Raw genomic sequence first — 43,602 nt, forward strand, 5'->3', positions numbered from 1 at the left:
GGTCGCTGGCGGCGATACGGGTAAAATCCCGAAAGCCACCCGCCGCGAAACGAAAAATATCCATATTGTCGTTGTGATTGGCTAGTTGAGCAACTAGATTGTAGGCGAGCAAGTGGGGTAAATGACTGGTACGCGCGAGCACCTTATCATGATAATCCGCTGGCATGGTTACCACTTCTGCGCCAGTCTGCGCCCATAGTGCAATCACTTTTTTAATGGCTTGTTTGCTAGTGGTATCTAGCGGCGTTAAGATAATTTTATGGTTATCAAATAGTTTGGCATTACGCGCATCAATCCCTGATTTTTCTGCGCCGGCAATCGGATGGGCGGGCACAAAACCTTTTGGCATATCCTCACCAAACACCGCGCTGGCGTCTGCAATAATATTGCCTTTGGTACTGCCCACATCCATGATAATGGTTTTATCGGTAATGATGGGTTTGATTTGCTCAAAAATCTTTTTGACCGCCTGTACCGGCGTGGCTATCACTACCAAGTCTGACCCCTGCACCGCAAGTGCAGCATCATCAAATCCTGCATCAAGCAGTCCGTAGTTGATACCTTTGTCAATGGTTGCTTGTGAACGGCTGACCGCCACAATTGATTTGGCCAATTTTTTATCACGCATGGCTTGTGCCAAACTTGCGCCGATGAGCCCTAGCCCAATAAAACATACTTTTTCAAACATTTAACTTACCGATTTTTTATAATTTGCTAAAAAGACTGCGAGCGCAATCAAAATCCCACCCAAAATAGTGCTGATGGTGATTGTTTCACCCAATAAAACCACACCCAACAATACCGCAATGAAGGGAATAAAATAAATATACAGCGAGGTTTTTACCACACCCAAATGCTTATTGGCATTGGTCCACAACACAAAACACAAAGCGGAAGCGATACCCCCTAAAAACAGCAAATTTGCCAGATTGATGGGCGTAAACGCGTGAAGGTTGATAAAGGCTTCACCTGTCGCAACCATATACAGCGACGCGGTGATTATGCCATACAAAAACACTTTACGCATGCGTACCATCGGGTTGAGCGCATCTTTAATGGCACTGTTAGCAAACCCAAACAACGACCACGCCAACCCACTTAATATTGCCAAAATATTACCCAGCATGCCATTGGTTAAACTCATCGGCTGATTCGCCAATACCAACGCCACGCCAACCAATGCCATCACACAGGCAATCAACAGCAACTTGCTAAAAGCATGCGTTTTAATGATAAAACTGGCAATCAGCACCGTAAACAAAGGGGATGCTGTGACTAACAGCGCTGCATTACTGCTATAGGTATATAGCAACGCAGTGTTTTCTAGCAAAAAATACAAGGTGATACCGCACAGCCCCGACAAAAAATATAACACTTCGTTTTTTATACTGCTAAAGGTTTGCAGTCTAGGTGACATGGCAAACAATAACCCATAGGCAAATACCGACCGATACAGCAAAATCTGAATGGGTGACATATCCGCCAGCAGCACCTTGGTGCTTGCTAATGTTGTTCCCCAAACGATGACAACAAATAACGCTAAAAAATGCCAAAATACTTCACGATTTTTTTCTAACCTTTTTTCTAACATTGGCTTAGCTCAATACCTGCGCCAACGTATCTAAAAAACGGTTAATTTCTTCAGGTAAACCCACACTCACGCGTATCCAGGCTGGCAGACCGTACCCAACCATCGGTCGCACTACCACGCCTTGCTCAATCAAAGTTTGGTAGATATCCATGCCATCGCCGACATTAACCATCACAAAATTGGTAGCCGATTTGACATAGACGACACCTAAGCTGTCCAAGCCATCATACAAGGCTTGTTTTTGCTCATGGTTAAACGCCAAATATTGGTTAATAAAATGTTGGTCTTTAATTGCGGCTGTGGCGGCGGCATGCGCCAATGTACTGGTATTAAACGACTGGCGCGTATAATTTAAAATCTCGGCAATGCTTGCGCTGCTTACTGCATAACCAATGCGCAGTGCTGCCAGTCCATAAGCTTTGGAAAAGCTACGTAGCACAATGACATTGTCATACTCTTGGGTCAAATCTACACAGCTGAGCGTTGGCACAAATTCGATGTAAGCCTCATCAATCACCACCAATACCTCTGATGGCACTTTTTTGATGAATTTAATCAGATCATCTTTAGCGAGCACGGTGCCTGTGGGGTTGTTGGGATTGGTGATAATCACCATTTTACAATTGGCGGTTTGATTGATGGTCTCAAGCATCGCAGGCAAATCATGAGTAAAATTTTTGGCAGCAACTTGTTGGGTTCGCTCATTGATACCCAAAGACGCCAATTCATAATCCGAAAACGCGTATTGAGAATACACGATCACATCATCGCCATCGGCAAAGCTTGCGGTAATGTTATTGAGTAACTCATTAGAGCCATTACCCAACACAATTTGTTTTGTCTCGCAGCCCAAAAAATCGGCTAACGCCTGTTTAAGCCCCTGCCCTGCACCATCGGGATAACGCGATAATTCCCCCAGTTTTGACGTGATTGCCAAGATCACGTGTGGCGAGCAGCCCGTTGGGTTTTCATTACTCGCCAATTTGACGATGTCACCCAAGCCATACTCACGGGTCAGCTCTTCATTGGACTTATCCATTTCATAAGCTTTTAACTGCTCAATACTGTGATTGACCGATTGGATCGTCATATCAAAACCTTTAGTTGATGATTGATACTGATAAAATTTTATTGCCAAAAACGGTTAAATCACCGCTTTTGGATAAGCACCTAGTACCCGTAAATCTTTGACTTGCGGACGAATCTCAGCGAGGGCGGCCTGCATATTGGCATCGTCAATATGACCAAGCATATCAATAAAGAACACATAAGCCCATTTGTTTGGACGCTCTGGGCGGGTTTCGATACTGGTCATTGACACCCCATGTTTTGCCAGTGGCTGCAATATTTGAATCAGCGCGCCCGCCTGATCTTTGGCTGCCACTAAAATCGAGGTTTTATCTTGACCTGACGGCGCTACTGCTTCGCGGCCAATGATTAAAAAACGTGTGGTATTGGACGGGGTATCTTCGATATTTTCAAATAGTTTGTGCAAATTATATTCGCTTGCTGCCACTTCACCTGCAATGGCGGCTGAGTGCCACTCATTTTTGATACGCCGCGCCGCTTCACCATTGCTAGAAACTGCCACACGCTCGACATTGGGATAATGGGTATCTAACCATTGGCGGCATTGGGCAAGCGCTTGGCTGTGGGCATAAATTTTTGAAATCGCGCCCACTTTGGTATGCTCACCCACCAAAAACTGATGATGCACCGGTAATTCCACCTCGCCAATGATTTTCAGATCGGAGGATAAAAAACCATCAAGCGTATGGTTGACCACGCCTTCTGACGAATTTTCCACAGGGACGACGCCATACATCGCAGAGCCGGCTTCGACTTCACGAAACACATCAGCAATGGTCGATAGCGGCACTGTCGTGGCGGCTTTACCAAAATGCTTCAGCGCTGCCATGTGGGTAAAGGTACCTGCAGGACCCAGATAAGCAATTTTTTGTGGGGCTTCTAAGTCTAAACACACTGACATAATTTCGCGGAATAAACGTGCCATTTTATCGGCAGGGAGTGGACCCTCATTACGCGCCATCACTTTTTTTAGCACCTGTGCTTCCCGCTCTGGGCGATAAAAAATCGGATTGTCCTCTTGCGTCTTTTTGGCTTTGGCTACTTGCACCGCATAGCCTGCTCGCTCGTTGATTAATCGCTGGATTTTTTCATCCACTTCATCAATTTTTTGGCGAAGTCCCATTAATTCATCATTGCTCATCGTTTGTTCATTCATAAAATTACAACTCAACAGTCAACACTGACCTGCGCGATAGGATTGAGGGTCATAAATTACAGGCAGTCTAGCTTGAAATATACCTTGAAATATACAAAGTTACCAAATGGCTTTATAGCAGAAATTGCCTAATACTAGCACAAATCACGCCTGTTAATCGAGTTTCGCTCGGCGCTTTTTCATCACAATTATTGATATAGACACAATATTTTTGGCATACCCTAAAAAAAATTGGTTTTTTCTGCCTGCCGCTTAACAAATACTTGCAAAATAGAAAAAAAACTAGCGATTGTCACAATGTTTGTGATAGCTTTTAACATAGGTTAAACAACATTGAATGAAACCATACTATTTTGTCCGCGATAAGTTATCAGAGACATGCAGCAATTTGACATTTAGGAAAGTACATGACTAGCAGCTTAAACCAACTAAAAATGATGACAACCATTGTGGCAGATACTGGGGATTTGCAAGCGATTGCCCGCTTAAAACCAGTCGATGCGACCACCAACCCAAGCTTGATTACGAAAGCATTGTCAGCGCCACAAATGCAGCCTATTTTAATTGAGACCTTAAAAAAATACCCCAATGATATCGATGCGGTGATTGATGAGCTCACCATTTATATCGGCACCGAAATTTTAAAACTGATTGATGGTCGTGTTTCCACTGAAGTGGATGCAAGGTTGTCTTACGATACCGATGGCACAATTGTCAAAGCGCAGCAATTTATCAAAGCGTATGAAGCCGCTGGGATTGATAAAAAACGCGTACTCATCAAAATCGCTGGCACCTGGGAAGGCATCCAAGCCGCCAAAGCGCTAGAGCAACAAGGCATCCATTGTAATGTGACGCTACTATTTGGCTTGCACCAAGCCAAAGCCTGTGCCGATGCCGATGTTACCTTAATCTCGCCATTTGTCGGACGGATTTTGGATTGGCAGAAAAAAGACGAAGGACTCGATAGCATCGAAATCAGCCGTGATAAAGGCGTGAGCTCAGTCAAAACTATCTATCATTACTTCAAACAGCATGGCTACACCACCCAAATCATGGGCGCGAGTTTTCGTAGCATTGAGCAAATATTAGCTTTGGCAGGTTGTGACTTATTAACGATTGCGCCTGATTTGCTAGACCAACTTGCCACGATGGACGTCAAAGTCGAGCGTCAGCTATTTCCCGATATGCAATTTGTTGACCTCAAAAAACAAACCCTCGATGAGACCCAATTTGCTGAGCAACATGCGCTTGATCCTATCAGCCAAGAATTATTATCTGCTGGTATTGAAGGCTTTATCCAAGCTAGAGAAGCGTTAGAGCAAACCTTGAGAGGCTTGGTTAACTAAGTGTTGTTAATTAAAGCTTTATTCATTAAAACTTTAATGGACGAAGCTTGGTTCATTAAATTTTCATTAGCGGCTAATCATGTCCTTTAGTCATGATTAGCCCCATGCCACCCCACTAGCCTTTAGCTTGTAACACCGTATAAAGTGGTATAGCAAGCGGTTGATGCAAGTCCACCAAATCAAGCAATACAAGTGCGCCTAGCACCTGATGCCCTGCGGCTTCACAAAGTCCTACCGCAGCGCTCAAGGTACCGCCTGTCGCCAATATGTCGTCCACCAACAATACATTCGCGGGCGCAAGTCCCGCCTGCATCTCTAAAGTATCACTGCCATACTCGAGCGCATAGCTTTTACTCGCCACAGGCGGTGGCAGCTTACCTTCTTTGCGTATCAATACCATGCCTTTGCCTGTTCGACCTGCCAACAGGCTAGCAAAAATAAACCCCCGCGCTTCAATGGCGCCAAAGCAATCAACCGCCTCAAATACTGGCTGTGGTATCGCTGCCAGTAACGCATCGATTACCGCATTGACGTGAGCGCGCAATAATGGCGTGATATCATAAAACTCAATGCCTTGTTTGGGAAAATCAGGTACCACTCTGATGATTTGCCAAAATGAGTGGGGTGAATCAAGGGTGATAGTCGATTGCATAGGATTGACCCAGTTAAGTAAAAATTAAGTGTTAAGTAAAAATTAAGTAAAAAATTGCTAAAGCGTGCCTTATTTTAGCAATTTTTTCATGCTGAGCCAATCAAGGTCATGGATGGCGTTAAGCCATTACTTTAGCCATGATTAATAGGCTGTGATTGGGCGAACTGATTTAAAGATTTGCAGTATGAGGTTGAATGTTGCCTGTCATTGGCTTGCTTGTTTCAGTGCATACTTGTAAACTATCGCAAGTTAAATTTTTAGGGGATTGCGTGAGTTTTGCATGGTTAACATACTGCTCGGCATTGTAATTGCAATTTTTATCCTTATCTTCAATAGCAAAAGTTACCACTAATATAGGGAAAGTTATCAATGAAAAAATATCAATGTATCGTGTGTGGTTGGGTGTATGATGAGGCACTGGGCTGCCCAGAAGAAGGCATCCTTCCGGGTACACGCTGGGAAGATATTCCCGAAGACTGGACTTGCCCTGAATGTGGGGTTGGTAAAGTGGACTTTGAAATGATTGAACTATAGGGTTTTATCATGCAATCAACTAACAATGCCGATAGTGCGAGTGTCGATAGTGCCAGTGACAATAGCGCAAGTTTAGACAGTATCAGTTCAAATGATGCGCCTATTGCGCAACTGCCAAATACACAACCACAACCTGTGATTATTATTGGTTCAGGCATGGCCGGCTATACGCTAGCGCGTGAGCTCAGAAAGCTAACGACTAGCTTGCCTATCGTCATGGTGTGTCAAGACAGTGGTGATAGCTACGCTAAGCCAACCTTATCAAATGCCTATGCGCAAAACAAACTTGCCGATAGCATCGCCAATGCTAGCGGGGCAAAAATGGCAGAAACGTTAAACTTGACCCTATTAAATTTTCATCAAGTCACTGATATTAATGCCGCTGAACAAGTTATTGTGGTTCGCTCGTTAGTCAATCAAGCGTCTCAAACAACGCTTGCTTATCGAGATTTGGTATTGGCGACAGGCGCGCATTCTAGACTGTTACCCAATCTAGCTGTCAATCATCAAACCATTTTTGCTGTCAATCATTTAGATGAGTACAAAAGCTTTCAGCAGCGCCTAAACACCCTGAAATCTCAAAAATCAGCGCCGGTTAAGGTAGCGATTATTGGTGCAGGGTTGATTGGTTGTGAATTTGCCAATGATTTGATTGGTCAAAATACAGATAACCAGATCGCTGACATCACAGTAGCTCTCTTTGATAAAGCAGCACTCCCACTGGCTCAGCAGCTCCCTAGCGAGGCGGGTATCATGCTACAAGACGCTCTGACTCAGTCAGGGGTGACATTTTACTTAGGCACTGATATCACCAGTATCACGACAAACGTTAATACAAATATTGACACAAACGATAATGCAACCGTGACCATCTCGTTTGACAGGGACAACCAATCACAAACCTTTGAGGCGGATATTGTTTTGATAGCGATTGGTTTGGTGGCTAATACTGACCTTGCCGCATCAGCGAACATTGCCATAGCATCGTCACAGCACATCAATCCTACAATAACCCATTTACCAAGAACCGTGCAGCAAGGCATCAAGGTCGATGCCTATCTAGCCACATCGGCAAAGCATATTTATGCCGTTGGCGATTGTGCCAACGTGATGGGTAGCTACATGCCCTATGTCATGCCATTGATGAACCAAGCCAAAGCCTTGGCAAAAACCTTGGCTGACCCTAACATGGCACCGACCAAAGTGGCGTATCCTGCCATGCCAGTGGCTATCAAAACACCTAGTTTGCCTTTGGTGGTATTACCTGTATCAGGGCAGTACAGTGACGATCAACTGGATTGGCAAACGACCCAAACCACTGATGGCATGGTCATGACCGCTCATCCAAAAGATGATCCTCATAGCATTTTAGGGTTTGTATTAGCCGGTAAAGAAGCAGCAAAACAGCGCTTAACGTTAACCAAGCAAGTGGCGGATTGGCTGTCTTAGTAACTATCTTAGTTGCCACGCTCATGCAACGGGTCATCTATTGCGGCAAGTTCATTCAACACCCCACTAGCAGATTGATATTTTTGGAATAACTTATGGATTTAGCCAAATTTAATTTTGAACCCTCAGTGATTACGGACTTTATGCAAAGTGCCATCATTGATATTGGTGATGAATTACAACTGTGTGTTGAAGTTGGTGGCAATCCTGATCATCCGCCCTTGCTGCTGATCATGGGCCTAGGCTCGCAGTTGGTGTTTTGGCCCGATAGTTTTGTCAAAGGCTTGATTGACGCAGGCTTTTTTGTGATTCGTTTTGACAATCGTGATATCGGGCTATCATCAAAAATCGCCCGCCCCTTCCCCCGTTTTCCCGTCAACAATGTCAAAATGATGCTGCGTATGCAAGTGGGTTTGACGAACCGTCATTTTCCTGTGGCGTATAACTTATTTGACATGGTCGAAGATACCCGCCGCTTGCTTGATAAGTTAGCGTTGAACAATGTGTATGTGGTGGGGGCATCTATGGGCGGGATGATTGCGCAAATTTTGGCTGCCAAATACCCAAAACGCGTGTCGACACTGGGTCTCATGTTTACCAGTAACAACAAGCCATTTTTACCACCCACCAAGCCAAAGCAGTTGCAAACCCTACTGTCACATCCCAAAACCACCCAAATTGATGACGTGGTCGCATACGGCGTGTGGTGTATGCAGCGTATCGGCTCGCCCAATCATGTGGATGAAGAGGAAGTAGAACGGCTCATTCGCTTGCGGTTTGAACGTAGTTATTACCCACGTGGCGCGCTTCAGCAGCTGCAAGCAATATTAGCCACTGGCTCTATTGTTAAATTCGACCAAAAAATCAAACAGCCGACCATTATCATTCATGGGGAAAAAGATGGGCTGGTGCCATCGGCGCATGGTCGGGCGATTGCCAAAGCGATTGCGCACAGTGAGTTTCATTTGATTAAAGACATGGGACATGATTTGGCAAAACCCTTTATCCCTACGATTGTCAAACTGCTAGCCGATCATTATGTGAAGCATGCTTAAGTCGCTAATTTAATAACCGCCACAATACAAACACCACAGCAATGACATAGAAAATCGGCGCAAGCCAGCTACTGATTTGCCAGACGGCATGACTGGCAATCATTTGCGCGATAAACAACGACCCCACAAACCCAAGCAGCGCCAGCCAATCCTGCTGACGACTTTTGAGCATATCTGAGCGAATTTGCTGTATTTCACGCAGCTGCTGATCTTGGTGACCTCCCAGATTTGACAGACTTTGCAAACTGTTATCCAGCAACTGTGGCATATCATTGAGACTCAGTAACAGTTCAGGTAATTGCTTGCGTAGCTCACCAATTTTTTGCATCGGGTCAAATTGCTGCTTCACCCAACCTGTCAAAATCGGTTTGGCGAGCGACCAGATATCAAGCTCAGGGTATAAATCCCGTCCTAAACCTTCCACATGCACTAGCGTTTTAAGCAGTAGCATTAATTGCGGCGGTATGTCCAAATGATAGCGACGCGCAATATCAAGCACCGACATGAGCACGCCTGCAAAATCAATGTCGTTGATTGGCTTACTAATCATCGGTGACACGGTGCGGCGCATATCGCGCATGAGGGCGTACTTATCGGTATTGGGTGGAATCCAGCCTGCCCGCGCAATAATATCCACTAGACCGGTAAAGTTATTGTTCATTACCGATAATAAAAGCCTCGCCACAATCATTTGGTCAGCTTTAGATAACTCGCCCACGATTGAGCAATCAAGGGCGATGTAGCGGGGATTGGGATTTGGGGTATCGGCTGGCAGCGTTTCAACAAACACATTGCCTGGGTGCATATCGGCATGAAAAAAGTTATCCCGAAATACTTGGGTGAAAAAAATCGTTAATCCTTTTGCCGCAAGTGCCGCCCTATCATATCCAAGCGCATCAAATATTTGGGTTTGCGAAATCGGCACCCCAACAATGCGTTCCATAATCATGATGTTTTTGCTCGCTTGATACACTTCAGGCACATACATCATCGATGAACCCAAAAAGTTGTTACGCATTTGGGTGGTATTGGCAGCTTCAAGGGTTAAATCAAGCTCATTGAGCAAGACTTGCCGATAATCTTCAACGATATCGATAATATGTACGGCACGCGCCGCTTCAATCCGTGCTGACGCCCACCCTGCCAAATCGCGCAATAATTCAAAATCTTCAATAATCTGTTCACGAATGGTTGGGCGAACTACTTTGACTACCACTTCACGCCCATCATGCAGGCGTGCGGTGTGCACTTGGGCGATAGATGCCGCCGCTAACGGTGTGCCATCAAATCTAGCAAATAGCTGATTGATAGTTTGCCCCAAACCGCCTTTTTTTGTCGATTGTTCAATTTGCTCGATAACCGTATCGACACTAAAGGGTTTCACCCTGTCTTGCAGATGCACCAACTGCTCAATAATCTCAGGGGTGACCAAATCACGACGGGTGGAAAGCAGCTGCCCTAATTTTAAAAACAGCGTGCCCATTTCTTCAAGCGCCAGCCTAACCCCGTCTGGATGGGGTTTTTGAAAATAGCTGGCAGGGTGCATACGGATAAGTTTGGCAATGGGCTCAAGCTGCGGCGTCTCTTCAATAGGTAGATGCGTATCAACACGATAATGAGCGGCAATGCGCCACAGTTGTAAAAGACGTTTGCGATGATTTAGTAACACGTTGGCAACTCGTTAGAAAGCTTATCAATGGTGGGAATTCTAGCATGATATAAGCAATTTTTTAATGGTTAAAAAAAAGACGGGGATTTAACCCGTCATTTTAATTGTGCAAAAGCGAATTTTGCAATAAATTTACTTTTGCAATCTACTTTTCCAATTTATTGTTTCATTAAAGCCGCTTGCTGTTGCTTGATGGCATCGAGTCTGGCTTGTTCACGTTCAACATCCGCCCGCAGTTTTAGCAGCTGTTGTTTTAACTCATTGCTTGCATTGGCATCAATACTTGCATCGTTGGTTTTCCACTCTCTGATATTGGTAATATCGGCAAACATCTCTTTGGCAGGTGCAGCGATTGTGCCTTTTAGGTTGGATAACAGATTAGACAGTTGACTTGCCATCGGCAGGCCAATCAGCGGTTGCAGTTTACCAATGATATCAGGGTCAAACCCAGCGACTAACTGTTTGACTTGCATCAGCACTTTATAATCGCCCTCAATCGGCAGATTGCCTTGTGGGTCACCCATCAAATTGAGCAAATGCACAGGATTGTCCACTTTGACAATACAATCAGGTTTGCTTACCACGGCACTACCCTTAGGTTCAAAAACATCAACCGTCACAGGTTCAAAGCGGATATGGTCGTCATTAAAAATCGTATCAAATTCAATGGCGGGCTCTGCCATCACTAGGCGCAAAACTTTACCCGATAACGGTTGTAACCCTGTTTGGGTGATGGGGTCAGTGGCAATCGCTAGATTAACCACTTTTTCAATGCCTGCGAGTAGTAATACAATAAACATCTGATTCTCTTTTAGTATATAAATTTCAGTGAGCTATTATATTTTTCGCCATCAGTTACTTTTTAAACCCACGATGTACCGCCACGATACCGCCTGTTAAGTTGTTATAGTCACAATTGACAAAGCCTGCGTCTTCCATCATGCCTTTTAGGGTGCGTTGGTCTGGATGCATACGGATAGACTCTGCCAAATACTGATAACTTTCGCTGTCATTCGCCACCAATTTACCCATGAGTGGCAATGCGGTAAACGAGTACAAATCATAGACTTTACCAAATGGCTCAAACACCGGTTTTGAAAATTCCAAAATCAGCAAGCGACCACCTTTTTTGAGCACCCGATACATCGAGCGCAGTGCCGCGTCTTTGTCGGTGACGTTGCGTAGCCCAAAGCTGATGGTCACCAAATCAAAACTTTCATCATCAAATGGTGCAAGCGTCTCAGCATTGGCTAGTACAAAGTCGACGTTACTACAGCCTGCATTGAGCAGACGCTCACGACCGACCTCTAGCATCGCTTCATTGATATCGGACAATACCACATGACCTGTGCGACCCACCTCTTTACTAAAGGCTTTTGCCAAGTCACCTGTGCCGCCTGCGATATCTAATACCCGTTGACCTGCACGCACGCCCGTTAGACTTATGGCATAGCGTTTCCACAGACGATGAATACCCAGTGACATTAAATCATTCATGATGTCGTATTTTTTGGCAACAGAGGTAAACACTTCTGCTACTTTTTCTTGTTTTTCAGCTTTTTTGACGGTTTTGTAGCCAAAATGGGTTTCTTCATTGCCATCGGTAGCTTCGGTATGCGGATTGTCAATAGCTGACTTATCAAAACCGCTAACTGATTGCGCTGACGACTCATTGGGGATAGCGGTTGCAGGGCGAGTGAGCTGCTGACCTTGGGGCACGGATTCTGGCAAATCAGCTGTGCCAGTAAATTCACGGTTGATGGTGGTGTCAGCTGTCAGTGACTGTTGTACTTGGCTATTGAGCTTGTCATTGGCTTGGAGGCTGTCTTTTACCAAGCTGTCTTGGATTGAATTATGGTTATTGTCGTTCATGTGGTTTCCTAGTGAGGTCATCGCCAATCAAAACTTGGCAAAGTTAAAAGCGCAAAGTTGGTGCAAATTTTTTTCTATTTTATCATTAAACATCAAAAGGATGTTCTTTGCCAGCATGCACATTGGTAATGATTTGCAACTCTTTTTCACAAAATGGCTCAATAAATGCGCCAATACTTTTAATCGGTTTGATGGCAGCAAAACCTTCAGCGATAAAGTCATATAACGGCTGAAAGCCTTTTTTGTACGCTGTGCCTTTGGCGAGTGAAAATGCTTTTTGTAAGATAAATGATTTAAGATATTTATCCGTGCGATAGCACATTTGCTTGAGGTCAGCCATCTGCTGGCGTCTTGCCGACTCTGCATTCACGGACCGATAGGCTTTAATCATGGATGGCTCATCCACGGATAAATGATTTTCTTGTAAATACTGAGCAAGCTGCAGATCAAGCTTAATGGCGTTAATCGCTTCGATGATACCGGCTGCCCCTGTGCTCACGGCATTGGCAGGGATAAATTTTTCTAATTTTTCAGCCTTTTGCACCATGCGCTCTAGCTGTTCAGCGAGCACATTGAATTTTTCGCCCCCATATAGTTGGTCAATTAAAAATTCCCCCATGGCTTGGTTGTTGGCGCTGGCAAATAACGCTTGGTGGGTTTTATGAATACGACCGCGTTGCCAGGCTTGTACTTCACTGAGTTTTTGCGCTAACTGGGTATCGCTGTGGTATGGAAGGGCGCGAAATTGTTTTAAATCTTGTTCTAATTGGCTTAAGCTGCTCATAGGGCCTCGATTTTTTTGCAAAATTTTTAAATTCAAAACAGAGAAACTGCAGTTTATCTATTTTATAAACCCACAGTAAAATGAAGTTTTGTGACGCATTACCTTAATGTAAATCCAGCAAAAATACAAATCGTAAATTGTTCACCGGTAGGATAACTGCTATCTTTTAAAAAAATGAAGCGGTCATTAGCAAAATTTCGGGTATTTCCCTAAGAAGGTCGTATGCCAACGCAAAATAGCAACAGTTTAGATAATAGCTTAGATAACAACTTGAATAATAATACAGCCGCGTCTGCACCCACTAATAACACTGCCAAATCTGCCAAAACCGATAACGCTCACAAAACGCCACCTGCGACGCTTGAGGCACAATTAAGTTTTGACTTAATTACCGAGCAAACCACCCTACGCGAGCAACGGGCTGGCAAAAACTCGCGCGGGTTACTAATCTTGGTGAATGGTATGGAAAATTCGGGCAAAGGCGAAGCGGTCAAAGCGCTAACCGAATGGATGGACGCACGCTATATCAAGGTTCACGCCACTATGGGACAGCATCCCAGCCGCTACCAACCGATTTGGCAGCGTCACACATGGCAACTGCCTAGAAAGGGTGAAATTGCCGTGTATTTTGGCAACTGGTACGCTGACTTGATTCGTTATGTGTTTGACTGTGGCGATGATATAGATGAACAGCGCTTACAGCAAATGATTGAAGATATTGAGGCGTTTGAACAAGATTTGGTCAATAACAACACCGATATCGTCAAATGCTGGTTTTGGGTCGATAACAAAACCCTAAAAAAACGCTTGACCGATGAAGAGCCTGACCCTGAACAGTTGTACCATTTAGATTGGTTTCGAAAAAAAGACGTGAAACGTTTCAAACGCTTTAGCAGCAAGCTGATGCGCTTACAATCAAGCTGGCACCACATAGATGGACAAGATATCGATGCCTCAAATATCCAATTTGCGAATGTTGTATTAGCAGCGCTGCAAACCATGAACCAACTAGCTGCAGCCAATGATGCCCAAGACAACCCGCAAAAAGCCGACAAATCAGCTAACCCTAAAACGGACAAAAATCCTGTTAAACCCACCTCACTGCCTTTTAAACCAACCCATCTGATTGATGAGTTGGTTAGCGTCGAATCCCACGCATTAGAAAAAGCAGATTATAAAAAACAACTACATAGCAAACAACATATACTCGCTGAACTGATTCGTGAGCGAGGTCAGCGCCATATCATCTTTGTCTTTGAAGGTATGGATGCCGCAGGCAAAGGCGGTGCGATACGCCGCATCATTGCCCCACTCGACCCGCGTGAATTTACCATCCACGCTATCTCCGCACCGACCGAAGATGAATTAAAACACGCCTATCTGTGGCGTTTTTGGACGCGCCTGCCCCATGATGAAATGGCAGATGTGGATATAGCGTATTTATCGCAAAAATTCAAACGCAATAAATGCGTCGCCTTACTCAAACAACGCCTGCATAATAGCCGAGTGACCATTTTTGACCGTAGTTGGTATGGTCGTGTACTCGTTGAACGTATTGAGGGCTTTGCAAAAGCGGCAGACTGGCAACGTGCTTATGGCGAAATCAATCGCTTTGAAAACGACTTGGTACAGAGCAACGCCATTGTGGTCAAGTTTTGGCTCGCTATCAGTGAACAAGAAGAACTTAAACGCTTTAAAGCGCGTGAAGAGACGCCCAATAAACAGTTTAAAATTACCGATGATGATTGGCGTAACCGTGCCAAATGGCATGAGTACGTGCAAGCCGCTTCCGACATGATTCATTTAACCCACCATAAAAAGCGCCCGTGGTATGTGATTGCCACCGATGATAAATATACCGCAAGACTCAAAATCCTTGACGCTATTATTTCGGAACTATCTAAGAATTTATAACACGTTATCTAAAAATTTATAAACTGTTCACAGTCTGCCTTTTTACTATTTTGCTATATCTTAAAACTGTCTACCCAACTTGATGAAAGATAATGATTTTGGTGGACAGTTCCCCTATAATATCGTGTTTGATTTGATTATTTAGCCTGATTAGTTATCCTTAATAAATCCATCTAAACTGCAAGTGAGCAATATGGAATCTTTACGCAATTTTTTGAAAGGTTGGATGGGCAAAGCCTTGCTCGTTCTTTTTTTACTTCCTTTAGCCATCACGGGGTTTGAGTCAATTGTCCGTAGCGGAGATGACCCCAATGCTGTCGCCAAAGTTGCAGAGTTAAATATCGATAATGCTACCTTGCAAACCATGATTAACAATCGCCGCGAAACCTTGCTTGAGCAAGTGAATGGCGATGCAAGCCTACTTAATAGCGATAAATTACGTGAGCAGATGCTGAACAATTTGATTGACCGTTATTTGATTATCAACCAAGCCAACCAGCTTGGTTTTACGGTATCGGACGCCACCATCACCCAAATGTTGATGGCTGAAAAAACCTTCCAAGACGCCAGCGGAAAATTTTCTAACGAGTTGTTTGCTAGCTATTTAACCAGTCGCGGCATGACCAAAGAACAATTATTTGATTCGGTTCGTCAAGACTTGTTAGTGACTGCCTTTAGCCGCGGTATCATTAATACAGGGATTTTTGCGCAAGGGAGTATTGATAAACTTATGTCAATGCAGTCTGAGTCTCGCCCTGTGCAAGTGCTGCGTTTGGACTGGCACAGCTTTGCGCCGCAGGTGCAAGTGACGCCGCAAGAGATTGCAAGTTACTATCAAAAAAATCAAGCGACACTTAAATCTAGTGATATGGTGGATTTAACTTATTTAGAACTCAATAAAAACAACCTGCCTGTTGCTGCCCCAACAGCTCAGGAATTGCAGCAACAGTATCAAAGCTATTTGAAAAATAGCAACAACCAGACCGAATACGAATTGGCAATGATTTTGATGAATGGCGGTCAAGCACAAGCCACCTTAACCTCATTAAAAAGTAAACTTGATGCCAATCAAGCGGATTTTGCGGCGCTTGCCAAACAGTACTCGCAAGATGAAGGCAGTAAAAACGATGGCGGCAACATCGGTCCGATTACCCAATCGATGTTCCCCAATGATTATGACACCATCATGACCCAAATCAAGACCTTAAAAGTCGGTCAAGTCACGAGCCCCATCAAAACCAACTATGGCTATCATTTATTCAAATTGGTAAAAATCAATGGTCAAACTCCACCAACCATTGAAAGCTTGACGCCTGTGTTAACCGAACAAATTATGGCGCAAAAGCGTGAAGCCGCCTATCAAGATTTGATTGGTAAAATCAATAATGACGCAGTTGCTGGCGCTACTATCACCGAGCTTGCCAATCGCTATAAATTAACCGCCAAATCGATTAAAAATTATCCTAAAACCAATAACTCGTCTGCACTGAGTCAACCTGCTATTGTAGCGGCAGCATTTGAGCCACTGGCGCTGCAAGAAGGCAGTGTATCAGTCGGCATAGATGTCTCTGATAAAGTGGTATGGTTACAATCAACCAATCACCGCACTAGCAAACTCATGACACAAGCAGAAGCCGAGCCGGTTATTAAAGCCAAACTTATTGAAGAGAAAGCAAAAAGTTTAGCAGTGGCAGAGGCCAATGCCATCGCTGCCAAAGTCAAACAATCCAATTCAATTGCGGCGGCGGGTGCCCCATTCCAAGATTTGGGGATTGTGACTCGTCAAGACAGCAAACTCAGCGATGACGAGCGTGGTGTGGCATTTAGTCAACCTGCTGTTAACAATCAACTAGCGGTCATGACGCGGCCTACTGTATCGGGTGCAAGCGTGATTGTTGGTGGTGTTATCACCAATGATAACGCGCAAATCACACCGCAAGTCAAACAACAGACTGCCCAAATCGTGCGCGAAAATATCGGTCAGTCTCAGTTTGAGGATTATTTAGCATACCTAAAATCCATCACTGAGGTTACGGTTAAACCGCAGACTGCTGCGCCATAATATGCTGTGAATACATATGCGCTGAATGAGTCAGCGCCTTGCTCTAGCAATAACGAGTGTTTAGCGATACGTAGCGCCATAAAAAAGGCTTACTAACCATGATTAGTAAGCCTTTTTTTATCGGTTGGTATTAATGATTTTCAGAGGCGTGATTGATGGTATATTTTGGAATTTCAATCGTCAAATCTTGATCTTCAATGATAACTTGGCAAGACAGTCTTGAATCTGGCTCTAGCCCCCAAGCACGATCCAGCAAATCAGCTTCGATATCGTCCATTTCTTCCAAGCTATTAAACCCTTTTCGCACGATAACATGGCAAGTAGTACAAGCTTTTGACATATCACAAGCATGCTCAATTTTCACGCCTTTTTCTAGCAAACCACGGCATAGATTATCGCCTTCATTGAGTTCAATCTCTGCGCCAGTAGGGCAAATTTGGTGATGCGGTAATACAGTAATTTTTGGCATAGCAATCTCTTAACGATTAATAGTCTTATGTATTCAAAATTAATTTGACCAATCCGCGGTTGAAGTGCCTTTCATGGTTTCATTGACCGCTTGGTTCATGATAAGTGCAGCAAAATCATCACTATGAACTTTTAGCTGCGCGCTCGCTGTTTCTAGCTGGGCTTGTTCAGCACCATCAATCGCCTGTTGAACATCAGCCATTGAGGCTTGCAGCGTATTCTTCTGCTCATCGCTTAACAAAAAGCCAAATTCTGCAAGCGCGGATGCTAGCGCCAATAATTCTCGTTTTGCTTCTACTCGACTTTCAATCAAGCTACGCTGCAATCGATCTTGCATGGCAAAATCAAAGCCTGCTTTGAGCAGTTTTTCCTGCTCATCTTCTGACAATCCATAAGACGGCTTGACTTGAATTTGGCTTGCTTTGCCCGTTGTCAACTCTTTAGCCCAGACGGTTAACTGACCATTGGCATCAATTTGAAAAGTGACTTCGATACGCGCCAACCCTGCTTTCATCGCTGGAATATCAGTCAGTTTAAACTGCCCTAACGAGCGGTTGTCAGCCACTGTATCGCGTTCACCTTGTACCACATGGATAATCATACCATTTTGGTTATCTTGATAGGTTGTAAATACCTGTTTGCGCGTCACAGGAATGGGCGTGTTACGCGGAATAATCACTTCGGTAAGACCACCCATGGTCTCAAGCCCCAAGGATAAAGGCGTGACATCAAGCAGCAACACCGTATTTTGCTGTTGTCCGATTAATTGGTCGGCATATTTGGCTGCGCCCAACGCAACGACTTCATCTGGATTGATGCGTGACAGTGGCGGCTGATTAAACGTTTCTGCCACGATTTGCTGAATCAATGGCATTCGTGTCGAACCACCTACCAATACCACTTCATCAAGCTGGGACGTTTCAAGTCCAGCATCACGTAGTACTTGCGCACAAACCGCTAATGTGCGGTCAGTCACAGGCTGGATGATTTGACGAAGATTGCTTTGGGTTAACACAATGTCAAAAGCTTGACCGTTGATTGAAAGCTCGGCTGTCACTTGGTCTGCTTTTGATAACTGTTCTTTGAGCGTGCGAGCCTGTACGTTTAGCAGCTGTTTTTGATGGTTATCAATGGTTGATGGATTCAAGCCTGTTTGTTGAATCAGCCAATTAGCAATCAAGCGGTCAATATCATCGCCACCCAGTGCGCTATTACCGCCAGTTGCCAACACTTCATACACACCGTGATTGAGCTTTAACACCGATACATCAAACGTGCCCCCGCCCAAATCATAAATGAGATGATATGCTTCGTTTTGTGTTTGGTTCAGCCCATACGCCATCGCAGCAGCCGTCGGCTCGTTTAATAAGCGAATCACATGAATGCCTGCCAATTTAGCCGCATCTTTGGTCGCTTGGCGCTGTGCTTCATCAAAATAAGCCGGCACCGTAATCACCGCACCCACAATACTATTGTCAGGTAACGCCAATTTTGCCCGATCATACAGATGTTTTAACAGGATACTTGATACTTCAACAGGATTTTTGGCACCTTGTGGGGTTTGGATACTTGGCATGACGTCGACATCACCGACTAATTCGTAAGGATGATTGAACTTAATATCCTTGATGCTTCGACCCATAAACCGTTTGACCGAGCGTACAGTATGGTTTGGCGCTTGTTCTGCCATTGCTTCAGCATGACTACCTACCAAAGTTTCGGGATTGCCATTGTCATCTAAGCCAAAATACACCACCGAGGGTAAAAGCTTTTGGCAATCGATACCTTTTACCTGATTAGCAATTTGACTGTCGTCATTGGCGTTATTGTCACTAGATTGACATTCGCTAACTTTATCGCCAATCACTTGTGGCTCACCTGAACGTACTACCGCTACCAGTGAGCGCGTGGTTCCTAAGTCAATTCCCAAAGCAAAACGATGCGCATGGGGCTTGGCACTTTGATTGGGTTCAGCGATTTGTAATAACGACATAAATTGGACCAATTGAAAAATAGAAAAAATAATTTGAAAATAAAACCAGCTTAGTTTATATCTTTATAGAAAGTCAAAACGGATGGTATTATAAATTAAAAATATGATAAACCAATAAATTAACCAACGCTATGACAACTTACCCTTTCACCATGATTTACACGTAAAGATCGTCATCATTATCAAAATTTTGCTTGGCTAATTCATCGGTGGTTTTTGCCACATCTACTTGCAGTTTAACCAAAAACTGCAGTTTTTGAATGATATCTATCGCCTGTTTGGTTAAGGCATCATCATTAGCCTCAGCTGCAGCTGAATTATCAATTTTTTGGTAAACTTCGTCAAAGGCAAGTTGATAATTATTTAGCCACTCGGTAAGTTTTTTGCTAAGTAGCGTAATACTTTGGCTATCAGCATCGTCTAAATCGATACGAAATGACATGGCATCGTCTAAAAATTCCAAATCACGAATCGGCTGGTTAATAGATTGTGAAATGCCTTTGAGTGCCAATAAATGTGACGCGCGAGAATCAGGGTTTTTAAGCGTATTGTAGGCTTCATTAATAATAGCAGACGCTTGCTCAGGCTTTAGTGCGGATAATTTGGCGATTGATTCACGCAAAGAACTATCCGTATTAGCAGATAGCAAAAGGGTTTGCTCAGCTACAGACGCATCAAGATTGTTATCAGGATGGAACTTAGATTGAAGTTGGCGAAGGGTCTGCTGAAGTTTGGCTATATCAATTTGATATTGTTGGGGTACATTCATCAACTCAAAATAATTAACCATTTTCAACTTCCCCTACCGAGCCATCACTATACTGACAAAAAATATTAAAAACTAAACGGTGAAAGATTCACCACAGCCACACTCACCTTTTTGGTTTGGATTACTAAATTTAAAGCCTTCATTGAGACCTTCTTTGACAAAATCCATTTTCAAACCATTAAGATAAACTAAGCTTTTTGGATCGACAAATACACTAACCCCATTACTTTCAAAACGTTGATCGTTAGGGTCTGGCTCATCAACAAATTCCAGTACATACGCTAAGCCGGAACAACCTGCGGTACGGATACCTACGCGGATACCTTCGCCATGACCACGGTTTTGCAAAAAATCGCGTACATGTTCAGCTGCATCGTTTGATAATTCAATCACTTTACTACCCCATCTATTCATTTCAATCTTCAAGCTAGTCACTTCGAGCGACTCACACAGTCTTATTGAGGATGAATCAATAAGACTGTGACAATCGTGCAGTCAATCAAGCTTCAGCTTTAGATTTATAATCTTCAATCGCTGCTTTAATGGCGTCTTCTGCCAGCACTGAGCAGTGCACTTTAACCGGTGGCAATGCCAGCTCCTCTGCGATATCTTTGTTTTTAATTGCGCTAGCTTCATCCAGGGTTTTGCCTTTAAGCCACTCTGTCACCAATGAGCTTGATGCAATGGCTGAACCACAACCATAGGTTTTAAAGCGCGCATCTTCAATGATACCGTTATCACCCACTTGGATTTGCAGGCGCATCACATCACCACACGCTGGGGCACCGACCATACCGGTACCGACATTTTTGGCATCTTTATCTAAGTTTCCCACATTGCGTGGATTTTCATAATGGTCAAGCACTTTATCACTGTAGGCCATTTCATTTTCCTTTTGGCTGGTTACGTCAAACGTAACTGACTAATCTTTACTTATTAATTCGATTGAATAAATTTTTAATGGAAATTAATTTTTAATACAAATTAATGTTCATTCCATTCCACACTATTTAAATCAACGCCTTCTTTATACATATCCCAAAGCGGTGATAAAGCGCGTAATTTTTCAACCGCGATTCGCATCTCAGCAATCGCATGGTCAACATCTTCTTCGGTGGTATAACGTCCCAAACTAAAACGAATTGAACTGTGAGCAAGCTCATCTGATAATCCAATCGCACGTAATACGTAGGAAGGCTCAAGCGTTGCTGATGTACAAGCAGAACCAGACGACACGGCAAAATCTTTCAATGACATCATCAAGGATTCGCCTTCTACAAAGTTAAAGCTGATGTTGACGATATTTGGAATGCTGTGATTGATGTCACCATTAAGATAAACCTCATCAAGCTCTTTTAACCCGTCCCACAGACGTTGACGCAGTTTTGTCAGTCTGGCTTCATCTTCTGCCATACGTTTGCCAGCAATGGCAAATGCTTCACCCATTCCCACAATCTGATGCGTTGCCAAAGTACCTGAACGCATACCACGCTCATGACCACCACCTTGCATTTGTGATTTTAGACGCACACGCGGTTTGCGACGTACATATAAGGCACCAATCCCTTTAGGACCATAAATTTTATGCCCAGAAAAACTCATCAAATCAACTTTTAATTGTTCCAAATCAATCGGAGTTTTACCGGCTGCCTGCGCCGCATCAACATGAAAAATAATACCTTTTTCACGTGTGATTTCACCAATCGCCGCAACATCTGTTAGGGTGCCAAGTTCGTTGTTAACCATCATTAGGGTCACTAAAATAGTATCTTCACGAATAGCCTCTTTCACTTGGTCAACCGTGATCAGACCTGTCTTTGGCTGTGGGTCTAGATAAGTGATTTCAAAACCTTCTGTTTCTAACTCGCGGCAGACGTCTAGCACGGCTTTGTGTTCAATTTTACTGGTAATAATATGTTTGCCTTTACCACTATAAAATTGTGCGGCGCCTTTAATCGCCAAATTGTTTGACTCAGTAGCCCCTGAAGTAAAGACAATTTCACGTGAATCGGCGTTGATTAATTCTGCGATTTGCTCACGGGCAGTTTCAACCGCTTCCTCAGCTTGCCAACCAAACCCATGCGAACGCGAGGCAGGATTACCAAACACGCCATCAAAGGTCATGTATTTCATCATCTTTTGGGCGACTTGCTCATCAATTGGTGTGGTCGCGGCATAATCTAAATAGACTAATTTATTCATGCTAACAAATTCTCCCCAGAATTCTGTTTTAAGGTTTTGCTGTTATCAGCTAATGAATGATTGTTACTAATGTTACTAACTTTAGCGGTGCTATGCTTTGCTCGTTGCGATACAGGTGCCTCTGTCATCGGGTTTACCGCAGATTGTTTCCTATGCTGCATATCTTCTACCATCAAAATTTGACGCTCAGAAATTTCACGGATAATTTGACGATTAATAAGCGTATCTAGTGTCACCGTGGACAAATAGTTTTCAATTTGCTCAGACAATCCATTCCATAAATCATGGGTTAAACACATGGCGCCATCTTGGCAGTTGCCCTTACCTTCGCAAGCTCTAGCATCCACCGACTCATCAACGGCTGAAATAATGGTCATAATCGAGATTTCATTGATGGGTTTGGCAATATGATAACCGCCTGAAGCACCGCGAGTGCTTACCACCAACCCTTTTTTACGCAGCTTTGAAAATAACTGCTCAAGATAAGAAATAGAAATCTCTTGACGTTTTGCGATATCAGACAATGACACAGCCAATTCATGTTTTTGCTCTTGCAATGCCAAATCTAGCAGCGCTGTCACTGCATAGCGTCCTCGGGTTGTCAATCGCATAGTAGCCCCACTTAAGTTAAAAAATTTAAATCTGTTCAAGCACAGTAAGCTGTGAAAACACGTTTTATGGTTGGTATGACTATTATATAAAAATCCGAGTCTTTTAGTCAAGATTAATTCTTACTAAAACACTCGGATTTATTTATTTCTCAGATTTATTTACTTAATGATAAGCGATTTTTTATCAAAGCAATTTTTTTATCAAAGCAATATAAGGGAATGGGTGTTACTTTACCACCCAGCCAATCGCACAAATAATGAATAATACAAAAAATGCGATTGCCGCGCGTTTCATCCATTTATTTTTACTGTTTAATTCTAAAATTTGTGCTTCAAGCGCTGTTTTTTGTAGATTTGCGGCGTTGACTTGGCTATTGAGTGCCTCAACTTGTTGTTTATAGTCATCATCGGTTTTGATAGGTTTTTTGACTTTTTGCTTGTCTTTATCGCCTTTGACTGCTTTTGTGATGACTTGTAATAGCTGATTGATACCAATTTGATGTAAAAAAGCCTTCACCTCTGCCGTCTTTTGTGCTTCGCCGCGGATTTGTAGCTGCTCGATGGCTTTGGGCTGATTGGTAAATAAATTCTGGGCGATTTGCCAAGTAAAGCCATTGATGGTCACGTCGACCTGCTGAGAAGGCTGTAATTGACTGTCTAACAAAATGCCGTTAACGGTAAAAGTCATATAAAAAGTGACGTTTGGGATATAAGCGTGAATATGAACGACAGTATTGGTAGTGGCTAAAGGATAGACAACCTTACGAAGATCGGCATCAAAACGTAGCAACAGGGTCAGCAAGGTTTCAATAATCACTAATACCACATTGAGCGCTGTCGTGGCTATATTGCTTGGGGCATTGGTCGAAGTTTGAAAATTATCGTTCATTAAATTTCCACAAAATTAATCAAATATGGGTTTTGTAATTTGTCGATAGTGTAACTTCAAAAGGTTGTTAATAACATTAATTATTGTAAGTCTGGTATAAAACACTGTCAGTCGGTGATTCTTAGTCAAGAAATCATTGCGAGATTGATTCTTAGCCACTTTTACTCACTATAGCTGTATATATCAATTTTTAGCGGTTTTTGTTGAAATAAAATGTTATCGTTTGGTGTGCTAACCACTATATTTTGCAAAAACACGTTAATCAATGCTTAATTGCACAGAAATTATGATTAAACTGCTTGTGAAGCCGCTTGAGTTTACTTATAATCGAATCATAATTACTTATGCAGCACTTGATACTCAAGGCTTTGAGCCTAATTACTTGTCAAGCGTATGCTTTGTATATATAACGTTTATTTTCATCCCTAAAAATTTGAAGGATATTCTTATGAATAAGTCAGAATTAGTTGATAGCATTGCTAAAAAAAGTGGTCTTTCTAAAGCCCAATCAACTGAAGCATTAAATGCCTTTATCGCAACGATTGGCGAAGCAATGAAAGCCAATGATACCGTGTCACTGGTTGGCTTTGGTACGTTTAGCGTGAAAGAACGCCAAGCACGTACAGGTCGTAACCCACAGACTAAAGAAGAAATTCAAATTCCAGCAAGCAAAGTGCCAAGCTTTAAAGCAGGTAAAAGTTTAAAAGATATGGTTAACTAATTAACCCTATATCTAAAAAAGGCGTATTTTTAATTAAATACGCTTTTTTATTGCCTTATAATTTCCTTACTAAGTATAAAAACTGAGTAAAAACTTAAGTAAAAAACCACTATTTTACATAGTGGTCTTTTTGTTTGGCAAGCTTTGGTTCATCTATCTTGGCACAGTAATGATTTGACCCACTTTTAGCGAGGCCGTTGGTGACAAGTTATTTAAGCTAGCCAGTTCTTTAGGGCTGATGCCAAAGCGTCCTGCCAAAGAAATTAAGCCTTCGCCTGCTTTGACTTTATAGGTTGTTGTGGTTTTTGGAATTTTGATGTTTTGACCAATCAATAACGACTCATTACCTTTTAAATTATTTAAAGCGGCAAGCTCACTTTTAGAAACGCCATATTTTGCACTCAAGTTTGTCAGACTATCACCTGATTTTACTTGGTAGCCTTGTGCCTCACCACGACTATATTTACTTACTGGCTTTGACGCTGGCTTGTTATCATCCTCTGATTGGGCGTCTTTGGCTGCTTTGGTCTCTTTTTTTGTTTCTTTTTTGCTCTCGGGTTTTGCAGAGTCGCGTTTGACGGTAGGTTCGCGGGTCGCTGTCACGCTAGCCACCGTACCCAATCCCGCTTGAGGAATAACCAGTTTTTGCCCCTGAATTAAATTTGCAGTCGGTTTTAGATAATTGGCTTTGGCCAAGTCTGCTACCGTTAAATCAAAGTTATTGGCGACGCTACCTAAGCTATCACCTGGACGTACCGTGTAGTTAATCGATTTGCCAGCTAGCGCATATTTGACCTTTTCAACTGTGACAGGCACGATGATGACTTGTCCTTTTTGCACACGATAATTGGTGTTAAAACCGTTGACATCGGCAATGTCTTTGGGCGATACGGACAGTCGATCAGCGATACCCGACAAGGTATCACCCGTCTGAACCGTATAACGACTTGATACCGGTTGCACTTCAGCTCTAGCAGGGGCAGGCTTTTGCGCTGCGGGCTGTGCCACTGGCGGCTCTGGCATTTTGTCTGGAATTAACCACAAGTTTTGGTTGGTACGCACTTGATAAGTGACTGGTAAATTATTGAATTTTGCTAACTCACTGACATTTAGATCAAACTTGTCGGCGATGCCTGTCAAGGTATCCCCCGCTTGCACGATATAGCTATTGGCTTTACGTTTTGGCGATTCTGCTACTTTGGGTTCGATAGGCTTGGCGTTGTATAAGTAAAGTGTTGAACCTGCTAGCAAGGCAGCATTTGGGTCAATTTGGTTCCATTCAGCGATATCTCGCCAATTTACACCCATGCGACTGGCGATATTTGCCAAGGTGTCGCCAGCTTTGACTTGATAGGTGCTGCGTGTGCCACTTGGACGTTTTTTGGCAGCTTGCTTGCTAACTGTGACAGCTTTGCTTTCACTGGTGGTATTGGATTTGCTCGTGGTTGCTTGCGCCGTGCTGGGTGCTTTGCCATTTAAGCTCGACGCTTGGGTAATTTTGACCTCTTTTGGCAACACCACGGGTGGTTCTTCATAAGTCAGTTTTTTGGTCTCGCCTTTGGCTTCTAGCACAGATTGCTGGGTTTGAATGGCATTGAGCTTGATATTACTATCTGTAGGGTTAATCGCTTGCTCTACTTGTGGTGCGGTTTTTTCGATTTCTTTAGCAATTAAGTTACGCTCTTGATTGGACAAAGGCGGTTCTTGCACAACGGTGTTATTGGCAGTGACAATCGCTGAAGTCGTTGGTAATGTATTGGTAGACTGCATTTCAGCGGTCACCATTTTTTGTTCGGTGGCGGTAATCGGCGGTTCTTTGATTACCGTATTACGGCTTTGGATACTTGGCGCACTAGGAATAGGGGCGATATAAGTCGTGGTTTGGTTTTTAACCATATTATTTGCCATCGCCGCCAAGTCGCTGCTAGAGGATGGCAAGGTAACTTTTTCTTTTTTGCTATAGGCTTGTTGGGCGGCAGTGAGCGAATCACCTTGACTTGCGGTTGTGGTTCTAGTTTGGTTGCCAAAGTTTGTCGTCGGTGTGTTATAAGTAGACGTAGTAGTTTTAGGGGTGACATAACTATTGTTTGCCAAATAACCTTGCTGACTCATATAACCATTACCCCGTAATTGGGTGATTTTACGGTCAATGGATTCATTGAGATCATTGGGAATCAGAATGCGACTTGGGCCTGACATATCTACCGCACCTGCAATTAACGCAGGATTTAGGGCGCGCAGTTCATCGTAGCTTACGCCTGTCAAATTACTAATTTCATACAAACTTACCCCAACATTGGCAGGGACACCTCTAAAATGCTGACGGTTTGCAATTGCGGGTAAATACACATTGTAGGTACTCGGATTTTTGACAATTTGCGCCACTGCCAAAAATCGAGGGACATAGTTCATCGTTTCAGTGGGTAGTTTGAGCGACCAATAATCCGTGGGTAGCCCGCGCGCGGCATTGTAATTAATCGCAGATTGGACACGGCCTGGACCGGCATTGTACGATGCTAATGCCAACTCCCAACTACCAAACTGGTTATACAAGGCGGTTAAATAGTCATAAGCGGCACGGGTTGACTCAATCACATCACGGCGACCATCAAAGGTACTGGTTTGATTCAACCCATAAATACGACCTGTACTTGGAATAAACTGCCATAAACCTGCAGCCGATGCGTTACTATTGGCATTGGGGTCATAAGAGCTTTCAATCACAGGCAATAATGCCAGTTCCGTTGGAATATTGCGACGCTCAGCTTCTCGCACCGTGTAGTATAAATAGCGGCTAGCACGCGCTGTTAAGCGGTTTAGATAGTCTTGGCGGCTAATAAACCAACTTTTTTGCGCTTCAATACGCGGATCGTACACATTTGAGTTCATACGAAAATTGACGCGCAGTCTATCCCACAAATTACCATAGCGCTGAACCAACAAAGCGTTATTCTCTACCATGCTCATGTCGGTGGCTTCAAGCAGCCCTTCAAGTTCATCCAAACTATCCATATCCAGTAACGCTGCATTTTCTTGCGCGCTACGCACAGTGCTTTTGCTGTGACTGGATGATCCAATCATGGGTTTACCCGCTGGACTGGTGGTGCTGGTGGTTGGCGCACTGCTACAGGCTGCCAGAATAATAGACGAGATAGCTAAACTTAACGGTTTGATAGTTTTTTTTGATGAATGGCTTATCGAAAGCAACATGATAATTCCTAGCTCTTTTTTGCAATTTAGATGTAGGACATATATCCATCTCATAGCGTAAAACTATGAAAGAATATAAGCTAAAATTTGACATTATAAATAAAAAAACGGCTGTGATTTCAAGCCAGTGAAATTAAATATTGGCTGAAATTATACTAGAATCCATAAAAAAAGTGGCACAAAACTTTTGCACCACCCTTTTTAACACCACTAAATTAGTGCTTTTCAATCACAAGCTGGCTAATCGCCCTAGACAATAACACCGAGTTACCGCTTTCAGCAAAGGTAATGCGTGAAGTTGTTACTAAACGTGTCGTTACGTTATTTTCGACGATGACTTCTGTGGTTATGGCATCTGCTTTGGCATGGTTACCGCTAGATACCACGTTGTTTAATTGTATATCATAGCCATATCGTGTTGCTTTTGACCAGTTGTTTTGCAAGAGGTTTAGATAATTGCTTTTATTTAAGGTGGTGGTTTTTCCTTTACGCGACACAGATATCAAGGCATCATCAGCCACTAGGCTTGCAACGCGCGAAATGCTCTTAGCATTTGCTGCAGCCGCCATCGCCGCACCGTAATTATCGATATCACGCTGGGTGATCTCAGCGTTTGCCAGCGTTGGGACGGTTAACGAAGTCGCGATGACTACACCTAGCCATAGTTTTGACCTTACCTGCTTTCGGATTTTATCAATCGGTTGAAAATTTAACGTCATAGTCATGAGATTTTCCTTCAATTGGTAACACCAATTGTTTGACCCTAAAAGAAATAATTTGTTACAACTAAGCATAGCATAACCATTAACTTTATTGTTACGTCATTGTTAATAATCAAGCATAAAATAGTGAATAACTCCGATAAAACTCTGTGACCCTCATATCTAAAACTATCCAAAATCGCTGGATTTTCTACTCACCGTTCATCTTCCTAGCGCTGAATTATTTCAGCAAACAAGGGTTAATCATTTATTAATTTGGCTAAATCGGTTATCATTACAGGTTGTTTTTATCACTGTTTTATGACTAAGTCTCAATTGAAGGGTATTTTAACTATGCTACTTACCGCTATTTTAGCATTTATCCAATCTGCCCATGCGGAAGGTGCGGCGGCAGCACCTACTGGAACAGGTGCTTCCACCATCATGCAAATGCTATTGCCATTGGCTTTTTTTGCTATTTTTTACTTCATTATTATCCGACCACAAAGCCGTCGTAACAAAGAGCATCGTCAAATGATTGATGCCATTAAAGAAGGCAATGAAGTGGTATTTGCCGGTGGCTTGATGGGGAAAATCAAAAAACTTCAAGGTGAATATGCGGTTGTAGCATTAAATACTACCCAAGAGGTGATGGTGCAACGTGCCTCAATCATTTCGGTATTGCCTGTGGGTACCATTGATAGTCTTAAATAATTGCTGATGCAGCTCACCTGTCAGGTTGGCGACCTAGCATTCTGTTAAGTTGCCAACTGGCTATTATGATATTTTACTGCCTTGTTGATCGCGGTTAATAGCCCTAGTAGAACAACTAGTTACCTAAAAAAAATCAAGTTTAAGAAGTCAAGATTATGCACTACCCTGCTTGGAAATACTTTTTAATCGGCATTGTGCTGCTACTGAGCACCCTGTATGCCCTACCAAACCTTTATCCAGACAAGCCCGCCGTTCAAATCACGGGGGCTTCCGCTAGTACCACATTGACCAATGATGTACTAAAACAAGCGGAAACCATCCTAAATGCCGCCAACATCCCAACCAAGAACAACAGTTTTGATGGTAAATCAGCTTTGTTAAAAATTGGTGATGAGTCGACTGAAACGCAGCTTAAAGCGCAACAAGTGCTAAAAGAAAAGCTTGGCGACAATTACGTGGTGGCACTGAACTTGGCACAAACCACGCCAGCATGGCTACGTAATATTGGCGGCAATCCTATTAAATTAGGCTTGGACTTGCGGGGTGGTGTACGGTTTGTACTAGAAGTTGATATGAGCAAAACCGTCTCTCAACGTTTGGAAAACTTAACTCGAGATATTCGTACAGAGCTACGCAACCAAAAAATTGCCGTGACCAATTTACAAGCAGGGCAAAATAATCTGACGTTAAACTTTGTCGATAATGCCGCGCGTGATCAAGCCATGAATGTGTTACGTAGTCGCTTTGGGACAAATTACGAATTACAACCGCTCATCAATGCAGGGGGTCCAGCGATTAACATGACCTTGACCCAGTCGACGATTTCACAAATCTCTCAAGATGCGGTCACCCAAAACTTGACGACTTTACGAAACCGTATTAATGAGCTAGGCGTGGCTGAAGCCGTGGTGCAATCACAAGGTGCCAACCGTATTGTGGTGGAATTACCCGGGGTACAAGATACCGCAGAAGCCAAACGGGTCATTGGTCGTACCGCCAATCTCGAATTTCGTATGGTGTCTGAGCAAAACAATACCTTCCAAGCCAATCCATCTGGGGTATTGCCTGCAGGCACTGAAGCCTACTCATTTGGTGAAGTTGACAGCCCACAAAAAACCTTGTTGGAACGTCAAGCTGTGGTCACCGGTCGAAACGTACAGGATGCCCAAGCAGGGATGGATCAAAATGGTCGCCCTCAAGTCAATATCACGCTGGATAACGCAGGCGGTCGTTTGATGCAAAATACCACAGCGAAATCAGTGGGCAAACAAATGGCGGTACTGTTTATTGAAAATAAGCAGCGTGTCACCTTCCAACCAGACCCAGTGACAGGTCAAAATAAAGAAGTAAGAACACCTTACGCAGAAAGCCATATTATCAATCAAGCGACCATTCAAGGCGTCTTTGGCTCAACTTTCCAAATCACGGGCTTAGATAGTAATGCAGAAGCCTCAGAGCTGGCTTTGTTACTTCGTGCAGGTGCGCTAGCGGCGCCCATGTATTTTGTTGAAGAACGTACTATTGGTCCATCATTGGGGCAAGATAACATCCAAAAAGGTATGTTCTCTACCCAAGTCGGCTACTTACTCGTGTTCTTATTTATGATTATCTTTTATCGTTTATTTGGTTTGATTGCCAATATCGCGTTGATTTTTAACTTAATGATGATTTTAGCCATCATGTCAGTGATTGGTTCTGCCCTAACCTTGCCGGGTATCGCAGGTATCGTGTTAACCATCGGGATGGCGGTGGATGCCAACGTGCTGATATTTGAACGCATCCGCGAAGAGCTTGCCAACGGCGCCAGACCAAAATCTGCGATTGTGGCGGGTTTTAACCGCGCATTTACCAGTATTTTTGATGCGCAGCTAACTACCTTGATTGTCGCATTTATTTTATTTGCGATTGGTACAGGTCCGATTAAAGGTTTTGCTGTTACCTTAGCCATTGGTATTGCCAGCTCTATCTTCACCTCAGTGACCGTCACGCGTGCACTGGTACAGTTAGCTTATGGCTACCGCAAAACTGTCAAACGCCTAAGTATTGGTTAAGGAGCGAATAATGAATGATGATAAGTTAGAGGATCTAGAGGGTTTAGATGGCTCAGAACCCATTAACCCCGAGCAAAAACTCTCCGAGCTCGGTGTACGTCGTAGTGATGAAATAGCATCAAATAAACAGCACCGCAAAACGCCGCGCCGTAATGGTAAAGGGGTGAATAAAAATTTGGTCAAGCAACCTGCCAACTCCTCCGATACTGCAACCCAAAACGCTGGGTTGGCGGTGGCTAACACTGCCATTGCTGAATTTTCGGCAGATGGTTTTGGCGGTGAAAAACTCTTTGCGGGTCGGCGTATTATTGATTTTTTGAAGGTATCTAAACCTTTTGCCATATTATCCGCCATCTTAACGATTCTGGGTTTGGTCGCTATTTTAACCAAAGGTTTAAATCTAGGCTTAGACTTTACAGGCGGTGTGTCGGCCACGGTTGTTTATGAGCAACCCGTGCAACAAGCCCAAGTTCAGTCAGCCTTAGCAAGCCATAAAATCAATGACAGTGTGGTGCAATATTTGGGCAGTAACAAAGAAATTTTGGTACGCCTGCCGCCGCAAAAACAAATCGAAGGGTTATCAAACTCTCTCGATACTGCGTTAGATTTACCCAATAACAATGCCACCATCAAGAATATTGACGTGGTTGGCAGTCAAGTAGGTAATGAAATTTATGTCAGCTCCTTGGGGGCAACGGCACTGGCATTACTGTGTATGTTTATTTATGTGATGGTGCGTTTCCAAGCCAAATTAGCCTTAGGCGCGGTGTTGGCGTTATTTCATGATAGTATTATCACCGTGGGTATTTTCGCACTTTTCGGGTGGCCGTTTGATTTGACCGTGCTTGCTGCAGTGTTATCACTGATTGGTTACTCGATTAACGATACCATCGTCGTCTTTGACCGTATCCGTGAGAATTTTCGCCGTGTCCGTGGTGCTAGCCCAACGCAAATTGTCAATTTATCGCTCACCGAAACGCTACGTCGTACCATTATGACCATTTCAACGGTGTTGCTGGTAGTGGTCGCGATGCTGCTGCTTGGCGGTGAAAGCTTGCATTGGTTCTCAGTAGCATTGCTCATTGGCTTGATTTTAGGTACTTTCTCATCGGTGTATATCGCCAGTGCGATTCCACTGTGGCTCGGTATGTCGCGCAAAGACTTTATTGTCGAAGTCAAACCAGAATTTGTTGAGGACGAAGTGGTTTTTGAAGACCGCAATGCGCCTATCTACGACAACAAAGTATTAGATAATCAATAAATGATTTGAGCGGCAAAAATACCCTACTTGCTAGGGTATTTTTATGGCTAGAATCTAAACAAGAATAGCAATGATGACAAATGAATTAATGAAAAATGGGTTATGGCAACAGGCGTTTAAAGTAAGTTTTCCTGTGGCAATGGGCTATATTCCTGCGGGCATTGCCTTTGGTGTGTTGTTTGTGGCAGCAAAAATGCCTATATGGGCGGCGATTTTATCTAGTGTGGTGTTATACGCGGGTGCGGCGCAATATGCTTCTATTGCGCTGTTAGCGGGCGGGGTTGGAATCTCAACCATCGCCAGCAATACCTTAGCGATAAATTTGCGCCATGCTTTTTATGCCATTCCTTTGTTAAAACAATTACCAACCAATCCTATCCGTCGATTTTATTGCTTGTTTGCGTTAACCGATGAAACTTTTTCCGTGTTAACCACCCTTCATGAAAATGAACGCCAAAGCCTCATATTACCTGTGAGCTTGCTCAATCAGTGTTATTGGGTTATCGGTACCATATTGGGCATTTTGCTGGGTGCAGGGCTCAATGATTGGGTACCCCATTTGGATTTTGCGTTAGTGTGCTTATTTGCTATTTTAGCCTACGAGCAGTTTAAAGCGGTCAAGGCTTACTATCCCATATTCATCGCCATCATTGCATTTATAGCGGCATTTTATTTTATATCCGATTGGTTGCTACTATCAGCGATTTGCGTGAGTTTGGGACTCATTATCATCCACTTTTTTATGAGCAATAAATCTGCTCATGAGCAAGCTCTCTGATAGTTCAAACTACGTGACAGTTCAACCGCCAAAAAATTTATCCATTAATCGTTATAATATTATGAACATACCACCTGATAACTTTTATTTAGTCGCCGCTACTTTTGCCATGGCTTTGGTGACTTTTCTCACCCGCTTGACCCCGATAATTTTGCCAAAGCGATTATTGGATGCGCCATCGTTGCTCGCGGTGAATAAAGCATTGCCATTATCGGTGATGACGCTGTTGATTTTAACTTCTTTGCATTGGCAGCAGCCCAAGCCTATGAGTATGAGTCTGGGCTTATCACCATTACTTGTGGCAGAGATATTAGCGCTTTTAGTGGTGTTGCTCAGCTATCATTGGAAAAAGCAATTACTGCTAAGTATGCTGGTGGGGATTGCTAGCCTTAATGGGTTTTTATGGGGATTAAATCTGATAGGTTTTCAATCCCCATAAAAAAAAGCCCAACTTGGGCTTTTTTTATGAAGGATAACTTATACCTCGGTTTGCACCCCGACGATATCCACAGGTGTATCAGCCACGTCTTGTATCCCAGATTTTTTCTGTTTGGCTTTATCACTGCGTTTACGCTGTAATTCATCCAAATAGTCTTCATCAATACCACCAGCGATGTATTTGCCATCAAATACCGAACAGTCAAATTTTTTGGCATCGCTGTGTTTGTCTTGTACCGCTTCAATCAAATCATCCAAATCTTGGAATATCAAACGATCCGCGCCGATGATTTTACAAACGTCTTCCACACTATGACCTGAGGCAATCAGCTCATTGCGCGCTGGCATGTCAATACCATACACATTGGGATATTTGACGGGTGGCGCCGCACTGGCAAAATACACATTATTGGCGCCTGCATCACGTGCCATTTGGATAATCTCGTGGCAAGTCGTGCCACGTACAATTGAATCGTCGACCAACAATACGTTTTTATTTCTAAATTCAAAAGGCACTGCGCTTAATTTTTGACGCACCGATTTTTTGCGTTGCTGTTGACCTGGCATAATAAAGGTGCGACCGATATAGCGGTTTTTCATAAAGCCTTCACGGTATTTCACACCTAGATGCTGGGCAAGCTCCATCGCAGAAGTACGTGAGGTATCGGGAATAGGAATAACCACATCAATCCCGTGATCTTCGCCCCATTCTTTGATGATTTTCTGCGCTAACGACTCGCCCATACGCATACGGGCTTTATAAACAGAAATATTATCAATAATCGAATCTGGGCGGGCAAAATAGACGTATTCAAAAATACAAGGTCTAAACTCTTTAGCTTCGACACACTGACGACTAAAAAAGTTATTGTTTTCATCAATAAAAATCGCTTCACCGGGCTTCACATCTCGAACGATATCAAAACCCAATGCGGTTAACGCAACTGACTCAGATGCCACCAGATATTCAAAGCCGCCATTTTCCGCTAATCGTTGACCAAAAATCAGCGGACGAATGCCATTGGGGTCACGAAATGCCAAAATACCATAGCCCGTAATCATGGCGACCACCGCATACGCACCTTCGATACGTTTGTAGACGGATGTCATCGCTTCAAAAATATCATCGGGACTTGGATGCTGGATACCGAGTTTTTGCATCTCATGCGCTAGCACATTGAGCAAGACTTCTGAATCAGAATCGGTATTAATATGGCGCATATCTTCCATAAACAGTTCTTTGGCAATCTCTTCTGCGTTGGTCAAATTACCATTATGCGCCAAGGTAATACCATACGGCGAATTGACATAAAAAGGCTGAGCTTCCGCACTGCTAGACGTACCAGCTGTTGGGTAACGTACATGCCCGATGCCTTGATTACCGACAAGACGCATCATATGACGTGTCATGAACACATCGCGCACCATGCCATTTTCTTTACGCAAAAACAGACGTCCATCTTGACATGTCACAATACCCGCGGCATCTTGCCCGCGATGCTGCAGCATAGTCAGCGCATCGTATAGCATTTGATTAACCGGACTGTGAGCGGCTATACCGACAACTCCACACATATTTTACCCCTTTGATTTTTCACGGATGGCTATGAGACCTGATGAAAATTGAATGAAACTACCTTATTTGGCGGCTTAGAAGATGTTAGCCGTCAGTTAAACTTACCAATGCTATTGGCCCATTTGCCCTATTCCTTCGAAAGCGGTTTTCCCCAGATTGGCAGCAAGCTGTTGGGTGATTTGGGTCGCAAAAGGTGCCATTGGCAGTAGCGCATTGGCAAACTTAGACTGCTGCCAAAAGTCACGTTGACCGACAAAAGGCGCCAATAAACTCAGCACCATCAACACAATGACCAAATTTTTGACCAAGCCAAACCCCGCGCCCGCCAATTTATCTACGATACTCAGTCTAAGCCCCTGCAAGGTTTTACTCATCACCCATAATACGATTTGCAGTCCCACGATGACAAATAAGCCAATTGCCAAGAATGCCGCAATGATACTAAGGCCGGTTGAGCCAGTGAATGACACAAAAAACGGTGCTAAAGGTTTTGCCAAATAACTGGCTAGCAGCAGTGCCAATAGCCAACCAAACATGCCCACCAGTGAGCGCATTAAGCCATTATTAAATCCCTGCCACAACCCCATAAACAATACAAACAACACTAGCATATCTAACAAAGTCATCGGGTCAAGCTCGTATCATGGGATTTACAAAGTAGACGGCGAATGTTGGCTTAGACGATAACCGTCAAGGGCTTCAACACAGGTTTGAATGAGCTCTGGTCCTTCATAAATCAAACCACTATAGAGCTGAATCAAATCCGCACCTGCTTCAATCTTTTTAACCGCGCGTTGACCATTGTCAATGCCGCCTACGCCGATAAGCGCAACTGAGCTCGGTAAGCGTTCGGCAAACTGCTCAAGAACTTGGGTACTACGGTGGCTCAGTGGTCGACCTGATAGCCCGCCTGCTTCTTGACTGATTTTGTAGTCTTCTACCCCATTACGGCTTAAGGTGGTATTGGTGGTAATCAGCCCATCAATATCAAAACGCACCAATTCTTTGGCAATATAATCAATTTGGTCTTCTTCCAAATCTGGGGCAACTTTCAGTACCAATGGCACATAATACTGATGTTGGCTAGCGAGTTGGCTGTGGCGTGATTTGATGCCATCAAGCAGCGCCGTGAGCGCATCACCACTTTGCAAGTCACGCAGGTTTTTGGTATTGGGAGAGGAGATATTCACTGTAATATAAGACGCGTAAGGATACACTCGCTCTAGACAATAAATATAGTCATCTAGGGCATTTTCAACAGGCGTGCTGGCATTTTTGCCAATGTTAATACCCAAAATGCCTTGATATTTTGCACGCTTAACTTGCTCGATGAGATAATCGACGCCTTTATTATTAAATCCCATGCGATTGATAATGGCATGGGCTTCTTTGATACGAAATAGACGGGGTTTTTCGTTGCCAGGCTGTGGTTTTGGGGTAATCGTACCAATTTCGATGTAGCCAAAACCCAATGCCGCTAACGCATCGATATATTCGCCGTTTTTATCAAGCCCGGCTGCCAAACCTACCGGATTGGTAAAGGTTAACCCCATACATTCTGTCGTCAATTCTTGCTTACCGTACAAAAACCCGAGCATCCCAAATTTTTGCGATTTTTCGAGTAATGATAACGTGATTTCGTGGGCTTTTTCAGGATCGGTGTTAAATAAGAACGGACGAAGAAAGGCATACATAGTTGAATAAGCACTCACATTGCATGGGTGAATCTAATTGACTCTGCCCTTTATACAAGCAGAACTAACCTATTTAGCTTGAGAGATAGCACCCGTTGACGTGCTGTCTAGACTATCTCGTCAAAATCAGAAAAGCTATTATATCAGTGTTGACGCTAAATAAACACCTGCAATTTTCTTTGCTTCACCGCTATATTAACTACCATATCAGCTATCAACCCAGAGTATTTAGAATATAGATTGCAGGATTTAGCTTTTAACGTCCTATAATCAAAGACTAAGGCACAGCTCGACCATTTGACAAGGCAATCCAACCACGAATAATGCGATACAGATGCCATAAGACTGTGGCGACGATTATCAGGCCGCCTAAAGCACCGACAATAAAACTACCACCCATCGTATGATTACTATCAACGGCGGCGCCAAAAAATAGCCCGCCAGTCGCAAAAATCACCATGACAAAACCAATCACCCAAAAAAATATACTGTACCAAAACGTTTTGATTTGCCAATCAAAGTGACTATAAAGCCACGTGTTTCTAGCCTCATCGCGCTTTAAGTAATTCATCACAATCGGAATAATCCAAGTCAGTCCCGCAGTAAAATAACTAAACAGCGCCAACGCATAAGTAATGTGGTTATAACTGATTTGGCTTTGGGTCACCGGTAAGTTTTGACTAAGCTGCGTGTATTGCGGTAACGCTGATGGATAACCATTCGCCCCACTACCAAATTGTGGATTGGCTGGGTCAGGTGTGTGAGCATCTGTTGGTTTTTCTAGGTTCATTATAATTTTCCATTAATGATTATTACTTTTTTTATCGGGTCATACACTAGAATTTCAATTGATTGTTATGGACTTTAGGGTGTTACCCAAATCGGCTCTCGAATGGTAAATGGTTGGTGGTTGCTATCGGCAAACTCGATTGTCCAGCTAGCAGGCGACTGCTGCAATCTCAATGACTCAAAAGTCGGTACTGGGATGATTTTTATGCGGTTTTTTGCCGAATAAAGTAAATAGTTGCCATCGGGCGAAAAGTTGGCAGGTTCAGCCAATCCTTCATTATTGATAGCGATGCTTTTTTTAGTTGCCATATCTGCAAGCCTGCCTTGGCTATTATCGCTGACATAAGTGATCAAACGCCCCGTAGGACTAATCCGAGCTATGGCATTGGTTTTACCAGGCAAGTTTAAAGGCAAAAATTGTTGTTTTGCAAAATAGTATTGATAAAGTTGCGGTTGTAAAAATTTGGCTTTATCCGACGTAAATATAAAGGATTGACCATCTGGCAACCACACAGGGGCTAAATCAATTGCTGGTTGATGCGTCAGTTGTTGTTTTACATTGCCGCTGCTATCGGTCAAAAAAATCTCTGGATTGCCCATTTGGCTATTTGCTAGTAACAATTGGCGCCCATCAGGGGAGATTGCGCCACTAAAATTATGGGTGCGTCTGCCAGAAACTGCAGAAATCTCAGTGACTTGCAAAGTCGCTCTATCAAGGATAACGACTTGAGGATAACTTTTTCCTGCTTGAACGGTAAAAATCAGGCGGTCGCCTAAGCGACTGGCGGATAAGCTCATTATCGTCCCATTGACCTTATACAAAGTCTTTGGGTCGCTGCCATCGATTTGGGTTTCAATCAGCTGCGCTTGGCGATTTTCCCCAAATCCGGTTAAATAAATAAAAATCAACTTACCTGACAGCTGGCGAGCATCCATATGCAGCAAATTAGTTGGCGCAGTCGCTATGACTTTGGGCAGTGAGGTCGAACTTTGCAGGGTGGTGTTAGATAGTTTTGTTGATGGCGAGCGCATGGTCTGACACCCTGTCATCGCCAAGCTAATTGCCATGACAATTGCCATAACAGCGGCGCACCATAAACGGGGTAAGAGATAAACATGCTTCATGTTATTTGTGGCTTGGTTAAGGTAAAACATTATTGGCGTCTGGATTGAGCCAAAGTGGTCCATAAATCAAGCCATTGGGTACGCCATTTTGGGATGGGCTAATACTGATGGATTTGCCATTCGATACAATGGTAATGACATTTTTATTGGAATAAATATAGTGTTGTCCATTGGGTGAGACACCTGGGGCTTCACTTAACCCAACGTTATTTACAGCGGTTACCGAGCGCGAACCCAGATCCATCACCGCGCCTTGATTGGCGCCCGACAAATAGGACATTTTTTTACCATCATTGCTGATGCGCCCCATACTGCTCAGTCCGCCGCCCGTCAAGCGCTGTTCACTACCGGTTGCCAGATTGTATAGATAAATTTGACCTTTATTACCGCCTTTTTTACCACCGGCTCTATCTGAAGTATAGACAAATGATTGGCCATCAGGCGCCCAACTAGGATAAATAGCCCCCACAGGGTCATTGGTCAAGCGACGAGAATTGCCACCTTGCGCCAAATAAATCTGCGGTATGCCGTTTTCAAAACTGCTACTAAATATCACACGGCCATCTTTACTCACGGACGCGCCATAATTCATGGCTTTAAAATTCGTCAAATTGCTGACTGCCCCGCTGACAATATTGGCAGACATGACCTGCGGATAGCCTAGCGTGTCGGGCTGAACTTGAAAAGTAAAGGTTTGATTGTCAGCAGAGGTATTTAGGGTTTTAATGGTACCGTTAAACTCATAAATCACTTTTGGGTTAAACCCATCCACATCAGAAATGACCAAACGTGACACACGGTTTTTAGGCTTGCCTGTTTCCACCACATACGCAATGCGCCCAGAAAAATCGCCTTTGATGCCTGTCAATATCTCATAGATACGGTCAGCAACCTTATGCCCTGCCATACGCAAACTTTGCGAGTTATTTTTGCTGGTAACGGTTTGCAGACCTTGCATCACCTCGCCTGTCGCCACATTAATGACTTCAAAATTGATTTCAACATTGCCACGATTGCTGCGCGTATTGCCGACCACCAGATAAGGGACGGCGTTATGCTGCCAGACAGGCAAAGTGACTTCACGACTGCTATGAGGCCGCTCTGGTAAATTACTATCTAAGGTAAATTGCCCCAAATTGGTCAAATCATTGGTGACAATCCCTGAGATACTCTCCGCACCAGCAAATGGTACAATGGCAATTTGCAAGTTAGAGCGTGGTGCCTGCTTGACTAGGGTAAAATCAACATTGTCGGCAGCATTCGCTAGAGGTGGCATCGCAGTGGTAGCCAAGGCAATGATTGCCGCTTTCAAAAGAGTATGGTTCATAATTAGCCTGCAATAGTTATAATTATTAAAAATTGGTTTCAAATAATAGCATTGTTTTAATCGCCAAAAAAGACTGGGCAAGACTAAGCGCTACCACACTATTTAGCTTTACTACTTAGCTTTCCTATTTGACTTTACTATTTAGCTCTAAAATTGCCCGTCATGCTTCTTGCGCCATTTGGCGGGGGCGGCAGTGGACTTGATTGGTTGATTGCTTGTTGTAAGCTTGCTTTAAAAGCGGCATCACTACTGCCGCGAATAGTAATATTACTAATTGTACCATCCGCAGCAATGCTAAATGACGCCGTTAATGAATTGCCATTACTATTGGTTGGTACATTCCAATTTGCATCAATCATCGCCATGACTTGGCTGACATAGCCTGCCGAGCTCCCACCCGATGCACCACCACGTCTGCTAGAACTTTGACCACCAGATGATTGCGATTGCGCTGCACCTGTAGATTGACCATCTTTACCCAAATCCAGTGATTTTATATTATTATCACTTTGCCGCTCGCTATTGGCATTGAGATTTTTATTATAAGCGGCATTGTTCGCGCGTATTTCGTTTTTTACCTCATCAATATTGCTTTCGGCAATTTTATAATCTTGCAGATTTCGCTGCTGGGTTTCATTGCGCTGGTTTAATTCATCAATCACGCCTTGTCTTTCAGCTGCTACTTCTCGGTCTAGCTTTTCAGCAAATAGCGCCTGCTCTTTTTCCCATTGCGCCTGCTTGGCGGCTAACGTATTTTTAACCGTTTCAATTTGATTGGTTGATGTCGAATGGGGCGTATTCATTGGCACAGTTGATAGGGTTTGCGAATTTAAAGACGGTGTGTGAGCGTCAGCCATCTCGCCAGCCGTGGCTTGGTTTTGCGCAAGCTCATTTTGTTGGTTGGCTTTGATTTGCTGTTGCATTGCCGACAACTGCTCAGGGGTAATCAACGAGGTTTCCATGGGCGCTGGCGGGGTGTTATGATAAAAGAAAAACAATAACCCAACCACCAATGCATGAGCAATGGCACTGAGCACAATCGCCCATACCGGGTAATCGGGTGTTTTGACGGGTACATAGACTGAGGTCACTTCAGCATACATCGTCTCAGTATTTCCTTATTCTACCAAAAATATTCAATCAAAAATTAAAAGGTCATCGTATTAGAAGGCTGCTTGATTAAAAAGCTACTTCATTAAAAAGCCATTTGATTAAAAGGCTATTTGCTGGCTGGTTTTGGCGGTGCCGTTAACAAGCCAACCTTTTGGATGCCCGCTTGCTGCAAGTTTGCCATCAATTGGATAATATCCCCATATTGGTTATTTTGATCAGCATTAATCATCACATTGACATTGGGTTTACCATCGAACTGGTATTGAGGCTGAGATTGTAAATTATTCAAAGTGGCGATTAGTGCTTCTTCGCTCATTGGCTCATCGGTTTTGTCTTGGGTACTTAAATATAGCTGTCCATCAGATTTTAGTGACACAATCACCGGTAACTGCGTGCCTTGCTGTAGTGATTTGGTTTGCGCTTTTGGCAAATCAATATCCACCCCCGTCGTTAGCATGGGCGCAGTCACCATAAATATAACAAGCAACACCAACATAACATCAATATAAGGCACCACATTCATACCCGCATTGAGTTTTTGAGGACGGCTACGGCTGTAAGGATTTGCTTTCATAGTGTCAAGTTGTTCAATAAAATTTATCTAACATTCATTTAGCATTTAGCGTTTATCTAGCGAGCGAGCGGTGGCATCATGGCAGGTGAATTCATCCCTGTCGGTAAATTGGTAGCCGTATCCACAGTTTGTCGCAACAACATGCCTGTCATCTCATCACAGAACAGGCTACGACTTTGATAAACTTTATCGTTTTTTGCGGTAAAATGGTTGAAAGCCAGTGCCGCTGGAATCGCAGCAAACAACCCGAGCGCCGTGGCAATCAAGGCTTCGGCAATACCCGGGGCAACCGCAGCCAGTGTGGCTTGCGAAGAAGTCGATAAGCCCATGAAAGCCGTCATAATCCCCCAGACCGTACCAAGCAGACCGATATATGGCGAGACCGAGGCAATACTGGCTAGCAACGGCAATCCTTGCTCAAGCTCGAGTTGCTGACGCCCCAAGCCAACGCGAAGTTTGCGCTCGACGCCTTCAATGATTTCACTACGCGCTTGGGTGTTTTTGAGCAGTTTTAAAAACTCACTAAAGCCAATAAAAAAGATTTGCTCAAGTCCACTTCTATCTGGGTTACCTTGAACGCCTTTGTATAGGGTTGGCAATTCAACCCCGGACCAAAAGGTTTGCTCAAAATAATTATCGGCGCGCGTGGCAATTGCCAAGCGACTACTTAAACGAAAAATAGTGACCCAACACAACAAAGAAGCAAATAATAAAATGCCCATGATAATTTTGACGAAAATACTGGCGTGCGTTACCAAACTAACGAGATCAATCGAGCCTTCCATAAAGTTATGCTTCCCCAACCATCCAAATTACTAAATATAAGTCACTAAATATAAATTACTAAATATTTTGATGCCAGCTTATTAACAGCCCGCCAGCCATACCCGATTAAAACCAAAAACCAAAAAACAAAAACTAGTGCAATTATAAGGTCGAGCACTAGAATTTACATAAGCATATTGTAACCAATAACATCTGCTAATCGTATAAAAACTTTTGGTAGATTTTATCAAGCAGCTTGACGGTCAAAGTATTAGAAATTCCCGCAGGTGACAAGGCTGCCATCAGTTGATTTTGGCGCGGGCTTCAGCCTTATAGGTGTCGCTGTGTTCTACTCTTTTCTTACTCATGGTAAACTCTGGTTTAGGATGCAAGTTTAGTAAATATTTTTCTTCCGTTTTTTTTAAGCATACCTCAAAAATTTTAAAATATTTTTTGTATAAAGCGTTAAGCTAAAGAATAGAGCTTTGACTTTATACAGATAATTGTTTAATTTAAGGGAGGAAAACACCCTCAGAAAAATTTTAGCTAATTCAATATTATAATATAGGAGATACAAATGGCTATTTCACTTAATAAAGGCGGTAACTTATCCCTGTCAAAAACAGATCCTACCCTAACACGGTTATTAATTGGTCTAGG

40 protein-coding genes and 1 pseudogene (1 of these 41 cut by a window edge) are annotated in these 43,602 nt (G+C 43.4%); 13 read left to right on the forward strand and 28 right to left on the reverse strand.

What is annotated here, in order from left to right; genetic code table 11:
* The 4 genes in view from ACH0AB_RS06015 to pheA are tightly spaced (at most 54 nt apart) and all read right to left on the reverse strand, a layout consistent with a single transcriptional unit that may run on beyond the window.
* Positions 1-688 carry the 5' end (the start) of a bifunctional prephenate dehydrogenase/3-phosphoshikimate 1-carboxyvinyltransferase gene (locus ACH0AB_RS06015; RefSeq protein WP_406877575.1) on the reverse strand. 1,547 nt of this gene lie to the left of the window's left edge, so the window shows 688 of its 2,235 coding nt (coding positions 1-688); the start codon lies at positions 686-688; the stop codon falls past the left edge of the window.
* Positions 689-1,591, reverse strand: a complete 903-nt coding sequence (locus ACH0AB_RS06020; protein WP_406877576.1) for a DMT family transporter — start codon at positions 1,589-1,591, stop codon at positions 689-691.
* Positions 1,592-1,595: 4 nt separating this feature from the next.
* The gene (hisC, locus tag ACH0AB_RS06025) at positions 1,596-2,681 is read right to left on the reverse strand and encodes a histidinol-phosphate transaminase (protein ID WP_406877577.1); all 1,086 of its coding nucleotides are present in this window, start codon (positions 2,679-2,681) and stop codon (positions 1,596-1,598) included.
* 54 nt (positions 2,682-2,735) lie between these two features.
* Positions 2,736-3,836, reverse strand: coding sequence for a prephenate dehydratase (gene pheA / locus ACH0AB_RS06030; RefSeq protein WP_096488894.1), 1,101 nt, complete (start codon positions 3,834-3,836; stop codon positions 2,736-2,738).
* A 407-nt stretch (positions 3,837-4,243) separates the two neighbouring features.
* Here pheA and ACH0AB_RS06035 point away from each other — a divergent pair, with 407 nt between their 5' ends.
* Positions 4,244-5,182: a transaldolase gene (locus ACH0AB_RS06035; RefSeq protein WP_406877578.1), complete on the forward strand. Its 939-nt coding sequence runs from the start codon at positions 4,244-4,246 to the stop codon at positions 5,180-5,182.
* A gap of 115 nt (positions 5,183-5,297) precedes the next feature.
* Here the strand turns inward: ACH0AB_RS06035 and ACH0AB_RS06040 are convergent, their stop codons facing one another.
* Positions 5,298-5,834, reverse strand: coding sequence for an adenine phosphoribosyltransferase (locus ACH0AB_RS06040; RefSeq protein ID WP_406877579.1), 537 nt, complete (start codon positions 5,832-5,834; stop codon positions 5,298-5,300).
* A 369-nt stretch (positions 5,835-6,203) separates the two neighbouring features.
* Between ACH0AB_RS06040 and ACH0AB_RS06045 the strand changes: the two genes are divergently transcribed.
* The 3 genes from ACH0AB_RS06045 to ACH0AB_RS06055 all read left to right on the forward strand — a co-directional run bounded on the left by ACH0AB_RS06045 (position 6,204) and on the right by ACH0AB_RS06055 (position 8,872).
* Positions 6,204-6,368, forward strand: coding sequence for a rubredoxin (locus ACH0AB_RS06045; RefSeq protein WP_007116674.1), 165 nt, complete (start codon positions 6,204-6,206; stop codon positions 6,366-6,368).
* A gap of 9 nt (positions 6,369-6,377) precedes the next feature.
* The gene (locus ACH0AB_RS06050; protein ID WP_406877580.1) at positions 6,378-7,817 is read left to right on the forward strand and encodes an FAD-dependent oxidoreductase; all 1,440 of its coding nucleotides are present in this window, start codon (positions 6,378-6,380) and stop codon (positions 7,815-7,817) included.
* A gap of 95 nt (positions 7,818-7,912) precedes the next feature.
* On the forward strand, positions 7,913-8,872 hold the full coding sequence (locus ACH0AB_RS06055; RefSeq protein WP_406877581.1) for an alpha/beta fold hydrolase: 960 nt from the start codon (positions 7,913-7,915) through the stop codon (positions 8,870-8,872).
* 4 nt (positions 8,873-8,876) lie between these two features.
* Here ACH0AB_RS06055 and ACH0AB_RS06060 read toward each other — a convergent pair whose 3' ends face one another.
* The 4 genes from ACH0AB_RS06060 to ACH0AB_RS06075 all read right to left on the reverse strand — a co-directional run bounded on the left by ACH0AB_RS06060 (position 8,877) and on the right by ACH0AB_RS06075 (position 13,197).
* Positions 8,877-10,541 carry an ABC1 kinase family protein gene (locus ACH0AB_RS06060; RefSeq protein WP_406877582.1) on the reverse strand — a complete coding sequence of 555 codons (1,665 nt, stop codon included), beginning with the start codon at positions 10,539-10,541 and terminating at the stop codon, positions 8,877-8,879.
* A 158-nt stretch (positions 10,542-10,699) separates the two neighbouring features.
* Positions 10,700-11,341: a ubiquinone biosynthesis accessory factor UbiJ gene (locus ACH0AB_RS06065; RefSeq protein WP_406877583.1), complete on the reverse strand. Its 642-nt coding sequence runs from the start codon at positions 11,339-11,341 to the stop codon at positions 10,700-10,702.
* A 55-nt stretch (positions 11,342-11,396) separates the two neighbouring features.
* Positions 11,397-12,413: a bifunctional demethylmenaquinone methyltransferase/2-methoxy-6-polyprenyl-1,4-benzoquinol methylase UbiE gene (ubiE, locus tag ACH0AB_RS06070; RefSeq protein ID WP_406877584.1), complete on the reverse strand. Its 1,017-nt coding sequence runs from the start codon at positions 12,411-12,413 to the stop codon at positions 11,397-11,399.
* Between the two features lie 85 nt (positions 12,414-12,498).
* On the reverse strand, positions 12,499-13,197 hold the full coding sequence (locus ACH0AB_RS06075; RefSeq protein ID WP_406877585.1) for a DUF8198 family protein: 699 nt from the start codon (positions 13,195-13,197) through the stop codon (positions 12,499-12,501).
* 222 nt (positions 13,198-13,419) lie between these two features.
* On the opposite strand from ACH0AB_RS06075, the gene ACH0AB_RS06080 reads away from it, so the two are divergent.
* Both ACH0AB_RS06080 and ACH0AB_RS06085 read left to right on the forward strand, forming a co-directional pair.
* Entirely contained in the window at positions 13,420-15,111 is a 1,692-nt protein-coding gene (locus ACH0AB_RS06080) for an ATPase (protein WP_406877586.1), read from the forward strand.
* A 193-nt stretch (positions 15,112-15,304) separates the two neighbouring features.
* Positions 15,305-17,173, forward strand: coding sequence for a SurA N-terminal domain-containing protein (locus ACH0AB_RS06085; RefSeq protein ID WP_406877587.1), 1,869 nt, complete (start codon positions 15,305-15,307; stop codon positions 17,171-17,173).
* A gap of 130 nt (positions 17,174-17,303) precedes the next feature.
* On the opposite strand, the gene fdx is transcribed toward ACH0AB_RS06085, so the two are convergent.
* The 8 genes and pseudogenes from fdx to ACH0AB_RS06125 all read right to left on the reverse strand — a co-directional run bounded on the left by fdx (position 17,304) and on the right by ACH0AB_RS06125 (position 24,105).
* Positions 17,304-17,642, reverse strand: coding sequence for an ISC system 2Fe-2S type ferredoxin (fdx, locus tag ACH0AB_RS06090; protein WP_036597564.1), 339 nt, complete (start codon positions 17,640-17,642; stop codon positions 17,304-17,306).
* Between the two features lie 39 nt (positions 17,643-17,681).
* Positions 17,682-19,634, reverse strand: coding sequence for a Fe-S protein assembly chaperone HscA (gene hscA, locus ACH0AB_RS06095; RefSeq protein WP_065252643.1), 1,953 nt, complete (start codon positions 19,632-19,634; stop codon positions 17,682-17,684).
* 157 nt (positions 19,635-19,791) lie between these two features.
* The gene (locus ACH0AB_RS06100; protein ID WP_406877588.1) at positions 19,792-20,424 is read right to left on the reverse strand and encodes a Fe-S protein assembly co-chaperone HscB; all 633 of its coding nucleotides are present in this window, start codon (positions 20,422-20,424) and stop codon (positions 19,792-19,794) included.
* A gap of 51 nt (positions 20,425-20,475) precedes the next feature.
* Complete coding sequence (gene iscA / locus ACH0AB_RS06105; protein ID WP_198001315.1) at positions 20,476-20,817, reverse strand: iron-sulfur cluster assembly protein IscA; 342 nt, start codon at positions 20,815-20,817, stop codon at positions 20,476-20,478.
* Positions 20,818-20,902: 85 nt separating this feature from the next.
* The gene (gene iscU / locus ACH0AB_RS06110) at positions 20,903-21,286 is read right to left on the reverse strand and encodes a Fe-S cluster assembly scaffold IscU (protein ID WP_007116687.1); all 384 of its coding nucleotides are present in this window, start codon (positions 21,284-21,286) and stop codon (positions 20,903-20,905) included.
* 101 nt (positions 21,287-21,387) lie between these two features.
* Entirely contained in the window at positions 21,388-22,605 is a 1,218-nt protein-coding gene (locus ACH0AB_RS06115) for an IscS subfamily cysteine desulfurase (protein ID WP_406877589.1), read from the reverse strand.
* Positions 22,606-22,784: 179 nt separating this feature from the next.
* Positions 22,785-23,216 (reverse strand): annotated as a pseudogene (locus ACH0AB_RS06120) (Rrf2 family transcriptional regulator); the annotation flags it as partial.
* A 226-nt stretch (positions 23,217-23,442) separates the two neighbouring features.
* Positions 23,443-24,105 carry a hypothetical protein gene (locus ACH0AB_RS06125; protein ID WP_406877590.1) on the reverse strand — a complete coding sequence of 221 codons (663 nt, stop codon included), beginning with the start codon at positions 24,103-24,105 and terminating at the stop codon, positions 23,443-23,445.
* Between the two features lie 448 nt (positions 24,106-24,553).
* Here ACH0AB_RS06125 and ACH0AB_RS06130 point away from each other — a divergent pair, with 448 nt between their 5' ends.
* Positions 24,554-24,826, forward strand: a complete 273-nt coding sequence (locus ACH0AB_RS06130; protein WP_007116691.1) for an HU family DNA-binding protein — start codon at positions 24,554-24,556, stop codon at positions 24,824-24,826.
* 153 nt (positions 24,827-24,979) lie between these two features.
* Here ACH0AB_RS06130 and ACH0AB_RS06135 read toward each other — a convergent pair whose 3' ends face one another.
* Complete coding sequence (locus ACH0AB_RS06135; RefSeq protein WP_406877591.1) at positions 24,980-28,036, reverse strand: LysM peptidoglycan-binding domain-containing protein; 3,057 nt, start codon at positions 28,034-28,036, stop codon at positions 24,980-24,982.
* A 215-nt stretch (positions 28,037-28,251) separates the two neighbouring features.
* Positions 28,252-28,761: a hypothetical protein gene (locus tag ACH0AB_RS06140; protein WP_406877592.1), complete on the reverse strand. Its 510-nt coding sequence runs from the start codon at positions 28,759-28,761 to the stop codon at positions 28,252-28,254.
* Positions 28,762-29,106: 345 nt separating this feature from the next.
* On the opposite strand from ACH0AB_RS06140, the gene yajC reads away from it, so the two are divergent.
* The 5 genes from yajC (at position 29,107) to ACH0AB_RS06165 (ending at position 33,980) form a co-directional block, all read left to right on the forward strand.
* Positions 29,107-29,451, forward strand: a complete 345-nt coding sequence (gene yajC, locus ACH0AB_RS06145; protein WP_081454568.1) for a preprotein translocase subunit YajC — start codon at positions 29,107-29,109, stop codon at positions 29,449-29,451.
* 155 nt (positions 29,452-29,606) lie between these two features.
* Entirely contained in the window at positions 29,607-31,502 is a 1,896-nt protein-coding gene (secD, locus tag ACH0AB_RS06150) for a protein translocase subunit SecD (protein WP_406877593.1), read from the forward strand.
* A gap of 10 nt (positions 31,503-31,512) precedes the next feature.
* Positions 31,513-32,763 carry a protein translocase subunit SecF gene (gene secF / locus ACH0AB_RS06155; RefSeq protein WP_406877594.1) on the forward strand — a complete coding sequence of 417 codons (1,251 nt, stop codon included), beginning with the start codon at positions 31,513-31,515 and terminating at the stop codon, positions 32,761-32,763.
* A gap of 70 nt (positions 32,764-32,833) precedes the next feature.
* Positions 32,834-33,541 (forward strand): AzlC family ABC transporter permease, encoded by a 708-nt coding sequence (locus ACH0AB_RS06160; RefSeq protein ID WP_406877595.1) that lies wholly within the window; start codon positions 32,834-32,836, stop codon positions 33,539-33,541.
* Positions 33,525-33,980, forward strand: coding sequence for an AzlD domain-containing protein (locus tag ACH0AB_RS06165; RefSeq protein ID WP_406877596.1), 456 nt, complete (start codon positions 33,525-33,527; stop codon positions 33,978-33,980). Before ACH0AB_RS06160 ends, ACH0AB_RS06165 begins: the two co-directional genes overlap by 17 nt.
* A 38-nt stretch (positions 33,981-34,018) precedes the next feature.
* Here the strand turns inward: ACH0AB_RS06165 and purF are convergent, their stop codons facing one another.
* The 9 genes from purF to tolQ form a co-directional block, all read right to left on the reverse strand.
* The gene (gene purF / locus ACH0AB_RS06170; protein ID WP_076776129.1) at positions 34,019-35,554 is read right to left on the reverse strand and encodes an amidophosphoribosyltransferase; all 1,536 of its coding nucleotides are present in this window, start codon (positions 35,552-35,554) and stop codon (positions 34,019-34,021) included.
* A gap of 111 nt (positions 35,555-35,665) precedes the next feature.
* Positions 35,666-36,181, reverse strand: a complete 516-nt coding sequence (locus tag ACH0AB_RS06175; protein ID WP_099833953.1) for a CvpA family protein — start codon at positions 36,179-36,181, stop codon at positions 35,666-35,668.
* A gap of 24 nt (positions 36,182-36,205) precedes the next feature.
* On the reverse strand, positions 36,206-37,249 hold the full coding sequence (locus ACH0AB_RS06180; RefSeq protein ID WP_062330420.1) for a quinone-dependent dihydroorotate dehydrogenase: 1,044 nt from the start codon (positions 37,247-37,249) through the stop codon (positions 36,206-36,208).
* A 277-nt stretch (positions 37,250-37,526) separates the two neighbouring features.
* Positions 37,527-38,039, reverse strand: a complete 513-nt coding sequence (locus ACH0AB_RS06185) for a DUF4870 family protein (protein WP_007116703.1) — start codon at positions 38,037-38,039, stop codon at positions 37,527-37,529.
* A 74-nt stretch (positions 38,040-38,113) separates the two neighbouring features.
* Positions 38,114-39,118, reverse strand: coding sequence for a hypothetical protein (locus ACH0AB_RS06190; protein WP_406877597.1), 1,005 nt, complete (start codon positions 39,116-39,118; stop codon positions 38,114-38,116).
* A 61-nt stretch (positions 39,119-39,179) separates the two neighbouring features.
* Complete coding sequence (locus tag ACH0AB_RS06195; RefSeq protein ID WP_406877598.1) at positions 39,180-40,490, reverse strand: TolB periplasmic receptor; 1,311 nt, start codon at positions 40,488-40,490, stop codon at positions 39,180-39,182.
* 137 nt (positions 40,491-40,627) lie between these two features.
* Positions 40,628-41,593, reverse strand: a complete 966-nt coding sequence (locus ACH0AB_RS06200; RefSeq protein ID WP_406877599.1) for a cell envelope integrity protein TolA — start codon at positions 41,591-41,593, stop codon at positions 40,628-40,630.
* A gap of 116 nt (positions 41,594-41,709) precedes the next feature.
* Positions 41,710-42,177, reverse strand: a complete 468-nt coding sequence (gene tolR, locus ACH0AB_RS06205; RefSeq protein ID WP_312533596.1) for a protein TolR — start codon at positions 42,175-42,177, stop codon at positions 41,710-41,712.
* Between the two features lie 56 nt (positions 42,178-42,233).
* A complete protein-coding gene (gene tolQ / locus ACH0AB_RS06210) occupies positions 42,234-42,962 on the reverse strand; it encodes a protein TolQ (protein ID WP_406877601.1) in 729 nt (242 codons plus the stop codon).
* 557 nt (positions 42,963-43,519) lie between these two features.
* Between tolQ and ACH0AB_RS06215 the strand changes: the two genes are divergently transcribed.
* The coding region (locus ACH0AB_RS06215) for a TerD family protein (protein WP_472797692.1) at positions 43,520-43,602 on the forward strand (83 nt) is incomplete at its 3' end.

Origin of the sequence: Moraxella sp. 179-F 1C4 NHS, from assembly GCF_045370505.1 — a bacterium.
Taxonomy (GTDB): domain Bacteria; phylum Pseudomonadota; class Gammaproteobacteria; order Pseudomonadales; family Moraxellaceae; genus Faucicola; species Faucicola tetraodonis.

Excerpts from the sequence above, each read along its gene's own strand:
- ACH0AB_RS06020 (WP_406877576.1), bottom strand. The coding sequence starts at position 1,591 with ATGTTAGAAAAAAGGTTAGAAAAAAATCGTGAAGTATTTTGGCATTTT.
- hisC (WP_406877577.1), bottom strand. The coding sequence starts at position 2,681 with ATGACGATCCAATCGGTCAATCACAGTATTGAGCAGTTAAAAGCTTAT.
- pheA (WP_096488894.1), bottom strand. The coding sequence starts at position 3,836 with ATGAATGAACAAACGATGAGCAATGATGAATTAATGGGACTTCGCCAA.
- ACH0AB_RS06035 (WP_406877578.1), top strand. The coding sequence starts at position 4,244 with ATGACTAGCAGCTTAAACCAACTAAAAATGATGACAACCATTGTGGCA.
- ACH0AB_RS06040 (WP_406877579.1), bottom strand. The coding sequence starts at position 5,834 with ATGCAATCGACTATCACCCTTGATTCACCCCACTCATTTTGGCAAATC.
- ACH0AB_RS06045 (WP_007116674.1), top strand. The coding sequence starts at position 6,204 with ATGAAAAAATATCAATGTATCGTGTGTGGTTGGGTGTATGATGAGGCA.
- ACH0AB_RS06050 (WP_406877580.1), top strand. The coding sequence starts at position 6,378 with ATGCAATCAACTAACAATGCCGATAGTGCGAGTGTCGATAGTGCCAGT.
- ACH0AB_RS06055 (WP_406877581.1), top strand. The coding sequence starts at position 7,913 with ATGGATTTAGCCAAATTTAATTTTGAACCCTCAGTGATTACGGACTTT.
- ACH0AB_RS06065 (WP_406877583.1), bottom strand. The coding sequence starts at position 11,341 with ATGTTTATTGTATTACTACTCGCAGGCATTGAAAAAGTGGTTAATCTA.
- ubiE (WP_406877584.1), bottom strand. The coding sequence starts at position 12,413 with ATGAACGACAATAACCATAATTCAATCCAAGACAGCTTGGTAAAAGAC.
- ACH0AB_RS06075 (WP_406877585.1), bottom strand. The coding sequence starts at position 13,197 with ATGAGCAGCTTAAGCCAATTAGAACAAGATTTAAAACAATTTCGCGCC.
- ACH0AB_RS06080 (WP_406877586.1), top strand. The coding sequence starts at position 13,420 with ATGCCAACGCAAAATAGCAACAGTTTAGATAATAGCTTAGATAACAAC.
- ACH0AB_RS06085 (WP_406877587.1), top strand. The coding sequence starts at position 15,305 with ATGGAATCTTTACGCAATTTTTTGAAAGGTTGGATGGGCAAAGCCTTG.
- fdx (WP_036597564.1), bottom strand. The coding sequence starts at position 17,642 with ATGCCAAAAATTACTGTATTACCGCATCACCAAATTTGCCCTACTGGC.
- hscA (WP_065252643.1), bottom strand. The coding sequence starts at position 19,634 with ATGTCGTTATTACAAATCGCTGAACCCAATCAAAGTGCCAAGCCCCAT.
- ACH0AB_RS06100 (WP_406877588.1), bottom strand. The coding sequence starts at position 20,424 with ATGGTTAATTATTTTGAGTTGATGAATGTACCCCAACAATATCAAATT.
- iscA (WP_198001315.1), bottom strand. The coding sequence starts at position 20,817 with ATGAATAGATGGGGTAGTAAAGTGATTGAATTATCAAACGATGCAGCT.
- iscU (WP_007116687.1), bottom strand. The coding sequence starts at position 21,286 with ATGGCCTACAGTGATAAAGTGCTTGACCATTATGAAAATCCACGCAAT.
- ACH0AB_RS06115 (WP_406877589.1), bottom strand. The coding sequence starts at position 22,605 with ATGAATAAATTAGTCTATTTAGATTATGCCGCGACCACACCAATTGAT.
- ACH0AB_RS06125 (WP_406877590.1), bottom strand. The coding sequence starts at position 24,105 with ATGAACGATAATTTTCAAACTTCGACCAATGCCCCAAGCAATATAGCC.
- ACH0AB_RS06130 (WP_007116691.1), top strand. The coding sequence starts at position 24,554 with ATGAATAAGTCAGAATTAGTTGATAGCATTGCTAAAAAAAGTGGTCTT.
- ACH0AB_RS06135 (WP_406877591.1), bottom strand. The coding sequence starts at position 28,036 with ATGTTGCTTTCGATAAGCCATTCATCAAAAAAAACTATCAAACCGTTA.
- ACH0AB_RS06140 (WP_406877592.1), bottom strand. The coding sequence starts at position 28,761 with ATGACTATGACGTTAAATTTTCAACCGATTGATAAAATCCGAAAGCAG.
- secD (WP_406877593.1), top strand. The coding sequence starts at position 29,607 with ATGCACTACCCTGCTTGGAAATACTTTTTAATCGGCATTGTGCTGCTA.
- secF (WP_406877594.1), top strand. The coding sequence starts at position 31,513 with ATGAATGATGATAAGTTAGAGGATCTAGAGGGTTTAGATGGCTCAGAA.
- ACH0AB_RS06160 (WP_406877595.1), top strand. The coding sequence starts at position 32,834 with ATGATGACAAATGAATTAATGAAAAATGGGTTATGGCAACAGGCGTTT.
- ACH0AB_RS06165 (WP_406877596.1), top strand. The coding sequence starts at position 33,525 with ATGAGCAAGCTCTCTGATAGTTCAAACTACGTGACAGTTCAACCGCCA.
- purF (WP_076776129.1), bottom strand. The coding sequence starts at position 35,554 with ATGTGTGGAGTTGTCGGTATAGCCGCTCACAGTCCGGTTAATCAAATG.
- ACH0AB_RS06175 (WP_099833953.1), bottom strand. The coding sequence starts at position 36,181 with ATGACTTTGTTAGATATGCTAGTGTTGTTTGTATTGTTTATGGGGTTG.
- ACH0AB_RS06180 (WP_062330420.1), bottom strand. The coding sequence starts at position 37,249 with ATGTATGCCTTTCTTCGTCCGTTCTTATTTAACACCGATCCTGAAAAA.
- ACH0AB_RS06185 (WP_007116703.1), bottom strand. The coding sequence starts at position 38,039 with ATGAACCTAGAAAAACCAACAGATGCTCACACACCTGACCCAGCCAAT.
- ACH0AB_RS06190 (WP_406877597.1), bottom strand. The coding sequence starts at position 39,118 with ATGGCAATTGTCATGGCAATTAGCTTGGCGATGACAGGGTGTCAGACC.
- ACH0AB_RS06195 (WP_406877598.1), bottom strand. The coding sequence starts at position 40,490 with ATGAACCATACTCTTTTGAAAGCGGCAATCATTGCCTTGGCTACCACT.
- ACH0AB_RS06200 (WP_406877599.1), bottom strand. The coding sequence starts at position 41,593 with ATGTATGCTGAAGTGACCTCAGTCTATGTACCCGTCAAAACACCCGAT.
- tolR (WP_312533596.1), bottom strand. The coding sequence starts at position 42,177 with ATGAAAGCAAATCCTTACAGCCGTAGCCGTCCTCAAAAACTCAATGCG.
- tolQ (WP_406877601.1), bottom strand. The coding sequence starts at position 42,962 with ATGGAAGGCTCGATTGATCTCGTTAGTTTGGTAACGCACGCCAGTATT.